57 protein-coding genes, 1 riboswitch and 1 other annotated feature (1 of these 59 running past the window's edge) are annotated in these 57,671 nt (G+C 36.4%); of the genes, 49 read left to right on the forward strand and 8 right to left on the reverse strand.

Annotated features, from left to right (window positions below):
- Positions 1-367: 367 nt before the first annotated feature.
- Positions 368-1,480 (forward strand): alanine dehydrogenase, encoded by a 1,113-nt coding sequence (gene ald, locus D8M06_RS16795; RefSeq protein ID WP_121205743.1) that lies wholly within the window; start codon positions 368-370, stop codon positions 1,478-1,480.
- Between the two features lie 209 nt (positions 1,481-1,689).
- Here ald and D8M06_RS16800 read toward each other — a convergent pair whose 3' ends face one another.
- Complete coding sequence (locus D8M06_RS16800) at positions 1,690-2,787, reverse strand: M24 family metallopeptidase (protein WP_121205744.1); 1,098 nt, start codon at positions 2,785-2,787, stop codon at positions 1,690-1,692.
- A gap of 148 nt (positions 2,788-2,935) precedes the next feature.
- Here D8M06_RS16800 and D8M06_RS16805 point away from each other — a divergent pair, with 148 nt between their 5' ends.
- The 6 genes from D8M06_RS16805 (at position 2,936) to D8M06_RS16830 (ending at position 7,722) form a co-directional block, all read left to right on the forward strand.
- A complete protein-coding gene (locus D8M06_RS16805) occupies positions 2,936-3,454 on the forward strand; it encodes a DUF4178 domain-containing protein (RefSeq protein ID WP_121205797.1) in 519 nt (172 codons plus the stop codon).
- Between the two features lie 13 nt (positions 3,455-3,467).
- Positions 3,468-4,133, forward strand: coding sequence for a PspA/IM30 family protein (locus D8M06_RS16810; RefSeq protein WP_121205745.1), 666 nt, complete (start codon positions 3,468-3,470; stop codon positions 4,131-4,133).
- Positions 4,134-4,234: 101 nt separating this feature from the next.
- A complete protein-coding gene (locus tag D8M06_RS16815) occupies positions 4,235-4,903 on the forward strand; it encodes a DUF4247 domain-containing protein (protein WP_121205746.1) in 669 nt (222 codons plus the stop codon).
- A 15-nt stretch (positions 4,904-4,918) separates the two neighbouring features.
- The gene (locus D8M06_RS16820; protein WP_121205747.1) at positions 4,919-5,314 is read left to right on the forward strand and encodes a DUF350 domain-containing protein; all 396 of its coding nucleotides are present in this window, start codon (positions 4,919-4,921) and stop codon (positions 5,312-5,314) included.
- A 93-nt stretch (positions 5,315-5,407) separates the two neighbouring features.
- The gene (locus D8M06_RS16825) at positions 5,408-6,964 is read left to right on the forward strand and encodes a polyamine aminopropyltransferase (RefSeq protein WP_121205748.1); all 1,557 of its coding nucleotides are present in this window, start codon (positions 5,408-5,410) and stop codon (positions 6,962-6,964) included.
- A gap of 77 nt (positions 6,965-7,041) precedes the next feature.
- On the forward strand, positions 7,042-7,722 hold the full coding sequence (locus D8M06_RS16830; RefSeq protein WP_121205749.1) for a metal-dependent hydrolase: 681 nt from the start codon (positions 7,042-7,044) through the stop codon (positions 7,720-7,722).
- A gap of 34 nt (positions 7,723-7,756) precedes the next feature.
- Here D8M06_RS16830 and D8M06_RS16835 read toward each other — a convergent pair whose 3' ends face one another.
- Positions 7,757-8,572 (reverse strand): PulJ/GspJ family protein, encoded by an 816-nt coding sequence (locus tag D8M06_RS16835; protein WP_121205750.1) that lies wholly within the window; start codon positions 8,570-8,572, stop codon positions 7,757-7,759.
- A 62-nt stretch (positions 8,573-8,634) separates the two neighbouring features.
- Here D8M06_RS16835 and D8M06_RS16840 point away from each other — a divergent pair, with 62 nt between their 5' ends.
- The 12 genes from D8M06_RS16840 to D8M06_RS16895 all read left to right on the forward strand — a co-directional run bounded on the left by D8M06_RS16840 (position 8,635) and on the right by D8M06_RS16895 (position 18,728).
- Positions 8,635-9,051 carry a type II secretion system protein gene (locus D8M06_RS16840; protein WP_121205751.1) on the forward strand — a complete coding sequence of 139 codons (417 nt, stop codon included), beginning with the start codon at positions 8,635-8,637 and terminating at the stop codon, positions 9,049-9,051.
- Complete coding sequence (locus D8M06_RS16845; protein ID WP_147404992.1) at positions 9,035-9,481, forward strand: hypothetical protein; 447 nt, start codon at positions 9,035-9,037, stop codon at positions 9,479-9,481. Before D8M06_RS16840 ends, D8M06_RS16845 begins: the two co-directional genes overlap by 17 nt.
- A 1-nt stretch (position 9,482) precedes the next feature.
- Complete coding sequence (locus D8M06_RS16850) at positions 9,483-11,108, forward strand: GspE/PulE family protein (RefSeq protein ID WP_194074650.1); 1,626 nt, start codon at positions 9,483-9,485, stop codon at positions 11,106-11,108.
- A gap of 15 nt (positions 11,109-11,123) precedes the next feature.
- A complete protein-coding gene (locus D8M06_RS16855; RefSeq protein ID WP_277749492.1) occupies positions 11,124-12,167 on the forward strand; it encodes a type IV pilus twitching motility protein PilT in 1,044 nt (347 codons plus the stop codon).
- 3 nt (positions 12,168-12,170) lie between these two features.
- Positions 12,171-13,367 carry a type II secretion system F family protein gene (locus tag D8M06_RS16860; RefSeq protein ID WP_121205754.1) on the forward strand — a complete coding sequence of 399 codons (1,197 nt, stop codon included), beginning with the start codon at positions 12,171-12,173 and terminating at the stop codon, positions 13,365-13,367.
- A 76-nt stretch (positions 13,368-13,443) separates the two neighbouring features.
- Positions 13,444-13,527, forward strand: a riboswitch (cyclic di-GMP riboswitch).
- 39 nt (positions 13,528-13,566) lie between these two features.
- The gene (locus D8M06_RS16865) at positions 13,567-13,959 is read left to right on the forward strand and encodes a competence type IV pilus major pilin ComGC (protein WP_121205755.1); all 393 of its coding nucleotides are present in this window, start codon (positions 13,567-13,569) and stop codon (positions 13,957-13,959) included.
- Positions 13,960-14,267: 308 nt separating this feature from the next.
- The gene (locus D8M06_RS16870; protein ID WP_121205756.1) at positions 14,268-15,023 is read left to right on the forward strand and encodes a prepilin peptidase; all 756 of its coding nucleotides are present in this window, start codon (positions 14,268-14,270) and stop codon (positions 15,021-15,023) included.
- Between the two features lie 27 nt (positions 15,024-15,050).
- Entirely contained in the window at positions 15,051-15,959 is a 909-nt protein-coding gene (gene pilM / locus D8M06_RS16875) for a type IV pilus biogenesis protein PilM (protein ID WP_121205757.1), read from the forward strand.
- A gap of 6 nt (positions 15,960-15,965) precedes the next feature.
- Complete coding sequence (locus D8M06_RS16880; RefSeq protein ID WP_121205758.1) at positions 15,966-16,505, forward strand: hypothetical protein; 540 nt, start codon at positions 15,966-15,968, stop codon at positions 16,503-16,505.
- Positions 16,498-17,034: a hypothetical protein gene (locus D8M06_RS16885; protein ID WP_121205759.1), complete on the forward strand. Its 537-nt coding sequence runs from the start codon at positions 16,498-16,500 to the stop codon at positions 17,032-17,034. Before D8M06_RS16880 ends, D8M06_RS16885 begins: the two co-directional genes overlap by 8 nt.
- A gap of 88 nt (positions 17,035-17,122) precedes the next feature.
- Positions 17,123-17,350: a hypothetical protein gene (locus D8M06_RS16890; protein WP_121205760.1), complete on the forward strand. Its 228-nt coding sequence runs from the start codon at positions 17,123-17,125 to the stop codon at positions 17,348-17,350.
- Between the two features lie 70 nt (positions 17,351-17,420).
- A complete protein-coding gene (locus D8M06_RS16895) occupies positions 17,421-18,728 on the forward strand; it encodes a DRTGG domain-containing protein (RefSeq protein WP_121205761.1) in 1,308 nt (435 codons plus the stop codon).
- A gap of 94 nt (positions 18,729-18,822) precedes the next feature.
- Here the strand turns inward: D8M06_RS16895 and D8M06_RS16900 are convergent, their stop codons facing one another.
- On the reverse strand, positions 18,823-19,119 hold the full coding sequence (locus D8M06_RS16900) for a YtpI family protein (RefSeq protein ID WP_121205762.1): 297 nt from the start codon (positions 19,117-19,119) through the stop codon (positions 18,823-18,825).
- A gap of 104 nt (positions 19,120-19,223) precedes the next feature.
- Here D8M06_RS16900 and D8M06_RS16905 point away from each other — a divergent pair, with 104 nt between their 5' ends.
- On the forward strand, positions 19,224-20,168 hold the full coding sequence (locus D8M06_RS16905) for a DHH family phosphoesterase (protein WP_121205763.1): 945 nt from the start codon (positions 19,224-19,226) through the stop codon (positions 20,166-20,168).
- 686 nt (positions 20,169-20,854) lie between these two features.
- Here D8M06_RS16905 and D8M06_RS16910 read toward each other — a convergent pair.
- The 3 genes from D8M06_RS16910 to ytrH form a co-directional block, all read right to left on the reverse strand.
- Entirely contained in the window at positions 20,855-21,049 is a 195-nt protein-coding gene (locus D8M06_RS16910) for a YtzJ family protein (protein ID WP_121205764.1), read from the reverse strand.
- A gap of 152 nt (positions 21,050-21,201) precedes the next feature.
- Positions 21,202-21,705 (reverse strand): sporulation membrane protein YtrI, encoded by a 504-nt coding sequence (gene ytrI, locus D8M06_RS16915; protein WP_121205765.1) that lies wholly within the window; start codon positions 21,703-21,705, stop codon positions 21,202-21,204.
- Entirely contained in the window at positions 21,705-22,037 is a 333-nt protein-coding gene (gene ytrH / locus D8M06_RS16920) for a sporulation membrane protein YtrH (protein ID WP_121205766.1), read from the reverse strand. The genes ytrI and ytrH overlap by 1 nt, the downstream gene beginning before the upstream one ends.
- Positions 22,038-22,303: 266 nt before the next feature.
- Here ytrH and dnaE point away from each other — a divergent pair, with 266 nt between their 5' ends.
- The 8 genes from dnaE to D8M06_RS16960 all read left to right on the forward strand — a co-directional run bounded on the left by dnaE (position 22,304) and on the right by D8M06_RS16960 (position 33,167).
- The gene (gene dnaE / locus D8M06_RS16925; RefSeq protein WP_121205767.1) at positions 22,304-25,657 is read left to right on the forward strand and encodes a DNA polymerase III subunit alpha; all 3,354 of its coding nucleotides are present in this window, start codon (positions 22,304-22,306) and stop codon (positions 25,655-25,657) included.
- 222 nt (positions 25,658-25,879) lie between these two features.
- The gene (gene ystJ / locus D8M06_RS16930; RefSeq protein ID WP_121205799.1) at positions 25,880-27,118 is read left to right on the forward strand and encodes an NADP-dependent malic enzyme; all 1,239 of its coding nucleotides are present in this window, start codon (positions 25,880-25,882) and stop codon (positions 27,116-27,118) included.
- Between the two features lie 76 nt (positions 27,119-27,194).
- Positions 27,195-27,797 (forward strand): FadR/GntR family transcriptional regulator, encoded by a 603-nt coding sequence (locus tag D8M06_RS16935; RefSeq protein ID WP_338322997.1) that lies wholly within the window; start codon positions 27,195-27,197, stop codon positions 27,795-27,797.
- A 91-nt stretch (positions 27,798-27,888) separates the two neighbouring features.
- Complete coding sequence (gene accD, locus D8M06_RS16940; protein ID WP_121205769.1) at positions 27,889-28,752, forward strand: acetyl-CoA carboxylase, carboxyltransferase subunit beta; 864 nt, start codon at positions 27,889-27,891, stop codon at positions 28,750-28,752.
- Positions 28,746-29,705, forward strand: coding sequence for an acetyl-CoA carboxylase carboxyl transferase subunit alpha (gene accA / locus D8M06_RS16945; protein ID WP_121205770.1), 960 nt, complete (start codon positions 28,746-28,748; stop codon positions 29,703-29,705). The genes accD and accA overlap by 7 nt, the downstream gene beginning before the upstream one ends.
- Before the next feature lie 226 nt (positions 29,706-29,931).
- The gene (gene pfkA / locus D8M06_RS16950) at positions 29,932-30,891 is read left to right on the forward strand and encodes a 6-phosphofructokinase (protein ID WP_121205800.1); all 960 of its coding nucleotides are present in this window, start codon (positions 29,932-29,934) and stop codon (positions 30,889-30,891) included.
- 25 nt (positions 30,892-30,916) lie between these two features.
- The gene (gene pyk / locus D8M06_RS16955; RefSeq protein WP_121205771.1) at positions 30,917-32,677 is read left to right on the forward strand and encodes a pyruvate kinase; all 1,761 of its coding nucleotides are present in this window, start codon (positions 30,917-30,919) and stop codon (positions 32,675-32,677) included.
- Between the two features lie 97 nt (positions 32,678-32,774).
- Entirely contained in the window at positions 32,775-33,167 is a 393-nt protein-coding gene (locus D8M06_RS16960; protein WP_121205772.1) for an FxsA family protein, read from the forward strand.
- 2 nt (positions 33,168-33,169) lie between these two features.
- Here the strand turns inward: D8M06_RS16960 and ytvI are convergent, their stop codons facing one another.
- The gene (gene ytvI / locus D8M06_RS16965) at positions 33,170-34,276 is read right to left on the reverse strand and encodes a sporulation integral membrane protein YtvI (RefSeq protein ID WP_158591814.1); all 1,107 of its coding nucleotides are present in this window, start codon (positions 34,274-34,276) and stop codon (positions 33,170-33,172) included.
- 424 nt (positions 34,277-34,700) lie between these two features.
- Between ytvI and citZ the strand changes: the two genes are divergently transcribed.
- The 21 genes from citZ (at position 34,701) to D8M06_RS17070 (ending at position 57,390) form a co-directional block, all read left to right on the forward strand.
- Positions 34,701-35,822, forward strand: coding sequence for a citrate synthase (gene citZ, locus D8M06_RS16970; RefSeq protein WP_121205774.1), 1,122 nt, complete (start codon positions 34,701-34,703; stop codon positions 35,820-35,822).
- Positions 35,823-35,950: 128 nt separating this feature from the next.
- The gene (icd, locus tag D8M06_RS16975) at positions 35,951-37,222 is read left to right on the forward strand and encodes an NADP-dependent isocitrate dehydrogenase (protein WP_121205775.1); all 1,272 of its coding nucleotides are present in this window, start codon (positions 35,951-35,953) and stop codon (positions 37,220-37,222) included.
- Between the two features lie 103 nt (positions 37,223-37,325).
- Positions 37,326-38,264 carry a malate dehydrogenase gene (gene mdh / locus D8M06_RS16980; protein WP_121205776.1) on the forward strand — a complete coding sequence of 313 codons (939 nt, stop codon included), beginning with the start codon at positions 37,326-37,328 and terminating at the stop codon, positions 38,262-38,264.
- A 542-nt stretch (positions 38,265-38,806) separates the two neighbouring features.
- Entirely contained in the window at positions 38,807-39,499 is a 693-nt protein-coding gene (locus D8M06_RS16985; protein ID WP_121205777.1) for a response regulator transcription factor, read from the forward strand.
- Entirely contained in the window at positions 39,496-40,866 is a 1,371-nt protein-coding gene (gene pnpS / locus D8M06_RS16990) for a two-component system histidine kinase PnpS (protein WP_241558978.1), read from the forward strand. The genes D8M06_RS16985 and pnpS overlap by 4 nt, the downstream gene beginning before the upstream one ends.
- Before the next feature lie 309 nt (positions 40,867-41,175).
- Entirely contained in the window at positions 41,176-43,815 is a 2,640-nt protein-coding gene (gene polA, locus D8M06_RS16995) for a DNA polymerase I (RefSeq protein ID WP_121205778.1), read from the forward strand.
- 30 nt (positions 43,816-43,845) lie between these two features.
- Positions 43,846-44,679: a DNA-formamidopyrimidine glycosylase gene (gene mutM, locus D8M06_RS17000; RefSeq protein ID WP_121205779.1), complete on the forward strand. Its 834-nt coding sequence runs from the start codon at positions 43,846-43,848 to the stop codon at positions 44,677-44,679.
- Between the two features lie 5 nt (positions 44,680-44,684).
- Positions 44,685-45,284 carry a dephospho-CoA kinase gene (gene coaE / locus D8M06_RS17005; protein WP_121205780.1) on the forward strand — a complete coding sequence of 200 codons (600 nt, stop codon included), beginning with the start codon at positions 44,685-44,687 and terminating at the stop codon, positions 45,282-45,284.
- 249 nt (positions 45,285-45,533) lie between these two features.
- Entirely contained in the window at positions 45,534-46,559 is a 1,026-nt protein-coding gene (locus D8M06_RS17010) for a glyceraldehyde-3-phosphate dehydrogenase (protein WP_121205781.1), read from the forward strand.
- A 279-nt stretch (positions 46,560-46,838) separates the two neighbouring features.
- Positions 46,839-47,219 (forward strand): adenosylmethionine decarboxylase, encoded by a 381-nt coding sequence (speD, locus tag D8M06_RS17015; protein ID WP_121205782.1) that lies wholly within the window; start codon positions 46,839-46,841, stop codon positions 47,217-47,219.
- Positions 47,220-47,387: 168 nt separating this feature from the next.
- Positions 47,388-47,777 carry a cytosolic protein gene (locus D8M06_RS17020; protein WP_121205783.1) on the forward strand — a complete coding sequence of 130 codons (390 nt, stop codon included), beginning with the start codon at positions 47,388-47,390 and terminating at the stop codon, positions 47,775-47,777.
- Positions 47,778-48,296: 519 nt separating this feature from the next.
- Complete coding sequence (nrdR, locus tag D8M06_RS17025; RefSeq protein WP_121205784.1) at positions 48,297-48,764, forward strand: transcriptional regulator NrdR; 468 nt, start codon at positions 48,297-48,299, stop codon at positions 48,762-48,764.
- Between the two features lie 30 nt (positions 48,765-48,794).
- A complete protein-coding gene (locus D8M06_RS17030; RefSeq protein WP_121205785.1) occupies positions 48,795-50,144 on the forward strand; it encodes a replication initiation and membrane attachment family protein in 1,350 nt (449 codons plus the stop codon).
- Positions 50,145-50,149: 5 nt separating this feature from the next.
- Positions 50,150-51,076, forward strand: coding sequence for a primosomal protein DnaI (gene dnaI / locus D8M06_RS17035; protein ID WP_121205786.1), 927 nt, complete (start codon positions 50,150-50,152; stop codon positions 51,074-51,076).
- A gap of 242 nt (positions 51,077-51,318) precedes the next feature.
- Positions 51,319-52,179, forward strand: coding sequence for a putative sporulation protein YtxC (gene ytxC / locus D8M06_RS17040; RefSeq protein WP_121205787.1), 861 nt, complete (start codon positions 51,319-51,321; stop codon positions 52,177-52,179).
- Between the two features lie 401 nt (positions 52,180-52,580).
- Positions 52,581-54,524: a threonine--tRNA ligase gene (thrS, locus tag D8M06_RS17045; protein ID WP_121205788.1), complete on the forward strand. Its 1,944-nt coding sequence runs from the start codon at positions 52,581-52,583 to the stop codon at positions 54,522-54,524.
- A 272-nt stretch (positions 54,525-54,796) separates the two neighbouring features.
- Positions 54,797-54,921: a sequence feature (ribosomal protein L20 leader region), on the forward strand.
- A 69-nt stretch (positions 54,922-54,990) separates the two neighbouring features.
- Positions 54,991-55,497, forward strand: a complete 507-nt coding sequence (gene infC, locus D8M06_RS17050; RefSeq protein ID WP_121205789.1) for a translation initiation factor IF-3 — start codon at positions 54,991-54,993, stop codon at positions 55,495-55,497.
- A gap of 32 nt (positions 55,498-55,529) precedes the next feature.
- Positions 55,530-55,724: a 50S ribosomal protein L35 gene (gene rpmI / locus D8M06_RS17055; protein WP_121205790.1), complete on the forward strand. Its 195-nt coding sequence runs from the start codon at positions 55,530-55,532 to the stop codon at positions 55,722-55,724.
- A gap of 51 nt (positions 55,725-55,775) precedes the next feature.
- Positions 55,776-56,132 carry a 50S ribosomal protein L20 gene (rplT, locus tag D8M06_RS17060; RefSeq protein ID WP_121205791.1) on the forward strand — a complete coding sequence of 119 codons (357 nt, stop codon included), beginning with the start codon at positions 55,776-55,778 and terminating at the stop codon, positions 56,130-56,132.
- 297 nt (positions 56,133-56,429) lie between these two features.
- Positions 56,430-56,699 (forward strand): DUF1294 domain-containing protein, encoded by a 270-nt coding sequence (locus D8M06_RS17065; RefSeq protein ID WP_121205792.1) that lies wholly within the window; start codon positions 56,430-56,432, stop codon positions 56,697-56,699.
- A gap of 118 nt (positions 56,700-56,817) precedes the next feature.
- Complete coding sequence (locus D8M06_RS17070) at positions 56,818-57,390, forward strand: TVP38/TMEM64 family protein (protein WP_121205793.1); 573 nt, start codon at positions 56,818-56,820, stop codon at positions 57,388-57,390.
- 70 nt (positions 57,391-57,460) lie between these two features.
- Here the strand turns inward: D8M06_RS17070 and D8M06_RS17075 are convergent, their stop codons facing one another.
- Positions 57,461-57,671, reverse strand: partial view of a sigma-w pathway protein ysdB gene (locus D8M06_RS17075; protein ID WP_121205794.1) — the 3' portion only. The gene runs 182 nt beyond the window's last position; 211 of the gene's 393 nt are visible here — the last part of the coding sequence; its start codon lies beyond the right edge, outside the window; its stop codon occupies positions 57,461-57,463.

Below are 57,671 nucleotides of genomic sequence, written 5' to 3' on the forward strand. Positions count from 1 at the left end.
ATTAGCGAAGGAAATACACGGAGACTCCTTGAAAAAAGAAGACCACTTTTTTCTGCGTGCGATGTTTCGCTGCCGAAGCGTTCCTTGTCCTGCGGGAAGTAGAGCATCGGTGAGACTGCGTAGTGCGACAGCACGAAGGAGGCTCACCAGCTCCCCGCGGAAAGCGGAGTGTATTTCCGTAGCGATTGTGAAGAACTATTTTTAATTGAATAAATCAGGTGTTTCTAACAAGAGTACACTTAATAAGCAATGAATTATGCAAAAAGCTCATTAAATAATAACAATAATAGTGTGTTTTAATCGTACGTTTGATACAATAGAGTTAATAAATTTGTCATATTTTAACAGTGGGTATAGGGGGATGTTTATGAAAATAGGGGTACCAAAGGAAATTATGAATAGTGAAAACCGTGTAGCAATAGCACCGTCTGGTGTTCTCACATTGATAAGTGCAGGGCATGAGGTGTTTGTTGAAACTGGTGCAGGGCTGGGTTCCAGTTTTACAGATGATCAATACGCAGAAGCGGGAGCTATGATTGTTTCGAGTGCTGATGAGGCATGGGGACAAGAAATGGTAATGAAGGTAAAAGAGCCGCTTCCGGAAGAGTATAAATATTTTTATGAAGGGTTAATCTTATTTACCTATTTACATTTGGCAAATGAACCAGGGTTAACGAAAGCGTTAATTGAACATAAAGTAATTGGTATTGCATATGAGACGGTGCAATTGCCAAATGGCTCTTTGCCACTGCTTACACCTATGAGTGAAGTTGCAGGTCGTATGGCAACGCAGGTAGGGGCACAGTACTTAGAGAAGCCAAAAGGTGGAAAGGGCGTTTTGCTTTCTGGCATCCCTGGAGTAAAACGCGGAAAAGTAACCATTATTGGCGGTGGCGGTGTTGGGACCAATGCTGCGAAAATAGCAATTGGATTAGGAGCTGACGTAACGATCATAGACTTAAATCCTGAGCGTCTTCGTCAATTAGATGACCTTTTTGGTGCTTCCGTTAATACATTGATATCTAATTCCTTAAATATCAGTGAGTCTGTTGTAGAATCTGATCTAGTCATTGGTTCGGTATTGATTCCAGGCGCTAAGGCTCCGCAATTAGTAACCGAAGAAATGGTTAAAAAGATGAAGGATGGCTCTGTAATCGTGGACGTAGCCATTGATCAAGGCGGGAATTTTGAGACCAGTGATCGAATCACAACGCATGATAATCCAACGTACGTTAAACATGGTGTGGTCCATTACACGGTTGCTAATATGCCGGGTGCTGTACCGCGGACATCTACCATTGGATTGACTAATGTTACGGTCCCATATGCTTTACAGTTAGCAAATAAGGGGTATAAAAAAGCTTGTATAGACAATCAAGCTTTATTGAAGGGAATTAACACGTTGGATGGTTATGTTACTTTTAAAGCAGTAGCAGAAGCACATGGCGTGAAATATAGTGAAGCACAGTCATTACTGTAATAAGTATTAAAAAAGGGAAGCCGGTATAACACCGATTTCCCTTTCTTCATTTGATCGTGTATTTCCGTGCGGGCAAACGCTGAAATCATCTTTATGTCGGATTCTATCATCTTACTAAGTCATTATTTTTCTTGGGTGTTAGTAAATCATTAAATAATTTAAACTAGTTCATTCAGAAAAGGACGATCGAATGCGAGTTTTTCTTATTATCAATCAATAATCTGTAATTCTTTCGGATAGTTTGTTAAAAGAGTAGGACCTGTTTCTTTCATGAATACCATGTCCTCGATTCGAACACCTCCAATATTTGGGATGTAGATTCCTGGTTCAATGGTAAAGCACATTCCTGCTTGTACTTGGAGCGTATTATTACTATGCATAGAAGGATATTCATGGGTTTCAATCCCTAATCCATGTCCAATGCGGTGAGTGAAATACTCACCATAGCCAGCATTTGTAATAATATCTCTAGCAATTTTATCTAATTTTCCAACCTCTGTTCCTAACTTAGATGTTTCTATAGCCTTTTGCTCAGCTTCCAGAACCGTCTGGTAAATCTTCTTCTGTTCATTTGTCACAGATTTATAGGCAACTGTTCGAGTAATATCGGAGCAGTAACCTTCATGTATAACACCTAAATCAAACAAAACAAGATCCCCAGCAGTTATCTTTTTTGAGGAAGGTGTTCCGTGAGGAGAGGCGGTCTTGGAACCGGAAAGTGCCATGGTTGAAAAAGACATCCCCTGAACTCCTTGTTTTTTAAGTTCATATTCAATGGTTGCAATAAGTTCCATTTCACTAATTCCTTCTTGAATTGCGTTTACACCTGTTTCAATTCCGAAGTCTGCGAGTTCCGCTGCTTCTTTAAGACGATTATGCTCATTATCGCTTTTAATCACACGTGATTTAGCTAACATTTCTTTAGCATTAAATATTTCTGTTTTTGGTAAAATTTCCTGAATCGATTGGAAACGTTCTAAGGTAATATGGTCTTGTTCAATTGCTATGGATTGAGGAATACTTTCATTTTTCTTGAAGTAATTTAATAGTAACTGCCAAGGATTCTCATGATCGTAATAACTAATGATAGGATATGCCCATCCAGCAGTTTTAGCATCCTCTACTTCCATTGCAGGAAGCAAGATCACGGGATCCATCTTTGTACTAATAAACGCAGCTATTACCCGTTCATGAGGCTCGGTATAGTAATTGCTAATATAATAAAAATTTGCTTTAGATGTCACGAGCACACTGTCCAGGTTCGATTTTTTCATTTCTTTCAGTATTTTTTCCACTCTGCTTGCCATGTATCTCACCTCGTTGATAGAATATAAATAGTATATCAGAAGTAACGTTATTCTTTTGAATAAAAAAATTTTCTTTTTTTGAAACCTTTTTTATCATTATACGTAATACAATTAAGACAGGAAAGAAATGAAGATGCGAGGTGAAGATGTGGGGTTGTTTTCAAAATGGTTTTCTAGTAAAAAACAAGATAAACCTGTTCCCAAAGAAAGAAATGCACTATCCATAGAAGTTGGCGATATCATTACTTATGATTTAGTGGATTATGAAGTGGTAGGTAAAATCACTTATCGAGATGGCGGATATGAGTGGCTAAGTTATCAACTATTGGAAGAAGGAGGCCATAACACTATCTGGCTCGCTGCTGAAATGGATGATGAATTAGAACTGGGTATTTATAAACGAGTACAACTACCTGTATCTAAACCATATCCCAAACAACTGGTATATGAGAATAAAACCTACAATAAAGAAGAAGAGGGGAATGCCAGGGTTTTAGGAGAAGGAAGAAGTGCCAATTTACAAGGGATAGAAACTCATTATGCTGATTATACAGATAATGAGGATGAAAGTTTTCTTAGTGTTGAAGCTTGGGGAACCGAAATAGAAGTAAGTGTAGGTTATTCTATTGAGCCATATGAATTAAAAATAATTGCAGGATCATATTAAAGGAGGAAAAGGAATGTTTAAATTTTTCAAACGCGTAAAAACAGTGGTTAGCTCAGAATTAAATTCGGTATTAGATAAAGCAGAGGATCCAGTCAAAATGCTTGATCAGTATATGCGAGATATGGCCGAGGATATACGTGAAGTAGAAGCTGCCGTTGCGAAGCAGATTGCTAATGAAAAAATGCTAAAACGTAAAGCAAATGACGCTAATGCGATGGTTGAAAAACGCATGCAGCAGGCAGAAAAGGCTATTGAATCAGGAAATGATGATTTAGCTCGTCGTGCACTGCAAGACAAGAAAGATCATGAGGCATCTGCTCAGAGCTTAAATGAGTCTTGGGAACGTGCGAAAAAAGATGCAGATATGCTTCGCGATAAATTGGATGAAATGAAGAAAGAATATCAGGAAATGAAACTGAAAAAGGATTCCCTAAAAGCACGTGCTGAATCTGCAAAAACGAGAACGAAAATCAATCGTACGATGTCTGATATTGGTAACGACGAATCCAAACAAGGATTTGAACGTATGGAAGAAAAAGTCATGCAATATGAGGCAGAGGCTGAAACCAGTGAAGACTTATCAAGAGAAAGCCGCACACTCGATGATGAATTTGAAGAGCTTGAAAAAGATGATGTGGATGATGAATTAGCGGCATTAAAAGCGAAACTAGGTAAATAATAAATCCTGTACCCGTTAAGTTTAATGAATGAAGCAAATGGAGCAGTTTAGACTGCTCCATTGCTTTTAATCCTATATTACAAAGGAGAGGGGGGATTTTTTTGCCAAAAAAGTGGATGTTGTTCATCGGACTTATTTTTATGATATTACTCTTAACAGCATGTTCATCACCTATAGATAGAGGAATTCAGCAAGAGTCTGCTGTAACTGCTGCTGACATTCCAAATGAACCATCCCAGAACGACATTAAAAATGCTATTTCTAATAGTCCTAGCAATCAGGTAGATGCTATTATTGCCGCAAATTTTCCTTTAATAGACACGGTGACAGAAGATGGTACCTCTGCCCAAATTTATGCGACAACACAATTTGGTCTCTCTGAATTAAGTTCAGTATTGACTAGTAACGTTCAGCCGGATGAAAAAAGTGAAGTAATTGATGATCAGCAGGTATTTATTTACCCAGATTATTTTGTAACATTAAAGCCAAGTGAAGCAGATGAGGATGTATTATTGATTGAGGTAGCTAGTGAAACATTTGTGGAGAGAAATTACTCACCAAGTTTCCTTCAAACCTATTTTACCATTCGGATGCTGGATAGTTTGTTTGGAAATAATTGGACTAATAGAAGGACTCAGGCCTGTTTAACAGGTGACTGTTACGGAGGATATAGCGGCGGTTCAGCTAAATCAAGTAAAAAATCTATATTTGGGACACCAGGTCGAGGTAGTTCATCCTTTCGCGGTGGTGGAACAGGTTTTGGTAAATAATAAGGAGGTTGAAGAATGGATGCATTAATTGCGACAATTGCTTACTTTGTTATATCGGCAGTGACTGTATTGATTGGGTTATTTATTTTTGAACTTATTACGAAGAAGTATAAGGACTATGAAGAAATTGGAAATGGAAATATAGCCGTAGCCCTATCTGTCGGGGGGAAGGTTATTGGTATAACCATTATTCTGGCATTCGCTATTTATCATAGTACGTATATATATGACACGATTATTTGGGGAGCAGTTGGTATTGTCATACAAATGATTGGTTATCTGCTAGTAGAACTCCTTACAAGGAAGTTCTCTGTTGAAGACCAATTGAAAAATAATAATATTGCTGTAGGTATATTATCACTAAGCGTATCGATTGGACTTGGATTAATTGTAGGGGCATCGATTACATAATAATCAATAAGTTGTAAGTAGTGGCCAGGCGCAATGCTTGGCCTTATTTTTCTATGTGAATGAAGGAATGTCTGTTTTTTGGAGTGAAGCAAGATGAATGATGAAGCGGTACGAAAAAGTAATATTATTTATTGGTCAAGTGGTATTGTCTCCATTTGTGGAATTATTTTTGAGGTATTATTTGGAGCCCTCGGTTCATACATATTAGGGGATGGCGTGAAGCAGTATACTCTGACAATCTCCCTATTCTTAACAGGTATGGGGATTGGGGCTAGCCTAAGTGAAAAAGTAATGAAAAATTTAATCCTAGCCTTTGTTTGGATTGAATTTTCTGTTGGTCTAATTGGTGGCTTTTCCAGTTTTACGATGTTCGGAATAACGGCATTTGCACCTGCTGGAACAGATGCATTTTTCTTGTATTTTATAACGGTACTAATTGGTGCGCTAACAGGTTTTGAACTACCAATTCTAATACGGAAGGCGAATGATATTGGAGTTGAATTAAACCGTAGTACGGCACGGGTATTATTTTCTGATTATGCTGGAGGGCTGATTGGGGGGTTACTCTTTGCTTTCCTTCTGCGTCCGCAGTTTGGATTGGTAAAATCTGCATTCTTTGTTGGAACCATTAATGTCATAATAGCGCTAATCGTACTTTGGTTATTCCGTAAAGAAATAAAGAACTTTATGATTCACGCTGTTGTCGGTGTAATGATCCTTTTAGCGCTAATGATTGGAATTTTTTTTGGAGAAGAAGCAGCGCTTAGTTTTGAACAAAGAATTTACAAAGACCCAATCATTCACATGGAAGAAAGTGCCTATCAAAAAATCATTTTAACCCGGGATTATCACACGGATGATGTGAGATTGTATTTAAATGGCGGTCTGCAACTAAGCTCAGCGGATGAGTATCGCTATCATGAGGTACTCGTTCATCCAGCCATGGTGTATGCGGAAAGTCCTCGTCATGTACTCATACTTGGAGGCGGTGATGGAGTTGCAGCGAAAGAGGTATTGAAATATGAAGACGTAGAGAAAGTTACCTTGGTAGATCTGGATCCCGCAGTTGTCGACTTGGCTAATACGGACAGGCATTTGTTAGAACTAAATGATGGCGTGCTAAAAGATAAAAAGGTGGAAGTCATCCACACCGATGCTTTTCAATTCCTGGAAGAGGAAGATGAAATCTTTGATGTTATTATCGTAGACTTACCAGATCCAAATGATGAAAGCTTGAACAAACTTTATACGTGGGAGTTTTATTCTTTGGTACGGAATCACTTGTCGCCGGATGGAGCGGTAATGATTCAAGCAACAAGTCCTGTATTCGCTAGAGAAGTGTACTGGACGATATCTGAAACCATTGCTTCCACAGGGTTAAATGTTGAAAACCTCCATGTTGATGTACCGAGCTTTGGTAACTGGGGTTTCGTAATGGCTAGCAGAAAAGATATTGATGTGAGTAAGTTAGAGATGGAAGTTCCGACTAGGTTCTTAACGACCGAGTTATTGCCAAGTTTAACAGAATTCGGTAAAGATGAAGATAAAAAGATTCGAAGAGAAAATGGTGAGCTGGTCGAATTGAAGCCAAACACACTTATCGATCCCCATTTAATCGGTATCTATGAAAATTCCTGGGAAAACTACTAAATATTGGAGGATTTGGTTATCCTTTTGTAGAATGAGGGTAGTAAGTAGTAAATACTTTTTGCGAAAGGGAGAGTTTTATGAAGGTATCTTATCATGGACATTCTGTAGTAAAAGTGGAAACTGCAAAACATACGATTCTATTTGATCCGTTTATTAATGGAAACGGGGCTTGTGACTTAGATGCAGGAACGGTTAAAGCGGATGTGATCTTGCTTACACATGCACATAATGATCACGTTGGTGATACCGTAGAAATTGCCAAACGGAACGATGCGCTGGTGGTTGCACCAAATGAACTAGCAAATCACTTAGCAACCAAAGGATTAAAAACTCATCCAATGCATATTGGAGGTTCCAGAGAGTTTGATTTTGGAAAAGTGAAGTTCACCCAAGCCTTTCACGGTTCTTCCTTTACCGAAGAAGATGGAACGATTGTATATGGAGGAATGCCGGGTGGAATTCTTTTAACCGTTGAAGGAAAAACCATTTATCATGTTGGGGACACGGCATTGTTTACCGATTTGAAAATGTATGGTGAAATGAATGATATCGATGTAGCATTTGTTCCAATTGGAGATAACTTCACAATGGGACCAGAAGATGCATTAGTTGCGGCAGATTGGATTAATGCAAAAGTAACGGTGCCCGTTCATTATAATACGTTTCCTGTGATCGAGCAGGATCCGGATGCATTTGTTAGTAAGGTGAAGACTGGTGAGGGTCGTGTGTTGCAAGTTGGGGAAGAATTAGAGTTGTAAAAAAAGCGTGGATACTTACATCCACGCTTTTTTCTTACCATTTTATTTCTTCTTCACATTCATCAATTTCATTAACGTCCAGAACTCTACAAATTGTTCCTTCTACATTAATATTAGCATTCTTTTTCACGTTTTCTTCACTTTCAATATAAAGATTTCCTGTAACATGGATTTCCGATTTATTGTCTACATCAAATGTCCCAATTACATACATGTTTTCGGCAACAATTAATTTGTTCCAGTTCTTAATATGGAAGCCATCAAGGAAGGCTACATTTTTTTTGAATTCGTAAGTACTTCCGCATTTTGCATTGGCTGACTTCCCATTTGCTTTAATGTCTATAAAAGAGTCAAATTTAGTATCGGAGTCAAAGGTACACTTGTAAATATCTTCTCCTTCAATAAAATCTTTTGGAGGTTTGTCTTTATTTAACAATTCTAATCTTAAGGTTTTGCTATTATTTTTTTCAAAGGATGTTTTAATTTCTAACCTTTGGTTGTCCTCATTCGAAGCAATAAGCTTAAACGAGATTGAACTATCTGGTTCAACTTCAAGGCAATTTCCGTCAACAGTTGCATTAGTAACTTCATCTTCATCAAATGAATACTCATACTTTTTATCCTTTATACATAATTTCTCATAGTCTTTTTCAAATTGGTTTCTAAGTTCATTAATGGTAATGTTTGCTTCAGTTGTTAATGAGATCTTATCATGTGACTGTTCTTCACTTCCCAATATTTGAAATATAACAGTAGATGATAATGCAATTACTACAGTAAACAATCCCAAGGCACCTAGCAACTCTACTAAAGTCATTCCTTTTTCATTAAAAAATTGTCGAAATTTCATATTAGCACACCTTATAAAATGATATAATAGGAACAAAGTCATGAATTTTGGAGTGAACTCTATTGTATACCAAATATAAAAAAATAAATAGCAGTGGATTCACCCTTATTGAAATTATAGCATCAATTGCTTTGTTAGGGACTATAGTAGCAGTAATGTTACCTATATTTCCACAAATAATGAGCTGGAATCAGGATAGTGAAAGTGAATTAGTTGCAAGCAATCTGTTAAGTAAAGTAGCTTATGATATTAAAAATGACGAAGCAATTCTGCAATTTATAAAAGATGAAGAAATAGGTGTTTGTGGTGAGGGGACTCCAATATCTTATAGCTACGCCGAGGGTGAGTATAAGGTTGAATTAAATATATGTAAAGAACAAGATAGTCTGAATCTATATCGTACGCGGATAGATATAAAGTTAGATAATAGACCTATTAGTCAATCATTTACGTATGTAAACGGTGAAAATAATGATTAAATTAAAAGATGAAAAAGGCGCAGCATTAGTACTTACTATTTTAATTATTACTTTGTTGATGGTTACTATTTTAGGATTGTTTAAACAGGTTACTAATACAACGAAACAAATAACGACAATGGAAAAAGATATAGTATCCCAACATATTGCTGAAATGGGAGTAGATTATTATCATGCATACACAGAATCTTTTCTGCCTAATACTATTTCCGATATTAGTAAAATAACTTTACCGGATATTGATATACAAGAAAAAGTAATTTTAGATTCTCAAAAGAATTTTGTATTTTGGATTGAGAGTCATGAACTTGATCCGGAATCATCGGAAGAGAATATTATCATCAACTTTACTAGTATTGGCGAGGCATATGGAAAAACAACTACCATTGATTCGTCTGTGACAATAAATATAGCAGAAAGTGGTGAGTAAATTGATCCAAAGAAAACGCCTAGGGGATCTCCTCCAAGACGCAGGACTTGTTTCTGAAGAACAGGTTGAAACGGCACTTGAAAATAAAAAAGAAAATCAGAAACTTGGGGACACACTACTTGAATTAGGCTACATAACAGAGCAGCAATTGATTGAAGTATTGGAATTTCAATTGGGAATTCCTCATGTATCATTGTATCGCTATCCGATTGATGAGAATGTACTCGGTTTTGTTTCTAAGGAAATGGCGCAGAAGAACTTTGTGATGCCACTACAAATCAAAGACAATGAACTGATAGTGGCGATGAAAGACCCGATGGATTATTATGTCATTGATGATTTAGAATTATCTACGGGAGTTAGTATTTCTCCAGTTATAGCTGCAAAAGATGATATTTTATATGCCATCAATAAGTATTATTTTAAAAATGATTCGGAAGCTATTCTTGATACTGAAAATGAAGGAGACGAAGCACCGGTCATTCAGTTGCTGGACCAGCTACTAACAACCGGTGTTCAATTACGTGCAAGTGATATTCATATTGATCCGCAAGAGGCAAGTGTCCATGTACGTTATCGAATTGATGGACAGTTGCAGACAGAAAAAATTGTTTCCAAACAGATGCAAAATTCATTAATAGCAAGGATAAAGATTCTTGCGGATCTTGACATAACAAGGACAAGGCTTCCCCAAGATGGTCGAATTAAAACAACAGTAGGGGTGACACCTGTTGATCTCCGGATTTCTATTCTTCCAACTGTCTATGGGGAAAAAGTGGTCATTCGTATACTAGATCTATCGAGTACGTTGCTTGATTTAAGTGAACTGGATTTTTCAGAAGAAAATAAAGATAAATTCACGAAGCTAATCAGTCAGCCATCTGGTCTTGTATTACTGACAGGTCCAACAGGTTCAGGTAAATCAACCACATTGTATGCTGCAATGAATGAACTGAATCAAGAGAATGTTAATATTATTACAGTTGAAGATCCGGTAGAATACCAATTGGAAGGCATTAATCAAGTTCAAGTAAACAGTAGAGTCGGATTAACTTTTGCAGAAGGGTTGCGCTCCATTCTTAGACAGGATCCAAATATCGTGATGGTTGGGGAAATCCGTGACCATGAAACAGCGGAAATTTCTATCCGAGCGTCGCTCACTGGACATCTTGTATTCAGTACCCTTCACACGAATAGTGCGGTAGATACTATTCCGCGATTATTTGATATGGGAATCGAACCGTACTTGGTTGTATCTTCTTTATCAGGTATCGTTGCACAACGTTTAGTTAGAAAAATATGCAGGGATTGTCAAACGGAAAGAGAATTAACCGAAATGGAAAGAGATATCTTTCAGAGAAATGGTGTACAGGCAGAATACGTTTATTATGGGAAGGGCTGCAGTGTATGCCATCAAAAAGGGTATCGAGGAAGATTGGCTGTACATGAAGTTTTATATTTAGATGGGGAGATTAAAAGGATGCTATTGAACCATGCTTCCATGGCAGACATTCGTGACTATGCCAAATCCCAGGGCATGTCTTTTTTGATGCAGGACGGCTTAGAAAAGGTGAAATCCGGATTAACAACCATGGATGAAATTATGCAGGTTTCCATATCGGAATAAGGGGGAATACAACAAGTGAAACAAACTTTCGACAATTGGTTAATGAAAGCATGTAATAAGAATGCCTCCGATGTTCATTTAACAGTAGGGAAAGCCCCAATTTTTCGTATTAATGGAAATTTATTGGAACAGAGGGACGAACCTGTTTTGAACCCTGAGGATACAAAAAAAGTAGTACATGCTATCGTATCACCAGAATTAATACAAAAACTCGAGGAAAAGCGGGAGCTTGATTTTTCTTATGGAATTGCAGGAGTATCTCGCTTTCGAATGAACGTCTTCTTTCAGCGTGGGGAATTGTCGTTAGCTATCCGGACAATCCCTTCTAGCATTCCTACCATTGAGGAACTGCAATTACCCTATGTAACCAAGGAAATTATGCATTATCCCCAAGGACTTGTTCTAGTTACTGGGCCAACTGGAAGCGGTAAAAGTACCACGTTGGCATCTATGATACATTATATGAACCAGGTAATGGAAAATCATATTATCACTTTGGAAGATCCAATCGAATACATGCATAAGCACCATAAATCGATTATTGATCAAAGGGAAATAGGTTTTGATACGACTTCTTTCTCATCAGGGTTAAGAGCAAGTTTACGTCAAGATCCAGATGTCATCTTAGTTGGGGAGATGCGTGATTTAGATACTATCTCAACGGCGATAACAGCTGCAGAAACAGGGCATCTTGTATTAGGAACCTTGCATACTACGGATGCCGTATCAACCATCGAGCGAATCATAGATGTGTTTCCTGCAGAGCAGCAAACGCAAATTCGTATCCAACTATCGACCATTTTAAGAGCAGTTATTTCTCAGCGATTGCTTATAACGAAAGATAGAACGGGGAGAACAGTTGCTACCGAAGTATTAATGAATACATCTGCGGTAAAAAATTTAATCAGAAATGAAAAATTACATCAAGTACAAAATGTCTTGCAAACCTCAAGAGAACAAGGGATGCACACGTTAGAAATGGATTTAAGACGGTTGATTCAACAAGACCAAATAACGTACGAAACAGCTGCACCGTTTTTGAACGAAAGGAATTACTAAGAAATGAATTTTCAATATAGTGGAAAGCGAATTTCTGGTCAGAAGATAAAAGGAAAGATCGATGCTGATTCCAAAGCTGTTGCATTACGGGAATTAGAGAATAATGGACTTATTATCTTTGAAATAGAAGAAACCAAACCTTGGAATAAAGATATCATTTTAAATAAATCAGTAAAAGTAAAAGACTTTGTTGTGTTTTTACGTCAATATGCGACACTAATACGTGCCGGCATTTCTATTTCCGATTCAACAAAAACGATGATGGAGCAGACGGAAAATTATGCTTTAAGAACGGCTTTAACTGATATAGACAAGCAGCTGGACCAAGGAGTTGCACTCTCGAAAGCTGCAGAGCGCCATCCAAAGGTATTTCCATCTCTACTAATTAATATCATCCATGCTGGTGAAGCAAGCGGTAAATTGGACGAGATATTAAATGAGATGGCTGATTACTATGAGAAAGAATATCGTAATAAGCAAAAAGTTATTTCCGCACTTATGTATCCGAGCGTGGTAGGTATCATTACGATTCTTTTAAGTATCTTTTTACTAGTGTTTATTGTACCAACATTTGTTAATATGTTTGGTTCCATGGGGGAGGAAGTTCCAGCCTATACCCAGTTCGTTTTAAGCATAAGTGATTTTGCTGGTAAATATTGGTGGGTGTTGTTTGCACTCGTTGCACTAGTAGCCATTTTATACAAATATTTCATCCAATATGAAAGCTTTGCATATCGAATGGATGTAATAAAAATGCGATTCCCGCTACTTGGGGTTTTGGTCCATAAAGGTGCACTAGTGCGAATGACGCAAACGCTTAGTACATTAGTAAATAGTTCCGTACCCATCCTTCAGTCCATTGAAATCACAGAAAAAGTAGTGAGTAATCGTGTGATTTCAGAAGTACTTAGTGAAGCAAGGGATTCCCTTACATCAGGAGAGTCCATCTCCAAACCAATGAAATCTCATTGGGCCTTTCCAGCGCTGGTAGTCCAAATGATTCAGATTGGAGAAAGAACTGGTAATTTGGACCACATGCTGACAAAATCAGCTGAATTTTATGAAGAAGAAGTTAACCAATTATCTGATCGTATCAAAACATTGATAGAACCGCTGATGATTATTATCTTAACCGTTTTAGTTGGTGGGATTATCGCTGCGGTAGTTTTACCGATGTTTAGCATGTTTGAAACGCTTTAAAAAAAAGACCAAAATCTGACATAAAATAATTGTAGAAATTTGTAGGTGTTTCGTATATAATTTAGATGTAAATAGGAAAAAAGTAGGAAGCGATGATAGATTACCTCTATTTGGGCACTTGGGTAGTCTGGAGCAAGTAGTGCAACCGGCCGACTTCATACTTTATAGATTTACACAAAAAGAGAGGAGTCGATTTTTTATGTTCAAACGCATGAAAAAGATGTTAAAGAAAGAAAAAGGATTTACGTTAGTTGAGTTATTGGCTGTTATTGCTATACTGGGGATTATTGTGGCGATTGCAGTGCCTACTATTGGAAATTTAATTACTAATTCAGAGACTAAAGCGAAGGACGCCAATGAAGAACTATTTGAAAATGCAGCAAGACTGGCATATACAGCTGGATATAATACTGAAGCAACTCAATATACTTTAAGCGAATTAGTAGATGCAGGATATCTTGATGAAATTCCAAATGTTCCGGGAACAGATTCTAAATATGACGCAGGTGTGGAAATTAAAGACGGAAGTGATGCTAATGGTGGTAAAGTATTTGAATTTGATGATAGCATAGATGATGATGGAGTAGAGTAACTGATTAACAAAATTAATTTGTTATAAAGAGGCTAGGACATAACTAAAGTGCTCAAATCAAAAGCACGAACAATGTGCTATTTAGCGTAGGAAATATACGTAGACTCCTGCGGGATGATTGGCCTAGATGAGACACCGTAGTGCGATAGCACGAAGGAGGCTCATCAGCCGCCCGCGGAAAGCGAAGTATATTTCCGGAGCGGTATTATGCACGATCCAATCATGTTCGTTTTTGGCTTGATAAAATACTTTTGTCCCAGCCTCTTTATAAGTTTTAATGTATTTTATTTTGGTGGGAGCGAATTAAAATGTATTTTATGTTAATCCTATATATCTTCCTCCTCGGCCTCATCCTCGGCTCTTTCTTCAACGTAGTTGGCCTACGACTTCCCAAAAAAATACCCTTCGCCAATGATCGTTCTGCATGTCCACATTGTCATCAACAACTTTCATGGTATGAAAACATTCCTCTATTATCTTTTATCCTTCAACGAGGAAGATGCCGACATTGTCATGGGAAAATTTCAATTATTTACCCAATAGTGGAACTATTAACAGGGATCCTTTTTGCCTTAAGCTTTCATATTATCGGTTTTCAATTAGAATTAATTACTGCTTTGTTACTTGTTTCCATGCTAATGATTATCTTTGTATCCGATATCAAATACATGTTAATTCCTAATAAAATATTTCTATTCTTCTTACCTCTTTTCATCATTATGAGAATAATGGTCCCGCTTCAGCCATGGTGGTCGTCTGTACTAGGTGCTATCATTGGTTTTGGACTTTTAGCTGTTATTATTATAATAAGTCGTGGTGGAATGGGTGCGGGGGATATGAAACTCTTTGGAGTCCTCGGTATGGTGCTTGGTTTTGAAAAGGTTTTGCTAGCATTCTTTCTATCGTGTATGATAGGTGCACTGATTGGTATTCTATTGCTTTTATTTAAGATCGTAGGACGAAAGCAGCCGGTACCATTTGGTCCTTATATTGTTTTCGCAGCACTTATTACATATTTGTATGGGGATGCTATACTGAATTGGTATTTTTATTTATTATTATAGATTTTTATGATTAAAAGAGGTGACAGCATGGGATTCATGAACAATGGCAGAGTAAATATGGTGATTACAAATTATGTATTACGATATTCTTATCACAAAACCAATACATTAGATAGCTTAGTTGAACATGGTGAAATTGAGATACCAACAGATACGGTGAAGGATGGAAAATTGGTCAATAAAGCCGTATTAACAGAAGTGATAAATCAGCTGTTACACAAGCATAAATGGAAACGAAAAAAGCTCTTTTTTGCTACACCAGATGATACGGTGGTAATCAGAAAAATTCAGATTCCTATATCGTTAACAAAAGAGGAAGCGAAGAGTTATATCCGGACACAAATCGGCAATCAGGTTTATTTACCTTTCGCTAATCCGAGTATTGATATCGAACTACTGGATGCAGATGAGACAAATCAAAACGTCCTTTTATTTGCCTACCCAAAAGAGAAATTGCTTGAATATAGTGATGCTTTTGAGTCAGCTGGACTAAAACCGATGGCAGCTGATTTAACATCCTTATCTGTGTACCGGTATTATTATCATGTTATATCCAAAGAAAAAGACCATGTGCTACTTGTTCACTGGAATAAAGATGCATTGATCTTAACGGTATTTCAGAATCACAAAGCAATTTTCACGAGACACTTAAAAACTTCTAGCATTCCAGACGAAGTGAATGAAGAGGTATTATCGCAACATGTTGGTGAATATGTTATTGAAATTAACCGTATTATTGATTTCTATCGTTATTCTATTACCAAAGGACAATTTCAAATAAATCAACTGCTATTATCTGGAGACTTTCCACACTTATCTAAAGTAAAGGAGCGTTTAAGTGAACAGGTGGAAATTCCGATTGAAAGTTTTGATCAAGAAGAGTTACAGGCAAAATATGTTGACGTGCTAGGCTTAGCATTGAAAAAGGATGTGTAAGAAAGCATGAATACAGAAATTAACTTTCTAGAAAAAGCACCGAATAAGTATAATCGGTATCTTTGGTTTGGTATTATATTTTTTTTATTGCTCTTTCTTGCAGTAGGCTTGTTGTTCTATCAGAAAAATTTGTTAACTACTGATATGGAAACATTAGAAGATAGAAAAACTGAGATAGAATTAGAACTTACGGAATTTCAAAAAGAGTTTTCAGGAAAACGTGAACTTCAAGAATTACAGCAGGAAGTTGCAAATTTACAGGATAATTCATTTCCAACTGTAGCTCTCTACCAGGAAATGTTAGGTTTATTTGAAGCGGAACAGATGACGGGATATGACTTTTCCGGTGGAACCGAACTTATTATCGATGCAACTTTTCCTTCATTGGATGATGTGGCTGATTATATAAGCTCGCTCTTAGAAAATACCTATGTTACCAATACGGAGCTAACTAGTGTTAACCATTTGGAAGATACATACGAAGCAACATTAACAATCACGGTGAATCAAGGTCGTTTTGTAGAGGAGTTAGGAACAGATGATTAAAAACTGGTCAAAAAAACTGACGTATCTTTTAATTGGTGTCATCCTATCTATTCTTATTATATATGGGATATCCTATCTCTCTATAATAAAACCTTTACAAGCAGAGAAGTCAGCAATAAATCAACAAGTTTCGATGTATGAGAAGCAATTGGATTCCGTTTCGAATCAAACAACCGAGAGTTTAGATGATGATTTGATAGAAGTTGCAGAGAAGGTACCAAAGCAACCCTATCCAGATGAGGTAATAAGAGATATCAGACAAATATCGAGTTCTACTAATGTAGTGATCGATTACTTAGCATCAAGTGAGTCGTCTGGACCGGGGGACGGGGAAGAGGAGGAGTCTTCATCTATCCTTGAAAAATCTTATACGCTTGACGCAACTGCTACTAACGTAGAGGATTTGAATGACTTTATGAATCAATTAATCACACAAGAACGGCTAATGACCATTGATACGATAAGTCTGCAACAAGCGGAAAATGATGTTTTTCTCACTATTTCATTTACAACCTTTTACACGGGATAGTTCTTCACGAAATAAGGACTATCCCTTTTCCATTGTTCTTAATAGATGCATCCTTTCATATTTATTATAATAGAAAGGAGGAATACTTATGAAAAACTACGCCATCCTTCGTTTACTACTTGCTGGCTTTTTCCTATATGTTGCTTGGCCGGTGTTTCCTTATGCGCAAACAACGCTTGAACAAGTCTTCTGGGGAGGTTGGCTTGTCTTTTTACTTTTAGTTGTAGGGGCTAATTTTGCTACACTTTTACAAATGACTCAGCCTCCTGTAATGGAACAGGAAGAAATTAGGGAAAGACAAGTTGATATGCATTGAGTTTATCTCCATTCAGCTGTATAATAAAATTGTAAAAGTGATATAGTACAGTTGAGGACTGGTGAAGCAAATGGCAACGAAACACGAACAAATTATTCAACACATCCTATCACTGGAAGTGGGACATAAGATTTCTGTACGGCAAATTGCTAAAGAGTTAAATGTAAGTGATGGAACTGCTTATCGGGCTATTAAAGATGCTGAAAATCAAGGATTAGTTAGTACCATAGAACGAGTAGGGACCATTCGAATCGAACGCAAGAAAAAAGAAAACTTTGAACGTCTTACTTTTGCAGAGGTCGTCAATATCATTGATGGACAAGTGCTAGGAGGACGAGATGGCCTTTATAAGACGCTAAGTAAATTCGTTATTGGTGCAATGCAGCTGGAAGCAATGATGCGCTATACCGAAGCAGGATCCTTGCTTATTGTTGGTAACCGAATTAAAGCGCATGAACTTGCTTTAAATGAAGGCGCAGCTGTCTTGATAACAGGTGGATTTGACACGGAAGAACATATAAAAAAGTTAGCAGATGAGAAAGAACTTCCAATTATTTCTACAAGTTATGATACGTTTACAGTGGCAGCAATGATTAACCGGGCCATTTATGACCAATTAATTAAAAAAGAGATTATTTTTGTCGGGGATATTGCAACAACTATTGAAGAAACAAGCTATATTAAATCAAAAGAAACAATTGCCAGATGGTATGAATTAAATGAGAAATCTGGTCATTCTCGATTTCCAATCGTAGATGAGAAGATGCGTGTGATTGGGATGGTATCTTCTAAAGATATCGTAGGAAAAGATAAAAATATTGTCATTGATCGGGTAATGAGCAAAAAACCATTAGTCGTTCAGTCAAAAACCTCCCTTGCTTCCGTTTCGCATACGATGGTTTGGGAAGGAATTGAGGTTGTTCCGGTTGTGGATAATTCAGGGATGCTTCAAGGAGTTGTCTCCAGGCAGGATGTGTTGAAAGCTTTACAGCAGATTCAGCGGCAGCCGCAAGTTGGTGAAACAATTGATGACATTGTTTCACGAAACCTGCAAGCAACTGAAGAGGATGAGACCGTGTTCGAAACGGAAATCACGCCACAAATGACCAACCAATTAGGTACATTGTCTAATGGAGTTTTTACTGCACTTATTACGGAGGCAAGCTCTCGTTTATTGCAGCAGGATAGAAAAGCAGATATAACCATTGAAAATCTTACGGTGTACTTTAATAAACCGGTTCAGATTGAAAGTATTCTAACAATCAAGCCGACACTGCTTGATGCAGGACGTTTATATGCCAAAATCGATGTAGAAGTATTCAACGGCCGCAAATTAGTCGGAAAAGGACTCATCATGGCTCAATTAATTAATCGCTAGCATGGTGATTTTATAGACCTTATCTATTTAATCAATAGCAACAACTTATTCCATAATTAAAAATAGAAGCTGACTATTTAAAGTCAGCTTCTATTTATTTAGAAGGATGTAACCTTCTCCACTCATTACGATAGTGTTTCGTTGCTTTGAAGCCATCATACATTTGATAACTTCCAAGCATTACAAACACAATTCCGATAAACAAAGAAATTTGTGTTAAATAAAACAAGTACTGATTAATGCCAAAGAAGAAAATAAAACTGCCAAGACAAATTCTTGATCTGGAATTATAATATCTTTGTGTTAATCCATCTTTACTCTTCAAGATAGCAACCTTATAATATACATACAACACAAGCGAAATTATAATAAGTATTGGGAAAATAATCATATTATCTCTCCTAAACGCTGAATAAATATAATAAGTTAATTGTAACTTTTTTTTATTCATAACGCTAGGATGAACCATTCATACAAAAGAACAGGAGTAATGACATGTCAGTAAATGAAATTATTGAGACCATTAAGAAATACGATACCATTATTATTCACCGTCATGTAAGACCAGATCCAGATGCACTTGGATCGCAAGGTGGACTGAAGCAGATTATTCAAACATCATTCCCAGAGAAAAGTGTATATGCTGTAGGGACGGAAGAAGGTGACTTAACGTTTTTAACACGAATGGATACGATTGATGACTCTCTATACCAGGGGTCATTGGTCATTATATGCGATACAGCAAACTCTCCAAGAATTGATGATCAACGCTATAACCTAGGGGAGAAATTAATTAAAATTGACCATCATCCAGTTGTAGATACATACGGGGATTTACGCTGGGAAAATACAGAGGCTAGTTCGGCTAGTGAGATGATTTTTGAATTATATCTGGCTGGAAAAGATGCCGGGCTAAGGCTGGACGAAGAAGCAGCAAGGTTGCTTTACGCAGGAATTGTTGGAGACACGGGAAGGTTTATGTTCCCTAATACAACAAAGAAAACTTTCCAATATGCTGCTGAACTAGTTACCTATTCCTTCAATCTCTCTTCCCTTTATACTAATTTATATAGTGTAAAAGACAATGTATCCAGATTAAAAGGTTATATATTGCAGCGTTTTAAATTATTTCCATCTGGATTATGCATTGTGAAATTAACGAAAGAAATATTAGAGGAATTTGCAGTGACACCTTCTGAAACAAGCCAAATGGTGAATGTTTTAAGTGATATCCAAGGTATTAAAGCATGGGCCTTTTTTATTGAAGAAGAAGAACAAATTCGTGTAAGATTGCGTTCTAAAGGTCCTGTTATTAATAAAATTGCAGAAAAGTATAATGGTGGGGGACATCCACTTGCATCTGGAGCAACCATTTATAATTGGCAAGAAGCGGATGATGTAACAAAGGATTTAGATGAGGCTTGCATTCAGTTCAAATAAACATGTGTTTTTCTGTTTTACAAAGGCTCTATTTTTAAAGATTGTTGCTTTTAAAATGACTTTACCTTACCTTTTGTATAAACTGTTAATATCTTTAATTCATAATAATGCTTAATCCCCGCTACGGAAATACACTTCGCTTTCCGCGGGGAGCTGGTGAGCCTCCTCCGTGCTGACGCACTACGTAGTCTCACCGATGCTCTTCTTCCCGCAGGAGTCTACGTGTATTTCCTTCGCTAAATTTCTGCTCTACTTGATTTTGACTAGAATAATTCTATTTTACGAGTAGCAATTGCCCCAAACGCGACATTATAGACTATAGCTTTAAAAATATCTAGAGAGTATATCATAGTGGAGGCAGAATACGTAGACTCCTCGAAAATAAAAGGCAATTTTCTTCGTGCGATGTAATGCTGACGAAGCCTTCCTTGTCCTGTGGGAACAGCACGAGTCCGAAGACCCCGCAGCGTTGGTCTTTCCGCGAGGAGGATGAGGCCGTGGAAAGCGAAGTATTCTGCCGGAGCGAAACTCAGCACAAAACATTCATAAGTGTAAGCGAGAGCTACACTATTCTGAATTAAATAAATTAGGAGTTTCTATCAACTATACAACTTCAAGAAGCAACAAACATTACGAAAAGAGCCTTTACAAAAAAAGAGATGATTCACGCGCTGAATCATCTCTTTTTAACTGGATTTTCTTTCGTTAACTGGGATAAACCAACAACCGGTATCTGTTTCATCGTAGATAACGGGGAGGTTTTCCCGTTCAATATACCGCTTCATTATCCTTATTAGTTCGGGTGATTCTGCGTATGCATTGTGACCTTCCCGCAATTGAGCAATTTTTTCATCACGTAAACGACTTCTGTTAATAATCATCTTTAACAGCTCCTTTCGTAAAAGTGTGAAAATTTAACCAATAAAAACTTCTCTAACTTCTATTTTTAGTATATAATAAAAAAACATTCCATTCTATAGAATACAGAAAATTTCATGAAACGTTCACATGGAATGAACGATGTTTATGGAGCTTATTCGGATAATTTCACTTCTAAAGATAACTTGATGGTATCCCATATGTAAAGCTTAGTGATATCAAAATAATAGGTTGTTTCATCTATTGTATATCCTTTATTCTCAATGGCACGTTCGAGAAGGAAGTCACTCTCTGCGACAATGGATATTTCTTCTCCAACTAAATGACTGATCTCTTCTTTTACTAATTCCTCGAGTTCGTGAACAGTTAAGCGGTCAAGTTTTAGTTTTTCCCAGTTTAGGATATCGACTTCAATTGTTTCAATGGTCGGTGCCTTATTGGTTTTCTCATTTAAGTCTTCATTGTCTTTTAGCAATGCTTCGTTTTGCAAGGTAAGGTCATTCACTTCTGATTTTAAATCCATGTTCTCTTTTAATAAATCTTCATACATCGATCCATACATATACAAGAGGACAATATAGGCAATTATTCCACCAAGTGCGGCACCTGCAAAAAAACGTTGCCAAGAGGACTTTTTATGATATGGGGGAATATGCATTACGTGATTTCCTCCTGTATTAACCATTCAATAATTAAAGTAGCCACTTTTACTCCGCCCATTGCTGATAAGATGAGCAGAATCTGTTTTACGATATCCATCGTAGTCCCATTAAACAAGCCATTCTGGAAATTTTCGATGGCATCAAACGTTCCGCCAATTGCAGCCACTATGGCCCATATTTTTAAATTATTTGCAATCCGAGCAATGTAGGTTAAAGGAGCATCACCTGTCGCAAATGCACCGATACTTCCAATAATTGATCCACCTATAATAACGCCAAATGCGATAAAGAAACAATGAATAAAAGTCTCAAAAAAACGTTCTTCCATGTACAGATTCCTCCTTTAGGAAGGTTCCATACATATTATGTTAGAATAGGACGAGTTATGAATAAGCTAAAGGGTTATCACTTTTTTCACGATATGTGACGAGTTTTTATAGCGGGATCTGACCAATTGTTATTTCTAATTAATAATAGGAGCATCTAAAAAAACTAAACTATATAAAGAATAAACTCACACGTTACATCGAAACCGTATGCATGTTCTGTCTTGATTGGTATAATGGATGTAGATAGAAAGAAGGCGGGATAAATATGGCTTACACACATTTACAAGTTCGAAGTGGCTATAGCCTAATGAATAGTACAATTACCATTGAAAAACTAATACAAAAAGCAAAACAACTCAAATTTGATGCACTTGCTTTAACTGATGAGCATGTTCTTTATGGCGCGATTCCTTTTTATAAGGCTTGTATAACTAATAGGATTAAGCCGATTATTGGAATGATTGTTCAGGTGGAAGTAGATAATCATGTCAATGAAATGGTATTACTGGCGAAAAATAACCAAGGATATCAGAATTTAGCGCAGTTGAGTTCAGCAATCCAATTACAACAGCAATCATCTGTAAAACTAGATAAGCTTTCTAATTATACCAATCACCTAATAGGTATATTACCGGCTAATAATGAAGCAATAGCAGAAAGCTTATATAACCAACCTTATGATAAGACAGCAGCCTACATAGCAAATTGGCAACAATTATTTCCAAACGGTGATTTCTATCTTGGCATCCAAGATGAGGGAAGAGAAAAGCTTGTCCAGTCATTAAAAGCTTTTCAAGATACGTATAATTTTCCTGTTGTTTCCCTTTGTGATGTAAGATATCTGGATGAAAATGATGACATGGCCTTTGACATATTGCAAGCAATGAAAAAAGGGAAGTCATGGGGGATGAAACTATCATCCCCTCAAGTGAAACACAAGCACTTTCGGACCAGTGTAGAAATGGAAGAACGGTTTCGTCATGTATGGCCCGAGGTACTACAAGAAACAGAATTAATCAGAGAAAAGTGCCAAGTTACATTCGATTTCGAGCAACGCTTGCTGCCTTCCTTTCCTGTTCCTAATGCGCAGGACGCAGATACTTACTTGAGAAATATTTGTTTTGAAAATGTAACGAAAAAATATGAAACCGTTACGGAGAATATTTCTCAGCGGTTAGAATATGAGTTACAAGTTATCCAGTCGATGGGGTTTAGTGACTATTTCTTAATTGTTGCAGATTTTATTCACTATGCGAAAGATAATCACATATTAGTTGGTCCAGGGCGTGGTTCCTCTGCAGGATCCCTTGTAGCATATGTGCTCGGGATTACGGAGATTGACCCGATTAAATACAATCTTCTGTTTGAACGGTTTCTAAATCCGGAAAGAATGACAATGCCGGATATCGATGTCGACTTCTCGGACGAACGACGGGATGAGGTCATTGAATATGTTCGTAATAAATACGGAAAAGAACATGTGGCACAAATCATTACATTTGGAACGTTTGCCGCTCGGTCATTGCTTCGAGAATTGATGAAAACACTGGATGTGGATCAACAGGATGCATATTTTATTTTAAAGCAAATTCCTCATCAATCATCGAAAAAGCTACATGAAATCTTCCAAGAATCAACGGAGTTAAAGGAGTATGTTAAATCGTCACAAAAGTTAAAAGTTCTGTTTGCAGCGGCATTAAAATTAGAAGGTATTCCTAGACATATTTCCACCCATGCTGCTGGTGTTGTTATTAGTGAAAAACAGCTGTTAGAACATATTCCGCTGACATTAGGAGCGAATGAAACGCACTTAACGCAATTTACGATGAATGACCTCGAGTCACTTGGACTACTGAAAATGGACTTTTTAGGGCTGCGAAATTTAACGCTTCTAGAAAAAATGATTCAGTCAATTAAATATACGAGAAGGAAACAGTTAACACTCGAATCAATTCCGGAAGAGGACCCAAAGACTTATGAATTATTACGAAGTGGGGAAACAAATGGAATTTTCCAATTAGAGTCGTCAGGAATGAAACAAGTGCTTACGCAATTGAAACCTGATTCTTTTGAGGATATTGTTGCTGTTAATGCTTTATTCCGTCCTGGCCCTATGGATTTTATTCCCGTATATATCGCCAGAAAGGAAAAACGAGAACCAGTACATTATCCGCACCCAGACTTAAAACCAATTTTGGAACAGACTTATGGTGTATTAGTCTATCAGGAACAAATAATGCAAATTGCCCATCGAATTGCTGGGTTCACTTTAGGACAAGCAGATATTTTAAGAAGGGCTGTCAGTAAGAAAAAGCAGAATGTAATGGTTGAGCAGAAAGAAGCATTTATAAAAGGATGTTTACATCGTGGCTATGATAGAAGTGTTGCAGAAGAAATATTTAGTTGGATTGTCAAGTTTTCCAATTACGGCTTTCCTAGAAGTCATGCAGTTGCCTACAGTAAAATTTCCTATCAGCTGGGTTACATTAAAGCACATTATCCGGCAAACTTTTTTGCTGAATTATTAAGTTCCTTCAGAAATCAGCAGGAAAAACTCAATCTTTACTTGAAAGAAGTAAAGGAGAAGAATTTACGTATTCTTCCACCATCTATTAATTATAGTTTTGGGAAGTATTCAGTAGAGAGCAATCATATAAGAATGGGACTTTCTGCTATTAAGGGTGTAGGGAATCAAGCAATTAAAGAAATCATTTATAAAAGAAAAGATAGCCGGTTTAAGAATATCTTTGATTTTTGTATGCGTGTTGATGTAAAACTAGTAAATAGACAAACTATTGAAAATTTAATCATGGTCGGTGCTTTTGATGAAACCTATTCCAATCGAGCAAGTTTACTTGCTTCCATTGACCAGGCGATGGAACAGGGAGAATTATTCCGAGAATTTTCAAATCAACCAAGTCTATTTCAAGATCAATTGGAGCTTGAGATTAATTACGTAGAAATAGAGGATTTTAGTATTGTAAAAAAACTGGCAGATGAAAAAGAGTTGGTAGGTACTTATTTATCTAGTCATCCATTGAAGGAATATCGGAGCACCCTTCGAGCGAATGGGTATATTCCTTTAAAAGCTGCACCGAAATTAATTGGAAAACGAAAGGTAAAAGGCGTAGGAATTATCCAGTCGATGAAGAGCATTCGAACTAAACGGGGAGATCCGATGGCGTTTCTTACAGTAGGAGATGAAACAACTGAAATGGATGCTGTTGTTTTTCCAGAATTGTACAGGAATACGAATCGCTGGCTAGAAGAAGAAATGATTATTATGATAACAGGGAAAATAGAATCTCGAAACAATAAGCTTCAATGGGTCTTAGAATCTATTCAGCCATTTGATGAAAATAAGCTAGAAACGTCCTCGAATCAGCGATTATTTGTAAAAATAAGTGAGGATAAACAAAACCAATCGTTAAAGTGGATGAGAAAAGTGGCGGAACGATACCCAGGAAGTACATCTGTTATTATTTATCACGAAGAAACAAAACAAACCTATCGATTGGCTAATGAATACTCCATTCATGCAACCTATGATTGCTTACAGGCATTTCGAGAGTTTTTTGGGAAAGAAAATGTTGTTTTACAGAATATAGATACGAAGTAGAAAGTGAAGGGGTTGGATTTAGGAGTTTTCAGTTAAAACTCCTTCCTGTTTTTCTGTATATAAAATTAGTTTTTGTCATAAATTAATACATTGTAAACTTTACAGATACAATCCATCTGTTATAATGTAGGATTATAGGTGGTCTGACCACTTTGTGAAATGGTGAAGCTATTATTTATTGTTGTTATTTTATTATATATTCCAAAGGGGCGATTATTAGAAATGGCAAGCTTTAAAGACGAAGCACTACACATGCACAAAATTAATAAAGGTAAGTTATCTATACAGTCAAAAGTACCAGTGAGAAATGCGCAAGATTTAAGTTTAGCTTATTCACCAGGTGTTGCAGAACCTTGTAAGGAAATTTATGATCGTAAAGATATGGTATATGATTATACGATGAAGGGTAATATGGTAGCAGTTGTAAGTGATGGATCTGCCGTACTAGGGCTTGGAAATATTGGACCAGAAGCCTCGCTACCTGTAATGGAAGGAAAATCTGTATTATTCAAAACATTTGCAGGTGTGGACTCCTTCCCAATCTGTTTAGACACGCATGATGTAGACAAAATTGTAGAAACCGTTAAATTAATGGAACCAACTTTTGGTGGTGTTAACTTAGAGGACATTGCCGCACCAAATTGTTTCATTATTGAAGAACGTCTGAAAAGCGAAACAAATATTCCTATTTTTCATGATGATCAGCATGGAACGGCAATTGTAACGGTTGCTGGGTTGATGAATGCATTGAAGCTTGTAGGGAAGTCATTCTCTAATATTCGTGTTGTCATTAATGGTGCAGGAGCTGCTGGGGTAGCTATCATTAAATTACTACGCAGTGTAGGTGTGCACGAGATGGTGATGTGTGACTCCAAAGGGGCTATTTTTGAAGGCAGAACCTATGGAATGAATAGTGTGAAAGATGAAGTAGCCAAATTCACTAATAGACTGAAAATAGAAGGTAGTCTGGAAGAAGTGTTAGAGGGTGCAGATGTCTTTATTGGTGTTTCTGTAGGTGGTGCACTTTCTGCGGAAATGGTAGCAAGAATGAATGATAATCCAGTTATTTTTGCAATGGCAAACCCTGACCCGGAAATTATGCCGGAAGAAGCTAAAATGGCAGGGGCAAGAGTGATTGGAACCGGTCGTTCTGATTTTCCAAATCAAGTGAATAATGTTCTAGCTTTTCCTGGGATTTTCCGTGGAGCACTAGATGTTCGGGCGACCCGAATTAATGAACAGATGAAAATTGCTGCAGCGGAAGCAATAGCGTCGCTAATTACTGAAGAAGAGTTAAATGATGATTATGTAATTCCAGCTCCTTTTGATGCACGTGTAGCACCAATAGTTGCTGCCAGTGTTGCAAAAGCAGCTATGGATACTGGAGTAGCTAGAATTACTATTGATCCTGAAGAAATAGCTGAGAAAACTAGAAAACTAACAAAGATTGAAGATAAATAGGAAGTTAACGTTTTAAATGTAGTTATATAAAACATCCAAGAATATGGCTCTAAAGGAGTGGACGTAGGCTGTGACCATGTTGCCTAATCAGAAAGTTTATCATGGAGTATTGGAAAAGATTCGCATATTTATTGAAGACAACAACTTAAGCCCCGGTGATAAACTCCCGTCCGAACGAGAGCTTTCAGAAACATTAAATGCTAGTAGGTCCTCTATTCGTGAAGCATTTCGGGCATTGGAGCTCCTTGGGATTATTGAAACAAGACATGGCGAAGGGACTTTTCTAAGTTCTTACCGTCCATTTCAGACAGTAGAAATATTGGCTTCCTTTATTTTGAGAGAGAAAAACACGAAGGAAAGTATATTAGTAACAAAGAAACTTCTAGAAAAAGAGGCAGCGAAACTGGCTTTTCATTATATGAAAGAAGCGGATATCGCAAAGCTTCAAGAATCTATTCGGGATTTTGAGAAGGAACCAAATAAGAAACATAAGGAATTTTTTTCCAATCTTTTTATCAACGCGAAAAATGAATTACTTCTTGTGATTTGGCAATTAATTGTTGAATTTTCACAGACATTTGATAAACAAACCTATGAAAATGATTTTTATTGTGAACTTATTAAGCTCTATTCAGAAAAAGACTATCCAGCAATAGAAACGTTATTTACGGATAAATAATGGAATTCATTTTCAATAAGTTGATTGGTTCCATCCAACTAGTGGCCCTTAGAGTAGTTAGATTTAATGTGCAAGAAAAGGAGGAGTCAGTTTGCAGCTTAAAAGCATTTTTAAAAAGCGCAGAAAATATGCAACCATTCCTAATGAACAAAGTAAAATAGATGTTCCACAGGGCTTAATGCAAAAATGTGATGGGTGTAATAAAATATACTATCGCAAAGAAATGAACAATTCTTTAAGTGTTTGTCCGAATTGTGGATATCATCATCCCTTATCGGCTTGGGAACGTATAGAATGTTTGTTTGACGAAGGTACCTTCGAGGAGTGGGATGCTAACCTTACTTCATCCAACCCATTAGGATTTCCCGACTATGAAGACAAAATAAAGAAAGATCAGGAGAAGACAGGGTTAAATGAGGGGGTTGTAACTGGACGAGGTTTAATAAATGGACAGGCCACTGCATTTGCTGTAATGGATTCTTTCTTTCGAATGGGCAGCATGGGCTCTGCGATAGGCGAAAAAATTGCAAGGGCTGTTGAGAATGCCCGTGAACAATCATTGCCTTTTATCATATTTACAGCCTCTGGCGGTGCAAGAATGCAGGAAGGTGTTTTAAGCTTGATGCAAATGGCCAAAACATCTGTTGCAATCAAACGTTTTAATGAAGAAGGCGGGTTGATGATTTCTGTTATGACCCATCCAACAACAGGTGGTGTTTCTGCTAGTTTTGCCTCTGTTGGTGACTATAACTTCGCTGAACCTGGTGCATTGATTGGTTTTGCTGGCAGACGGATTATTGAACAAACCATACGAGAAAAATTGCCAAATGATTTTCAAACGGCAGAGTTTTTATTAGAACATGGGCAACTAGATAAGATTATTCATCGTCACGAGATGAAAGGCCTTCTAACCACATTATTGGAGATGCATCAAAAGGAGGCTGAATCATGGTAAAGCAAATCTTAGAATTTGAAAAGCCCATTGTAAACTTGAAAGAAAAAATAGCTGAATTAAAAAAGTTTACCCAAGATAGTGACATTGATTTAACAGATGAAATTATGACGCTTGAAACTAGACTAGAAGTATTGGAAAATGATATTTATGGCAATCTAAAGCCTTGGGATCGCGTGCAGATGGCAAGGCATTCTGTACGACCAACAACCTTGGATTATATTGAGCGATTGTTCACTGACTTTATTGAGTTCCATGGAGATCGCCGTTTTGGAGACGACAAAGCGATTGTTTCTGGTGTGGCCTATTACAAAGGAAAACCAGTAACCGTAATTGGTCATCAACGCGGAAAGGATACCAAAGAAAATATTCAAAGAAACTTTGGTATGCCACATCCGGAAGGCTATCGAAAAGCACTTCGCCATATGGAACAGGCAGAAAAATTTAAACGACCTATTATTACTTTTATTGATACAAAAGGTGCTTATCCAGGAAAAGCAGCAGAGGAACGAGGTCAAAGTGAAGCTATCGCCAGAAATCTGGTAGAGATGGCTGGCTATAAAGTTCCAATCGTATGTATTGTGATTGGGGAAGGCGGAAGTGGTGGTGCGCTTGCGTTGGGAGTGGGTGATCATATCCATATGCTGGAGAACTCCACTTACTCCGTTATTTCCCCAGAAGGTGCAGCATCTATCCTTTGGAAAGATGCCGGATTAGCTAAGAAAGCAGCCGAATCTATGAAAATAACAGCGTATGACCTAAAAGGATTACATGTGGTTGATCAAGTGATACCTGAACCAAAGGGTGGAGCACATCAAAATATCGAAAAACAGTCTCAATCAATCGATTACGTATTAGAACAGTCATTGATAGAATTATGTGAATATTCTTCGGAGGAATTACTTGAGAAAAGATGGGTAAAGTATAAAAGAATAGGTGATTACAAACTGTTGTAATTTTTTAAAATTAAAGGTTGATATAATTTATATCAACCTTTAATTGTTGCTTAATTTCAAAAATTTATTTTTTGTGAATTTCTAAGGATATTTGTTGATATTTAAAGGATTATACTATATCTTTAACATGTATCTGAAATTTTTATTTAGCTATAGTACAGTTTATTTAAAAAAGTTAATACAGTTTGCTTAATGCAAAATTGAATGTATAGAGGTGAGCATAATGGTGAAAAAAATTGGTGTATTAACTAGTGGTGGAGACGCTCCTGGTATGAATGCTGCGATTCGTGCCGTTGTTAGGAAGGCTATTTATCACGATGTAGAAGTTTATGGTGTGAAATATGGCTATCAAGGTCTTATGGAAGGTAATATTGAAAAAATGGATCTGGGATCTGTTGGGGATATCATTCAACGCGGTGGAACGATTCTTGCTACTGCTAGAAGTGATGAATTTAAAACGGATGATGGTCAGCATCAGGCTATCGAACAAATGAAGAAATTAGGCATTGAAGGTCTTGTTGTTATAGGTGGAGATGGTAGCTTCCGTGGTGCTCAAAAATTATCTGCCAAAGGATTTCCTTGTATCGGTGTCCCTGGTACGATTGATAATGATATTCCTGGGACCGATTTTACCATTGGTTTTGATACCTCACTAAATACGGTTCTAGAAGCGATAGATAAAGTTCGTGATACTGCGACTTCGCATGAACGTACATATATTATCGAAACAATGGGAAGAGATGCAGGAGACTTGGCATTATGGGCAGGCCTTGCTGGTGGTGCAGAAAGCATCATAATTCCGGAGACGACCGAAGAATTTAGTGATATTTGCAATCGATTAGAACGTGGTCGTGAACGAGGTAAAAAGCACAGTATCATCGTTTTAGCTGAAGGCGTTGGAAATGGTTTTGAATACGGAGAGCGTATTAAAGAAGAAACCAATCTAGAAACAAGAGTTACTGTTTTAGGTTATATCCAGCGAGGGGGCACCCCAACTGCACAAGACAGAGTATTAGCAAGTCGTTTAGGTGCAAGGGCGGTGGAACTTTTACTAGATGGAAAAGCAAACCGTATGGTTGGAATTAAAAACAATGATCTTGTTGATCATGAGATAGATACCATCTTATCTGAAAAACACTTTATTAATAAAGAGATGTATAATTTATCGAAGGAATTATCGATTTAATTGTCATCAAGGAGGAGATACAAAAATGAGAAACACTAAAATTGTAGGTACGATTGGCCCAGCTTCAGAATCTGTTGAAACATTAGAAAAGTTAATTGATGCAGGACTTAATGTTACTCGTTTAAACTTTTCTCATGGAGATTTTGCTGAACATGGAGCACGTATTGAAAATATTCGTAAAGCAGCGGCGAATAAAAACAAAACAGTTGCCATTCTGTTGGATACTAAAGGACCTGAAATCCGTACAGGGAACTTCGTAAATGGCGAAGATGATATTATCGCTGGTAATACGGTATATGTTTCTATGAATGAAGTAGAAGGTACTGCAGAGCGTTTCTCTGTTACATATGAAGGTCTCATTAATGATGTACATGAAGGCTCCAAAATCTTACTTGACGATGGTCTTATTGAATTAGAAGTAGTTGCTATTGATAAAAAAGCTGGCGAAATAAAAACAATAGCATTAAATAGTGGAACCATTAAAAATAAAAAAGGTGTCAATGTACCGAATGTATCGGTAAATCTTCCTGGTATTACGGAAAAAGACACAGCTGACATTATATTTGGTATTGAGCAAGATGTTGACTTTATTGCTGCATCTTTTGTACGCCGTGCCTCTGATGTCTTAGAAATCAGAGAAGTATTAGAAAAGCATAATGCAGGTCATATTAAAATCATCCCTAAGATTGAAAATCAAGAGGGTGTAGATAATATTGAGCGTATCTTAGAAGTAAGTGATGGTTTAATGGTTGCAAGAGGAGATTTAGGTGTTGAAATCCCTGCTGAAGATGTTCCATTGGTACAAAAGGAGTTAATTAAGCAATGTAACAATGCTGGTAAGCCAGTTATTACTGCAACACAAATGCTTGATTCCATGCAGCGCAATCCTCGTCCAACAAGAGCCGAAGCATCTGACGTGGCTAATGCCATTTTCGATGGAACAGATGCGATTATGCTATCAGGGGAAACTGCAGCTGGTAGTTATCCGGTTGAATCGGTTCAAACAATGAACAACATTGCTATAAAAGCTGAATCTGCTTTAGATCATAAAGCAATTTTAGAGTTACGTTCGAAAAATGTAGATATGACTATTACAGAAGCAATGACTCAGTCTGTATCTCATACAGCTATGAACTTGAGTATTGATACCATTATTGCACCGACAGAGAGTGGTCACACTGCAAGAATGATTTCAAAATATCGTCCAAAGGCATCTATATTGGCTGTTACTTTTAACGAAAAGGTAAATCGTCAGCTTTCCTTGGTATGGGGTGTACATGCTGTTATGGGCAAAGTAGCAAGCTCTACAGATGAAATGATGGACATTGCTGTTGACAGTGCATTAGATGCTGGCATCTGTCATAGAGGCAGTCGTGTCATCATCACTGCTGGTGTTCCAGTTGGTGAGAGTGGGACAACAAACTTATTAAAAATTCACGTTATCGGAGATGTTGTTGCTAAAGGACAAGGCATTGGAAAGCGCAGTGCGTATGGTAAAGCGGTATTTGCTAAAAATGCAGATGAAGCTAATTCAAAAGTTCAATATGGCGACATCATAGTGGCTTATGGAACCGATAGAGACATGATGCCGGCTTTAGAGAAAGCAAGTGGAATTATTACCGTAGAAGGTGGATTAACATCTCACGCTGCTGTTGTAGGATTAAACCTTGGAATCCCTGCCATTGTAGGTACTGAAAATATCTTTGATGTATTGGAAGAAGGCGAAGATATTACAATTGATGGTACTAAAGGTGATATTTACAGAGGGCATGCTCGCGTACTATAATAATATAACAGAGAGAATAGAAATCGGTAGGATAATACCGATTTCTATTTTCTGATTAATTATCGGAATCTTAGTATAATTTATAGGGGGTGTAAAAATGTTACGTTGGCTATTTCTATTGTTATTAATTCTTCCTGCATCTGAAATTGGCGTATTTTTATGGGTTGGTGGAATAATTGGACCGTGGTGGGTTGTTCTACTTATTTTATTTACCGGAGCAGTAGGGGTAACCATTGCTAGAATACAAGGGATGGAGACTTGGAATAGGGCTCGAATGATAATGAATCAAGGACAGGCCCCAACGGAACAAATTATTGATGGTGTTTGCATTTTTATTGGAGCGGTGTTTTTATTTTCACCAGGGTTTATTACCGATACTGTTGGATTTGTCTTTGTTCTGCCAATAACAAGAAGACCCTTAAAACGGTTCATTTTTAACGTAATTAAAAGAAAAATGGATAATGGTACAATTATATATCGAAAATGGTAAAGCTAGCCTTTAATAAACAACCAAACCCATTTAATAGCTCCTGATTGATGCAAGGCATTTATCAATATAAGAATCGCTGGTGCGACCAGTAACCCTAATAGTCCCCATACCTGAAGTCCAATAAAATAGACAACAAGCGCTAATAGTGGATGAACTCCAATATTTGACGATAATATTTTGGGTTCAAGTATTTGACGGGACAGAATAACAACGATATATAAAATGGTTAAACCAATTGTTAAAGAATAGTTCCCATTTAAAAATAAATAAAAAATCCAAGGTAAGAAAATAATTCCTGTACCAACAAAGGGTATTAAATCTACTAATGCGCTGAGAGCAGCAATAGTTAAGGCGTGATCAATACCTAATAAAAGGAGTCCCATTAAAATCAGGATCCCTGATAAGCTAACTAAAATCACCTGAGCTTTTACAAATCCACCAAACGCTTTTTTAAAATGGATGAGCACCTTTCCGGTGGAAGTATTTACATTCTCAGGTATTAGTTTTTTTAGGTGGCTTTTCAAATTGTACCAATCGTTGGATATGAGAAATGTTCCTAAGACCACAAAAATAAAAATAGCCATAGAACTTGGGAACAGGGATAGCATATTTGGAATATTTGTAAATGAATTCTGTAGAAGTGATGATCCGGTTGTAGCAATCTGATCAAGCGTATTGCTTAGGGTGTTTTTTAACGTATCCTGTTGTGATGAATCAAGTGTTAGAAAAATCGATAAGATCTTTTCTTGTAAAGGAATTATTTTTGTATTAAATAACGCCTCCAAATAAAGAATGAAATCCTTGAAATAGATTGGGATTTTTTCAGCTAAAAACATGGTCCCTTGATAAATCTCCATAATAATAACTACTAACATCCCGATAAGCAGCAATAATATACTGCTAATAATAGTAATTGCAGCTAACACACGTGGGAAATGAAGCTTGTCCTGAAGAAAATCAACAAAAGGATTGATGAAGAAGGCTAATAAAATAGCTAACATTAATGGATATGTATATGGGAATATGAGTGTCATAACCAGATAACTGCCTATTAACATTCCTATTACAATGATTAAACGAAATAATGCCATCCAAATATTTGTAAACATTTTTTTATCCCCCATTAACTACAACGCTTACTTTTTCTCCTTTTTCTATTACATATGATTTAATTAAGAAAAATAGTCATGATTCTTCACATAAATAAGTATTGAATATTCTGACATTATAGTTGAAACGCACTTTTATACCTACTTCTTATTTTAATTTTAAAAAATTAAACGGTTTCAATTCACATTACATTCATAATACTTTATAATTGTTTTTGGGGAAGACAATATTTATAGTAGGATTTTTTTATAGATTACTAGAATTGAATAATTAAGATATTTCGTTATATACGAAATAAATGTTATACTTTAATTATAAATATTGTCAGAAAGTTGTTTATTAGTTAGTTTTCGAAAAGGGGGGCACTCTCTTTTTGAATCACCTTCTATTAAGCAACAATATATAGAAAAGGAGAGGTTTCTTATGACGACAACTACTAAAGGGCTAGAAGGGGTAGTAGCATCAAGGTCACAAATTAGTTCAATAATTGATGACCAACTTACATATGTTGGTTATTCCATCGACGAGTTAGCGGAGAATGCTAGTTTTGAGGAAGTAGTTTTCTTATTATGGAATAAGAGACTGCCAAACCAATCTGAATTAGATGCCTTTAAAAAGGACCTTGCCGATAATATGGAAGTTCCTGAGGCAATTTATGATCATTTGAAATCTTATGACTTAACAAAAGTCCATCCAATGGCTGCGTTAAGAACTGCAGTATCACTCCTAGGTTTATATGATGAAGAAGCAGATGTAATGGAAACGGATGCAAATGAAAAGAAAGCTATCCGTATCCAAGCAAGAATTGCAAATGTTGTAGCTGCTTTTGCGAGAATTCGTAATGGTGAGGAACCTGTAAAACCGAAAAAAGAATTAGGTTATGCTGAAAATTTCCTATACATGTTAAATGGAAAAGAAGCAAACGAAATTGAAATAGAAGCAATAAATAAAGCGCTAGTATTACATGCAGATCATGAATTGAATGCTTCCACATTTACAGCTAGAGTTTGTGTTGCGACACTCTCAGATATCTATTCTGGTATTACTTCTGCTATTGGTGCTTTAAAGGGGCCTCTCCACGGCGGTGCCAATGAAAATGTAATGAAGATGCTACTTGAAATTGGGGAAGAAGAAAATGCGATCCCTTACATTAAGAAAAAATTAGATAATAAAGAAAAAGTAATGGGAATGGGACACCGTGTCTATCAAAATGGTGATCCACGTGCGAAGCACCTAAAAGAAATGTCTAAACAATTAACGAAATTAACTGGACAAGAAAAATGGTATAACATGTCGGTTAAGATTGAAGATTATATTAAAGCAAATAAAGGACTTCCAGCTAATGTCGATTTCTATAGTGCATCTGTGTATCACAGCTTAGGTATCGATTATGATTTATTCACCCCAATATTTGCTGTTAGCCGTACTTCAGGCTGGTTAGCACATATTCTGGAACAATATGCAGATAATCGTTTGATTCGCCCTCGTGCAGAATATATAGGGCCGAAAAATCAAAAATATGTACCAGTATCTCAACGCGGATAAGTGATTATATTTTTATCCAAATCTTATCACTTTATATAACTTTATGAATCTATTAAAATAGTTTGTAGAATAGCTGGTATTTTTTCCAGCTATTCATCATGCTGTACAACATTAGGAGGTATTTGTTTATGACACAAGGAGAAAAAATCATCGTAGAAAATGGAAAAATGACTGTACCAGACAAACCAGTTATTCCGTTTATTGAAGGGGATGGAACTGGTCCAGATATTTGGGCAGCTGCGAAAAGGGTTATCGAGGCATCGGTAGAGAAAGCTTATGATGGTAAAAAATCAATTGAATGGTTGGAAGTTTATGCGGGCGAAAAGGCATATAACAAGACAGGCGAATGGTTACCAAAAGATACGCTTGATAAGATTAATGAATATAAAATTGCGATCAAAGGTCCTTTAACGACTCCAATTGGTGGTGGAATTCGTTCTCTTAACGTTGCCTTGCGACAAGAACTAGATTTATTTACGTGTCTTCGTCCTGTTCGCTATTTTGATGGGGTGCCTTCACCGGTAAAACGACCAGAAGACGTCGATATGGTGATTTTCCGTGAAAATACGGAAGATATCTATGCTGGTATTGAGTGGCAAAAAGGTTCTGACGAAGTGAAAAAAGTAATTGAATTTCTAAAAAATGAAATGGATGTCAAAAATATACGTTTCCCTGAAACTTCTGGAATTGGTGTGAAACCTGTGTCAGAAGAGGGGACAAAACGTTTGGTGCGTTCTGCAATTCAATACGCTTTAGATGAAGGTCGTAACAGTGTTACTTTAGTACATAAAGGTAACATCATGAAATTTACAGAAGGTGCATTTAAACAATGGGGCTATGAAGTAGCGGAAGAAGAGTTCGCTGACAAAGTATTTACTTGGGCTGAATATGACCGCATTGTTGAAAAAGAAGGAAAAGATGCAGCGAATAAAGCACAGGATGCAGCATTAGCAGAAGGAAAAATACTTGTGAAAGATGCAATTGCTGATATCTTCTTACAACAAATTCTAACTCGTCCAAAAGAGTTTGATGTAGTTGCAACAATGAACCTTAATGGAGATTACATTTCAGATGCATTAGCTGCACAAGTGGGTGGAATTGGTATTGCGCCAGGTGCCAATATTAACTATGATACTGGACATGCTATTTTTGAAGCTACACACGGAACAGCACCTAAGTATGCTGGGCTTGATAAAGTGAATCCATCATCCGTCATTCTTTCAGCAGTACTTATGCTTGAACATCTTGGATGGAGAGAAGCTGCTGATTTAATTACGAAATCAATGGATCAAACGATTGGTTCTAAAGTAGTAACTTATGACTTTGCCCGTTTAATGGATAATGCAACGGAAGTGAAGTGCTCTGAGTTTGCTGACGAACTAATTAAAAACTTAGGTTAATCACAGAGATTTTGATAGATAACAAGAAATCGGTGTCACTCCGATTTCTTGTTATTCTTGTGTGTAAAGAAGTTTTACTATTTAATAAAGGGGGATGAACATAATGGGATTAAAACGTAAAAAAATATCGGTTATTGGTTCTGGATTTACTGGAGCAACCACCGCTTTAATGATTGCTCAAAAAGAACTTGGTGATGTGGTTCTAGTAGACATTCCAAACATGGAAAAACCTACCAAAGGAAAAGCACTTGATATGGCAGAGGCAGCACCAGTTCAAGGATTTGATGCAAAGATTACTGGCACGGCTAACTATGAAGAGACCAAAGATTCTGATCTTGTCATTATCACAGCAGGTATCGCTCGTAAACCTGGAATGAGTCGTGATGATCTTGTGAATACAAATGCAAAAATAATGAAAGCAGTTACGCAAGATGTGGTAAAATATTCGCCTGATACGACTATTATTGTACTGACAAATCCAGTAGATGCGATGACGTACACTGTATTTAAAGAGTCAGGTTTTCCAAAAGAACGTGTCATTGGGCAGTCTGGTGTATTAGATACTGCTCGTTTCCGCACCTTTATTGCCGAAGAACTAAATTTGTCTGTTAAAGATGTTACTGGGTTCGTACTAGGTGGTCATGGGGATGATATGGTTCCACTAATTCGGTACTCCTACGCTGGAGGAATTCCTTTAGAAAAGCTTATATCAAAAGATCGTTTAGATGAAATCGTACAACGTACTCGAACTGGTGGCGGTGAAATTGTTCATTTATTAGGGAATGGAAGTGCATATTATGCCCCAGCTGCTTCCTTAACCGTAATGGCAGAAGCTATTCTTAAAGACCAGCGCCGAGTATTACCTGCAATTGCTTATCTGGAGGGCGAGTATGGATACAATAACATTTACTTAGGAGTACCAACTATTCTAGGTGGAAATGGTATTGAAGAAATTATCGAATTGGATTTAACCAAAGAGGAAAAAGAAGCCCTAGATAAATCAGCCGCATCAGTTAAAAATGTACTTAAGGTATTGTCTTAATTTCTTCGAAGCTTCTACTTTTGGGTAGAAGCTTTATTTAATTTGGGGATGATTTAGTCTGTATTTTGTATAAACTGTGGATTACTAGAGGAGCGCCTATAAACGGAGAGGAGCGCCTATAAACGGAGAGGAGCGCCTATAAACGGAGAGGAGCGCCTATAAACGGAGAGGAGCGCCTATAAACGGAGAGGAGCGCCTATAAATGGAGAGGAGCGCCTATAAACGGAGAGGAGCGCCTATAAACGGAGAGGAGCGCCCATAAATCGAAAGAAGCGCCTATACGGCCGTGCCCGCGAACCGCAAGTATTCTGCCGGAGCGAATCCCAGCACAAAACCTTCTTAAGTGTAAGCGAGAGCTACATCATTCTAAATAACCACTAATCTCGTGAAAAGATTGTTAATTTTAGGGGTGCAACGTGTGCTTCTGTTTTTCTGTTGTGTAAAGATTTCTTAACATTACTTAATTTAGGTTCGCAGACGTGAATTTCAATGGTAAGATAATGAGTAGAACGTATTTTTTACTTATTGATGGGGGTATTGTAATGGAACAAAAGATTCTGATAGTAGATGACGAAAAATCGATTGTAACTCTATTAAATTATAATATTGAAGACGCTGGATTCGTGACAGATGTTGCTTATGATGGAGTAGAAGCAATTCGAAAGGTAGAAAATAATGAATATGATTTAGTAGTGTTGGATTTAATGCTCCCTGGTTTGGATGGTATGGAAGTTTGTAAACATTTAAGAAATAATAAAATAGATACACCAATACTTATGCTAACTGCAAAAGATGATGAATTTGATAAAGTACTAGGCTTGGAATTAGGAGCAGATGATTATTTGACAAAACCCTTCAGTCCTAAAGAAGTAATAGCAAGGATTAAAGCCATTTTACGGAGGATGAAGAAAGCAAATAATTCCAATTTTAGTACAGTTGAAATTGGTGATTTAATCATTTATCCTGAAAGATATGAAGCAGAAATGAATTCCAATTTAATTACCTTTACAAGAAAAGAATTTGAATTATTGTATTATCTAGCCAATAATAAAGGCAAAGTCATCTCAAGAGATCAACTGCTAAGTGGAGTTTGGGATTATGACTTTGTGGGAGATACACGTATTGTAGATGTGCACATTAGTCATCTTAGAGAAAAAATCGAACCCAACTCGAAAAAACCTATTTATATTAAGACGATTCGCGGGTTAGGTTACAAACTGGAGGAGCCAACATGATGAAAGACCTTTTTAAGAAACCTTTAATTACCTATGTTCTTTTATTCTTCGTCATTACTGTATTGACGGGATTGATATTAGTTCCATTTATCGAGCAATTAAGTATCCTGATTGCTATTTTACTCATCAATTATATTATTCTATTAGTATTTTTTCAGTATATTTATACCAATTATATAAAACCACTGAGCAAAGCTACTAAGACGTTAAGTAAAATTAATAAAGGAAATTATCGTGCGAGATTTCATCATTCCTCCAATAATATCGTTGGGGAATTAAGTTATAAAATTAATGCTTTAGCTCGTAGTCTAAGTGAGTATTCCATTCATGAAAAGACTCAAAGAGATCAGTTAGCGACTATCATTGATAATACGGATAATGGGATTGTATTGATTGATGAAAAGGGTTATATTCATTTGGTAAATAATAAATTCTTATCTATGTATGGAAGTACGCCAAAGGATTATACTGGTTATCTGTATTATGATGTTTTGGATCATGAAGTTTTTCATAATACTATTCAGAATGCCTTTTTATATGAGAAAAATGTCAAAAATGAGTTTTCTCATTATATAGGTATTGATAAATATTATTTTGAAATAGTTGGGGTGCCTATATTTAATGAGAAAAAACGATTAAAGGGTGCTGTTCTTGTTATTCATGACATTACAGAACTGAAGAAATTGGAGCTAATGCGTAAGGACTTCGTTGCGAATGTTTCACATGAACTTCGAACACCAATTACCTCCATTCGTGGTTTTGCAGAGACACTAATGGATAACGGACTAAAAGATAAGGATGCCGCTAATGAATTTATTAAAATTATTTATAATGAAAGCGATCGGATGCAGGTTCTAATTGAAGAATTACTTACTTTGTCCCGAATGGAACAGGAAAACTTTCAGCTTGTCTTACATAAAATTGATGCGGGTGAACTGATAGAACAGATAATTCCTACATTTCGCATGAAGGCACAGGAAAGAAAGTTGACTTTTTCTTCTTCAATTGAAAACAATCTACAGTTCAAGGCTGATAAAGATATGTTTAAACAAATTATTATCAATTTATTGGATAATGCCATGAATTACACATCCGAATTAGGTGAAGTCAATTTAGCGGTGACGTCAACAGAAGAGTATATCCATATAAAAGTATCGGATACTGGAATTGGCATCGAACAAAAGGCTTTACCACGAATTTTCGAACGCTTTTACCGAGTAGATAAAGCACGAAGCAGACATACCGGAGGAACAGGTTTAGGACTAGCGATTGTGAAACATATTGTTGACGTACACGATGGTAAAATAGAAATCGACAGTGAAGTAAATAAAGGTACAAATGTACATGTATACTTACCGAAGAAATAACATCCATAATGGGTGTTATTTTTTTAATCTCTTTTCGTATGTTTTGTTGCTGTTCGAACTTCTACAGTTGATTAAAGTGATCAACAGTCTATATAAAATGTAAAGCAAAGGTTTATTATAAAGCAACACTCTTGCAGAAAAGAGCTTTTTTTATGATGAAAATAGAAATCAAGTAAAATAGGGCATGTGGTGTGTTTAAAAGACGGAAATACCTGAGGGAAGGTGAGAATGAATCTTTCATGTTTTTAATTCCTGTCATACAATGCTAAAATAAACATAAGTGTATATAAAATTGGAGGATTTTGGTATATGGCTAATAAGAAATTGGTATTAATTGATGGAAATAGTATTATATATCGAGCGTTTTTTGCTTTGCCTTTGCTAAATAATGATAAAGGCGTTTATACAAATGCGGTATATGGATTTACAACCATGCTTTTAAAAATTTTACAAAATGAAAAACCAACCCATCTTTTAGTGGCATTTGATGCTGGGAAAACAACGTTCCGACATGATACATATAAAGAGTATAAGGGTGGCCGGCAGAAAACTCCCCCTGAATTATCTGAACAATTTCCAGTGTTAAAGGAATTGCTTGATGCATTCCAAATTAAACATTATCAATTGGAACAATATGAAGCAGATGATATTATTGGAACTCTTTCGTTAAAAGGCAAAGAGGATGGCTATGACGTAACGGTTATCTCAGGTGATAAGGACATGCTTCAGCTTGTATCTGATAAGGTAACAGTCAGCGTTACGAAAAAAGGAATCAGTGATGTGGAGAAATATACTCCTGGTCACTTATTAGAGAAAATGGAAGTAACACCAGATCAAATAGTTGATTTAAAAGCGTTAATGGGTGATAAATCTGACAACATACCAGGAGTTCCTGGAGTTGGTGAAAAAACAGCTGTTAAACTTTTAAAACAACATAAAACCTTGGAAGAACTGTATGAACATGTTGAAGAAGTTAGTGGAAAGAAACTGAAAGAAAAGTTAATTAACCACAAAGACGATGCATTCATGAGTAAAGAACTCGTTACAATTAACCGTAACTCCCCAGTCGAAGTAACTATCGATGATGTAGCCTATGAAGGATACCAGCAAGCAAATGTAAGTGCCATGTTTAAGGATTTAGGATTTTTATCTTTGCTGAATAAAGTATCTGATGAAGCTACAGATGATGGGGAAGCAGCAGAATTGAGTGAAATTAGCTTTGTTATAGTCGATGATGTGAAACCTGAAATGTTGACTAATCATGATTCCTTCGTAGTGGAAATGCTTGGAGATAATTACCATTTGGAAGAAATATTAGGTTTTGGGGTCGTGAATGAGGATCATGCTTATTTCATCCCTACTAATGTAGCATTAGAATCTACAGTCTTTAAAGAATGGGCAAAAGATGCATCGAAAGAAAAAAACGTATTCGATGCTAAGAAAACCTTAGTATCTTTGCTGAGGTATGGTATTCATATGAAAGGGATAACCTTTGATATGCTGCTTGCTTCCTATTTACTAAATCCATCAGAAAATAACCATGATATTCCTGCTATAGCTAATCGAATGGGTAAAACAGATGTGTTGTTTGATGAAGAAGTCTATGGTAAAGGTGCTAAGCAAAAAGTTCCAGAACAGAATAAATTGGCGGAACATGTGGTACGAAAAGCTAAAATGTTATATGGTCTACATGATCAAATGATAGAAGAGTTAAAAGAAAATGAGCAATATAGTTTATTAAAAGAATTAGAAATGCCACTTGCTATTATATTAGGAGAAATGGAACATCAAGGCGTGCAAGTTGACCTGAAACGTATTAAAGAGATGGGAGAAGACTTAAAACAGCGTCTTCAAACCCTGGAAAAGGAAGTATATGAACTAGCTGGAGAGGAATTCAATTTAAATTCTCCGAAGCAATTAGGCCCAATTCTTTTTGAAAAACTAGAGTTGCCAGTTATTAAGAAAACAAAAACAGGATACTCTACAGCAGCTGATGTGCTGGAACAGTTGAAAGAAGAACATGAGATTATTCCAAAGCTATTGTTGTATCGTCAATTAGGGAAATTACAATCCACATACATTGAAGGCTTGATAAAGGTTGTTCATCATGATTCTAACAAAGTGCATACCCGCTTTAATCAAGCCTTAACGCAAACTGGAAGATTAAGTTCGGTTGACCCGAATCTGCAAAATATTCCAATCCGTATAGAAGAGGGAAGGAAAATCCGCCGAGCTTTCGTACCTTCTGAAAAAGATTGGATCATGTTTGCTGCGGATTATTCACAAATTGAACTTCGTGTATTAGCGCACATCTCAAATGATGAAAAATTAGTACAAGCATTTAAAGATGGCTTAGATATTCATACGCAAACGGCAATGGATGTTTTCCATGTAGAAAAAGAGGAAGTTACTGCAAATATGCGTAGACAGGCGAAAGCGGTAAACTTTGGTATTGTTTATGGGATTAGTGATTATGGATTGTCACAAAATCTTGGTATAACCAGAAAAGAAGCCAAACAATTTATTGACCGTTATTTTGACATTTATACAGGTGTCAAAAATTATATGGAAGAAATCGTTCAAGAAGCAAAGCAAAATGGTTATGTGACAACTATTATGAATCGAAGAAGATACTTGCCGGAAATAACAAGCCGAAATTTTAATATCAGAAGCTTTGCTGAAAGAACTGCCATGAACTCACCAATTCAAGGAAGTGCTGCAGATATTATCAAAAAAGCGATGATTGATTTGCATGGTAAATTACAGGAAGAAAACATGGAAGCCCGTATGCTACTTCAAGTGCATGATGAATTGATACTTGAAGCGCCAAGAGATGAAATAGAGAAATTAAAAGAAGTTGTACCAGATATGATGGAAAATACCATAGAATTAAGTGTTCCGCTAAAAGTGGATTATTCCTATGGGGAAAGCTGGTTTGATGCGAAATAAATAAACTAAAAGCGAGCAAGGAGTAAAAGCATGCCAGAGTTGCCAGAAGTAGAAACGATTAGAAAGACACTGATTCCTTTGGTTACAAATAAAGTGATTGAGGAAGTGCAGGTCTTTTGGCCAAAAATGATTAAAGTACCTGATGATACAGAGCGTTTTAAACTTATGCTAAAAGGACAAACCATTCGAGAAATGGGAAGAAGGGGTAAGTTTCTGTTGTTTTATCTGGATGAGTATGTACTTGTTTCTCATTTAAGAATGGAAGGGAAATATCGTGTGGAGGAAGCAAGTGAACCAGTAAATAAACACACCCATGTCATTTTTTCTTTTACGAATGGGGAAGAACTTCGCTACAATGATGTACGAAAATTCGGGACGATGCATTTATATCCCAAAGGCGAAGAATTCCAGAATAAACCGTTAAATCAGCTTGGGCCTGAACCATTTGATGAAGCATTTACCTTTGACTATCTGTATCAGAAGTTAAAAAAAACCGAACGATCAATTAAAGCAACCTTATTAGATCAAACAATTGTCACCGGGCTTGGAAATATCTATGTAGATGAAGCCTTATATCATGCAGGTGTACATCCTATTAATAAAGCTAATAAACTAACAAAAAAACAAGTGGAACGGATAAGGCTTCAGGCAATACAGACTCTTCAGGATGCTGTGAAACAAGGTGGGACAACTATTCGATCCTATGTCAATGGGCAAGGAGAAATGGGGATGTTTCAGCAAGAACTATTTGTATATGGGCAAGAAAATAAGTTATGTAAGCATTGTGGCACACCAATCACAAAGATAAAAGTAGCAGGACGCGGCACACATGTTTGTCCGTCTTGTCAGAAACTAAAGAGGTGAAGAGAATGGCACTAATAATTGGTTTGACTGGAAGCATAGCCAGTGGAAAAAGTACCGTCAGTCTCATGTTTGATGACCTTGACATTCCAGTTGTCGATGCGGATAAGATTGCTCGAGAAGTGGTCTATCCTGGAGAAGAAGCCTATAATAAGATTGTTAAATCATTTGGTGAACAAATACTTAGGGAAGACCGAACCATTAATCGACAAGAGCTGGGGTCTATTGTTTTTGCGAATGAAGAAAAACGTAAGCAATTAAATAGCATTGTTCATCCAGCAGTCAGAAAGAGTATGCTTGAAAAAAGAGATGGATTAGTTCGTGATGGAGCCTCTTGTGTGGTTTTGGATATTCCGTTACTATTTGAAAGTAAATTAAATGACTTTGTTGATAAAACAATCGTTGTTTATGTTGATGAGGACGTTCAACTCGAGCGTTTAATGAAAAGAGACGGTTTTACAGAAGAAGAAGCATTACAGCGGATTAAGTCTCAGATGCCAGTAAAGAAGAAAGCCAGCCTAGCTGATGCCGTAATCAATAACAATGGTACAAAAGGAAGCTCATTTGAACAACTTGAAAAAATCTTAAAAGAATGGAAAGTATTTTAACGTTAATTAATATAATCTCTAGAAAACACAAAGGGGAGATATTCCTCTTTGTGTTTTTATTATTTGTTCATAGAGGATATGTTGTGTTGTACTTACTTCTAGCCAAAAATTTCAGATTATTCATCTCGATTAAAAGTAAAAATGTGCATAAATTTAAATAAAAATAAATCACATTTTTATTTAAATGTGTTATACTAATTAATATAAAGGGGATTTAAAGTGTAACATAAATAGGAGGATGGGAGATAAATGGTTAAAACGCGTATTGCTATAAATGGATTTGGGAGAATTGGACGAATGGTCTTTCGTCAGGCAATTGTTGATGATCGGATTGAAGTTGTTGCAATTAATGCAAGCTATCCTTCAGAGACCCTTGCACATTTAATAAAATACGACAGCGTACATGGCCAATTTAAAGGGGAAGTGCAAGCGCTTCATGATGGCATTCAAGTGAATGGTAAACTTGTGGAAGTTGTTCATTCGCGTGAGCCAGAAAAATTACCATGGAACAGACTCAATATAGATGTTGTGATTGAAGCAACAGGAAAATTTAAAACAAAAGAAAGTGCTGGATTACATATCCAAGCAGGAGCGAAGAAAGTGGTAATCACAGCACCAGGAAAACAGGTTGATAGAACCATTGTAATGGGGGTAAATGAAGATACGTATCAGCCAGAACAAGATGATGTGATCTCTAATGCATCCTGTACAACGAATTGCTTAGCTCCAGTAGTTAAAGTGTTAGACGAAAACTTTTCGATTGTAAACGGATTAATGACAACTGTTCATTCTTTTACAAATGACCAAAAAAATTTAGATAATCCACATAAAGATTTACGTCGTGCAAGAAGTTGCACTCAATCAATTATTCCAACATCCACAGGTGCAGCTAAGGCGCTAGGGGAAGTTATGCCACACTTAAATGGGAAGTTACATGGAATGGCACTAAGAGTTCCAACACCTAATGTTTCCTTAGTTGATTTAGTTGTGGATGTAAAAAAAGATGTTTCTATTGAAGAAGTAAATGACGCATTTAAAAGAGCGGCACAACGGGAATTAAAAGGAATTATTGATTATAGTGAAGAACCTCTTGTATCCATAGATTATACAACAACCGACTATTCATCCATCATTGATGGTTTATCTACCATGGTCATGGAGGGAAATAAGATAAAAGTATTAGCGTGGTATGATAATGAATGGGGCTACTCCAATCGAGTATTGGATTTAGCCAAATTGGTTGGGAGTAACCTAAGAGAACGAGTAGAAATATAAAGAAATACACCACCACCTATCTGTTATTGATGGGTGGTGGTATTTATTTTTACATAGAAGCACCAATATTTATTGCAACTGCTAAATGTATTCCTTAGAGACCAATGTTTTTTACTGGTTCCATATTGCAAAGCGTTAAAAAACAGGATATACTTCTGGTGATACGGAAGAAGTATTTTTCTGCTTAAGGGTTAGGACCTCACACGTACTAACTTTCCCCCGTGGCAGAAAATAAATCAAATAGAAGCTACCAATACTATAGCCTGAGGGGGAATTGAAATGGATACGATGGGAAGACATGTCATTGCAGAACTATGGGAATGTAACGTTGAAAAACTGAATGATATGGGGTTAATTGAACGTATTTTTGTTGATGCAGCCTTAAAAGCTGGTGCAGAAATTCGTGAAGTTGCCTTCCATAAGTTTGCACCATATGGAGTTAGTGGAGTAGTGATTATATCAGAATCCCATTTAACCATACACAGCTTTCCAGAACACGGTTATGCGAGTATAGATGTGTATACTTGTGGGGATATTATAGACCCTAATGTTGCAGCAGAATATATCGCGTTGGAATTAGAAAGTAAGTCCTATGAACGTGTAGAATTACCAAGAGGAATGGGCCCCATAAAAGCTATGGATTTTCAAAAAGCGGATTAAAAAAATTTTCGATATATAAAAGGGTTGACTAACACGTCAGCCCTTTATTCATTTCTGAAATAGCAAACGCCATCTAGAAAACTTATAAGTTGAATATATGAATTTATAGAGGAAATACACGAAACATGTTACAATGTAACGTGAAGTAGTGTTTAAGGAGTAGAAATAATGTCTATAGGGAATAAAATTACAAAATACTTTTCGAATCATGCAGAAACCAGTGAAAACCATTGGGATAAACCGTTACAAACACATTATTATAAAGCTATGAAAGATAAGGTATTTCAAACATTAGAGAACCTCTTTACAACGAAACAAGAATTTCAGATAAATTCTACCTCTGAAGAGCGCGGAGAGATGAGTGTTTCTGTGAAAAAGGGAAAAAAAGCATTTATTGTGGTCACAGTAATCATGGTTAGCCCTAATCGTACAGCCGTTGATTTTTCTGTAACGACAGAATCTGTGATACCAATGGATTTTGGTTATAGTTCTAAGCTAATTAATCGGTTATATGAAGATTTAAATAAAGAATTAATTCTACTAGACCAAAGAAATTAATCTTTGTCAGTGTTTGTTATCTAAAGTTTATTCTGATATATATAACTTGTAATGTTGCTGTGTCAATACCTGTTCCGGTAATCACTACGAATTTCGTGTTACTAGAAGAGGTACATTTTCCGTTTTAGAGTAGAAAAATATGTGCTCGGTTTTATACCTGATTGGGTATGATGCTAACTAGCAGAAAGTATGCTTATTACAATTGCGATTATTAGCAATAAAAGTTTATGAAAGGCTCTTTTCTAAATTGTTGCTTTTTAACGTGACTTTATTTTACATTTTGTTATAGACTGGGATTACTTTCATTCAAAATAGTGTAGCTATCGCTCACACTTATGATTTGTTTGTGCGGTCATTTGCCCTAAGGTGTGCGTAGCGTATTTCCGTAGCGGGGTTAAGCATATTATTAAGATTTAGATTATCAACAGTTTCTATCAACTGCAAAACTTTAAAAAGCAACAAAATACGAAAAGTACCTTATGAATAGAGTCTTGCGATTAGACGAATGGGGTTGAAATAATGAGATGTCCCAACTGCCAATACAAAAATACAAAAGTGTTTGATTCACGCCCAACGGATGAAGGAAAATCAATCCGCAGGCGCAGAGAATGTGAAAAATGTAATTATCGGTTCACAACTTTCGAGCGAATGGAAGAACCGCCGTTAATTGTGGTCAAAAAAGATGGTGTTAGACAAGAGTTCTCCAGAGAAAAATTAGTTCGAGGACTTATTCGAGCATGTGAAAAACGACCAGTTTCACTGGATCAGATTGAATCTATAGCACAAGAGGTAGAAAGAGATCTTCGGAATGCTGGTTCATCAGAAGTGGACAGCAAAGAAATTGGCGAAAGGGTAATGGATTTGCTTGCAGAAGTGGATGAAGTTGCCTATGTTCGGTTTGCTTCCGTATACAGACAATTTAAAGATATTAGTGTATTCTTAGATGAGTTAAAAGATTTAATTAATGTGGACAGGAAAGAAGACTAGGGCAATAATGTGAATTAAGGGTGATATATATTGAGATTTCTTGGACAAGTATTACCTGTTGACGGGTATTTTTGTTTATTAAAAGGTCATTTGCCAAATGATTATACAACATCATTGACTCATCTGTATCAGCCACTCATTGGAATACAGGCTGTTATGCTCTATCAGACTTTGCTGCATGAATTAAGTTTTCAGCAGGAGTCTCCTCAAACCCATCATACATTGATGAATTACTTAAATATTCCACTAGATGAGATATATAAAGCAAGGTTAAAATTAGAAGGCATTGGGTTATTAAAGTCTTTTAAAAAGAGTGAAGATCACTTTACTGTTTATACGTATGAATTACAGAGTCCATTCTCGCCGAATGATTTTTTTGACGATGCTATGCTTTCTCAACTGTTATACCATCAAATTGGGTACCAAAAATTTGAACATCTTAAAAACCATTATACGAAATGGACATATAGAGATCGAGGAGAGAATATAACGGTCTCTTTCAATGAAATCTTTCAAACATTTACTCCTTCTTTAGAAGTTGTTCAACCTGTTGTAAATGAAGAACCATCAGAAGTGATAAATGTTGACTTAACATGGATTGAACAAATGTTGAAGCAGCGAATGATTCCAGTTGGAAAAGTATTAACCAGCGATAATCGTAAGCTTATTTCACAGATGATGCTTTTGTACGATTTGGATAGCTACGAAATCGAAAAATCTGTTCTCTGGGCTTTAAATGAAGAAAATTCTTTGGATAAAGAAGAATTCAAAACGGCTTGCCATGATTTATTTAAATCCAAACACAATAACTCCAGTGTGAAATTAGTAGAAAAGGTAGAAACAGATGAGATAGAAAATAAAAAAGAACCACAGACTAAAGAAGAGATGCTCATTCAGGAATTAGAGACAATTTCTCCTAAGCAATTGCTAGAGGATTTATCTGGTGGAAAACAGGCATCGGAGCAGGACATGAAAGTAATACGTGAGGTAATGACGTCCCAAGGATTGCCAGCCCCAGTTATGAACGTGCTCATACACTATGTTTTGCTGCAATCGAACATGAAGTTATCAAAAGCATATCTAGAAAAAATTGCTAGTCACTGGTCTCGTGTTAAAATCAAAACAGCGAAAGAAGCTATGGAATTTGCTAAAAAAGAAAAAGAAAGATTCCAGCAAGCCTCTGCTAAAAGGCAATCAGCTCCAACGTATAAGAGAAAAGATTCTAAAGAGATTGTCCCTGATTGGTTTAAAGAAAGAAAAAAACAAACCAACAAACCATCTACAGCTGAACCTAAGCAACCAGTTATCAATTTAGAAAAAGAAAAAGCAGAATTAGAAGCATTATTAAATCAGAAAAACAATAACCGATTCCAAGGATGATTTGAATGGAACCAATACAAAAGTCATTAACTAAATGGATGAAAGAGAACAAAAACTTTCAGGAGAATTATGTAAGAATTAGAAAAGAAGTACTTAACGATCCTGAAATCCGTGAGTTTATATCGCTTCATCCAGACTTATCGAAGCAGTCTATTAACAGAGGACTTATTAAACTTTATGAATATAAAACACAGTCGAAACAATGTCAGCAGTGCTCGTCCTATCCTGATTGTAAAAATATGATTCCCGGATATTCACCAGTCTTACATGTGGAGAATGGGGAGATTCATTTATCTTATGAAAAATGCCATAGCCGCATTATGTATGAAAAGGAACAAGCACAGCAAAAACTGGTTCAAAGTGTTCATGTACCTAAGGAAATACTCCAGGCTTCCATAAAAGATATTCATGATGACGGAGATAGAAATAATGCGGTTTTAGAAGTTTTTCAATTTATTAGGGAAGCAAGTACTGAACTGCCGAAAAAGGGGTTATATTTTTATGGCCCATTTGGAGTCGGAAAAACTTACTTTTTAGGTGCGGTTGCCAATGAGTTGAAAAAAATGAACATTTCCTCCATGCTCATTTATATGCCAGAATTTGTTCGAGAGATAAAAGGTTCATTCAAAAATGATACAACGAATGAAAAAATCGATTATTTCAAAAAAGCAGATGTTCTTATGCTTGATGATATTGGTGCAGAAATGCAATCGGCGTGGTTCCGAGATGAAATCTTAGGTTCTATCTTACAATATCGCATGATGGAACAGCTCCCTGTTTTTTTTACCTCCAATTACAGCCTGGAACAATTAGAAGGACTCCTAGCTACTACAAGAGATGGAGTAGAGTCTGTTAAAGCAGGAAGAATTATTGAACGTATTAAACAAGTTAGTAAACCAGTTGAGATTTTTGGAGAAAATAGAAGAAGATAGAAGGTAACTAGCATGACATTCATGTTAGTTTTTTTATGTATGAGAAATTAAATGTACTAAAAAGCTCAGGAGTACTGTTATTCATGAACACTTCCATTATTCATCACCCTACCATTGTAATTTATAAAGAAATAGTTCCCCTTTTTCAAAATAGAACGTTACTAGATTAGGCGGTTTAATCATTTTTTGCCACGTTTGTCCATATAATGTAACAGTTCGGTTGTGGGTGAGGGTGATGGTTATTGCTTGATGCATATTTTGAATCTGATAAAGAAGTGCTGAAATTTTGTGAGCATTTATTCCTTAAGTCTAATCAAATTCAATTACATTGGAAAATTCACGAAGAATGGGGGAATCATATACAGATTGAAAAAAGCTTACCGCATGAAAATCTTATAGAAGTTATTGCAAAGTCAATGACTAATGTTTTCATAGCGCATCGTTTAGGGAACTTAATTAAATCCATCATAAAAAAGTATTATTATTATTCTAATTCGGATGAGATTGATCGAATCCATGAAATAACGAATTGGATTATTGCTGGTAATGATGGAGATAGTTTGGTAGTTAGAAAAAATAAAGGGGGAGATCCAAATCAGTTGTTAGTCTCTCTTTTTATTGCAAACATAAAAGATACAGAAAATATTCATTACGACTCTATTGTGAAATTTGGTTTAAAGAAATTTAAAGATCAGTTGGTACAATACGTTGGTCTTGCGATAGATGAATACAAGCGTGAGGAAGAACATCAGGAATTCGTTAATATGCTTAGAGAATATATTACGAAAAAAGATCCGGGAATGCCGATCATCCATGTGTTGCAAGGTAGTACGTTTGTATTTTATAAAGAAACTGGGAAAGTAATTTCAAACATGGAATTACGAACAATCATGCAGAAAGAACCACTTTATCTTTTTGGATTAGATGGAGAAGAGATGAACTTAGCACCGTTAATCGCAATGGCTCCTGAAAAGATTATCATTTATGGGGATGACCCTTCAGAGCCGAAAACGATGACAGTTATTAACGTGTTTCAGGAAAAAGTTGAATTTGAATCCATTCGGAAATTTCCTTTTGGTCGTGATTTTAAAAAAGGAACCTAAAGAGGTTGCAATTATAATTTTATGAAGCTATAATACGTATTATAATATTTTCATAAAAATAACTAAAAGTGTTGATAAGGACAAAATTGTTTGGAAATTGTATAGGAAAGAGATGGAAGTCACTGGCTGAAAGCTTCCTCTATACAGCCGAATAATTACCACCTTGGAACTCTGGTCTCGAAACAGCAGTAGGGAACAGCGTGTGTCTTGCGTTAAAGACGAAATGAAGCCGCAACAACTTATGCGGGAACTAGGGTGGAACCACGTTTGTCTATATGACGCTCGTCCCTTTTGCAGATCATGCAAGAGGGATGGGCGTTTTTTCATTTGCCAGTCTTTTACCCAGAAGCTTGGCAAATACCAAGTTTTCTAAAGCAAGTATGTAGAAAGGAGCAATATACATGGCAGAAATTAAGATTATATTCCCAGATGGAAATGAAAAAGGTTTTCCAGCAGGTACTACAGGAGAAGAGATTGCTGCATCGATTTCCCCTGGTTTAAGAAAACAAGCAGTTGCAATAAAACTAGATGGAGAACAGGTGGACCTAAGACGTGAACTTCATCATGGTGGAAAAATTGAAATTTTAACCTATAAAAACGATGAAGCCATCGATATCATGCGTCACTCTACTGCGCATCTTATGGCTCAAGCAATCAAACGTTTGTACAAGGATGTGAAATTTGGTGTAGGTCCAGTTATCGAAGAAGGATTTTATTATGATTTAGATATGGAATATAAAATCACCCCAGAAGATTTACCAAAAATCGAGAAGGAAATGAAACGTATCATTGATGAAAATCTTGAAATTAAACGTGTGGAAGTTTCCCGTGAAGAGGCAATAGCGCGTTTTGAAGAAATTAAGGATGACTTAAAAGTAGAGCTTATTAGTGATATTCCAGAAGGGGAACAAGTAACAATTTATGAGCAAGGAGAATATTTTGACCTTTGCCGTGGGATTCATGTTCCATCAACAAGCAAGATCAAAGCTTTTAAACTATTAAGCATTTCTGGTGCTTATTGGCGTGGGGACAGTAATAACAAACAGCTCCAACGTATCTATGGTACAGCTTTTGAAAAACAAGGCCAGTTGGAAGAGCACTTACGAATCTTGGAGGAACGCAAAGAACGCGATCATCGTAAATTAGGAAAAGAGTTAGATATCTTTACTGTGTCTCAAAAAGTTGGTCAAGGATTACCGCTTTGGTTACCAAAAGGGGCTACTATCCGCCGTACAATTGAGCGTTATATAGTAGATTTAGAAGAACGATTAGGCTATGATCATGTGTATACCCCAATATTAGGAAGCAAAGAATTATACCAAACTAGTGGTCACTGGGATCATTATCAGGATGATATTTTCCCACCAATGGAAATGGATAATGAAACCTTGATATTGCGTCCAATGAACTGCCCGCACCATATGATGGTATTTAAAAATCAATTATGGAGTTACCGTCAGATGCCTGTACGTATTGCTGAACTTGGTACGATGCATCGCTATGAAATGAGTGGGGCATTAGCTGGACTTCAGCGTGTGCGTGCGATGACGCTAAATGATGCTCATATTTTTGCCCGCCCTGATCAGTTAAAAGAAGAATTTATCCGGGTAGTAGAACTTGTGCAAAAAGTGTACAAAGACTTTGGTATTAATGATTACTACTTCCGATTATCTTATCGTGATCCGGAAGATACAGAGAAATATGTAGATAATGACGAAATGTGGGAAAAAGCACAACAGACATTGAAGGAAACGATGGATGATATGAACTTGGATTATGTGGAAGCAGAAGGTGAAGCAGCTTTCTATGGTCCTAAGCTGGATGTTCAGGTGAAAACTGCTTTAGGTAAAGATGAAACTTTATCAACGGTTCAATTGGACTTCCATCTGCCAAACCAATTTGATTTATCTTACATTGGCGAAGATGGCAAAGAACATCGACCAGTTGTTATTCACCGTGGAGTAGTTTCTACAATGGAACGTTTTGTTGCTTTCTTAATTGAAGAATACAAAGGGGCATTCCCAACTTGGTTGGCACCTGTACAAGTAAAAGTAATCCCTGTTTCCCCACAGGTTCATTTAGATTATGCCAAAGAAGTTGCAGATAAACTAAGGTTGCAAGGTGTTCGTATTGAAGTGGACGAACGCGATGAGAAAATCGGGTACAAGATTCGAGAAGCACAAACACAAAAAGTTCCATTCATGCTTGTACTTGGCGATAAAGAAATAGAAGATAATGCAGTAAATGTTCGTAGATATGGAGAACAAAAATCGAAAACTCTATCTTACAGTGATTTTGAAGCGTTAATTAATAAAGAAATATCTGAGCGTACTTTGCGTAAGTAACAAGGCAAGGTACACCTGCTAAAAAAACGTTTGGGTTAATTTATTAATCCAGACGTTTTTGTGTAGGAGGTGGGAAAGGGGTGTTAGAATACATAAAGTATTTACAATGCAAAAAAATAAAGTATTATATTCTTAAAAGAAATCTTGCAACTTTTATCTAGTCTGTGATATACTTGCAAAAGTCTTACAAAGGAATATCAAGAAAGGAAAGTGATTTGACATTTTTCCTTTTAATTGATATACTTTATAAGTTGAAAAAATTAATGATCTGGGGAGACAAGTAGAAGCACCCGCTTCTCACCTGATTGACGCCATTGTAGGTAGTTGACTGGTTCCAAACTTACTTTTGATTGGAAACGTGTGGGTGCAGTGTGTGTACCGACACTTTTTTAATGAGATGAAATGAATGCTTGTCCAATAGATCAGTAACAAAAAACTCTGGAGGTGGCTGACTATTAGCAAAGATATGAACGTCAATGAAAAGATTCGTGCTAGAGAGGTACGACTTATCGATTCAAACGGGGATCAACTTGGTGTGAAATCACGTCAAGAAGCATTGGAGATTGCTCAAACTAGAAATCTAGACTTAGTATTGGTGGCACCAAATGCAAAACCACCTGTTTGTCGTATTATGGATTATGGTAAATACCGTTACGAGCAACAGAAGAAAGAGAAAGAAGCTCGTAAAAAACAAAAAGTAATTAACGTGAAAGAAGTGCGTTTCACACCAGGTATTGGCGATCATGATTTCGAAACGAAACTTAAAAATGCAAGAAAGTTCCTTGAAAAAGGCGATAAACTGAAAGCATCAGTTCGTTTCCGTGGACGTGCTATCACTCACAAAGAACTTGGCCAAGAGGTGTTAAACCGCTTAGCTGAAGAACTTAAAGATATTGCGACGGTTGAATCCAGACCGAAAATGGAAGGTCGTAATATGTTTATGATGCTCGCTCCGGTTAACGAAAAGAAATAATTAGATGCAACATTACGAGGAGGATATGAATTATGCCTAAAATGAAAACTCATAGAGGTTCAGCAAAACGTTTCAAAAGAACTGGTTCTGGAAAACTAAAAAGATCTCATGCATATACAAGTCACTTATTTGCAAATAAATCTCAAAAACAAAAACGCAAACTACGTAAAAGTGCCGTTGTATCATCTGGAGACTTCAAACGTATTAAATCAATGTTACCAAAATAAATAATGATCGTTGTAAAAATAGATTCGTATATGTATTAGGAGGGAATTATTATGCCACGAGTAAAAGGTGGAACAGTTACGCGTAGACGTCGTAAACGCGTATTAAAATTAGCTAAAGGTTATTATGGCTCTAAAAGAGCTTTATTTAAAACAGCAAAACAACAAGTAATTAAATCAGGTCAATATGCTTATCGTGACCGCAGACAAAGAAAACGTGATTTCCGTAAATTATGGATCGCACGTATCAATGCTGCAGCTCGTTTAAACGATATCTCATACAGCAAATTGATGCATGGACTTAAAGTAGCTGGTATCGACATCAACCGTAAAATGTTGTCAGAACTTGCTCTTAACGATGAGAAAGCTTTTGCACAATTAGTAGAAAAAGCTAAAGAAGCAACTAAATAAATTGTTTAACATAAGACCGAATCTATTTCAGATGGATTCGGTTTTTTACGTCGATTTTTTCGTGTGAGTTTTGTTGCTTTTTATTGGGACACTACTTCCCAGTTTATATACTGTAGTTATCTTCAATTGCTCTCGCTTACAATTATTTATACAAGTAGTGCAGGCAACGTAGCGTATTTCCGCAGAGGGGTTAAGCACATTACTATGAATTTAGATTATCAATAATTGCGATTACCTGTTAAACTATAAAGCAACAAAATATACGAATAGAACCTTTAACATAAAAGGAGTACGAGAATGAATACATTGAACATGGTTTTATTTTATATCATCGGTGTTAATATTATTGGTTTTTTCCTTATGCGTGTAGACAAACAAAAGGCTATTAAGCAGAAATATCGCATTCCTGAAAGGACGTTCTGGCTAATTGCTCTTTTTGGAGGAGCTGCTGGAACATATGCAGGGATGAAAAGTTTTCGTCATAAAACAAAACATACTTCCTTTATTGTAGGTATGCCAATTGTTATTTTGCTTAATATAGGTTTATATATTTATTTACTGTCATAAAGGCTCGTCTTCTGTCATATAGATGTACAAGAGACATAAAATGCGGTTTCAACCGCAAACTACTTATGCTTTCTCTATAGTCATAACAACATGAGTGTGCGTGAAAAGGAGGGAAGGTATGGAGTATGTCGGGAATTATATAATGGCATTCATCGAGATGGGGGGACTGTTGTCCCCATTATTGTTTATTTGCTTTCACTTAATTCGGCCATTATTCTTTCTCCCGGTAATATTTATATGTATTTCTGGCGGCATTTTGTATGGACCAGTGGCAGGAACTATTTATTCTATCATCGGTATAACACTATCTAGTGTCATATTTTATTCGCTTGTCAATCGAATGCCAAAAAAATTAGAACGATTAGTCCAATTAAAACAAAAATTGCTTGGAAAACATGCAGAATTAAACACGCTGCAAATTTCCGTTCTTAGACTTGTACCTTTTATCCATTTTCATTTATTGTCATTATGTTTGATTGAGATTTCTGCAGGATTTAAAGACTATACCAAAACATCGTTCATATCTAATGTTCCTTTAGCCCTCATTTATACGTCCATTGGAGGATGGATATCGAACTTATCTCCCATTCATATCTTCATTTTTTTAATCGGTTTATTACCGCTGATTTATCTTCTGAGAAGCAAGGAAATTATTATTAAATGGCGTGAGTTTTTCCAGCTAAGTACTTAAATGAACGCACACACAAAAACCACTCAACTAAGTAATTTTGAGTGGTTTTTTTAGGCTCTTTTCTCAAAGTTCACTCCATATTTGTAATAAGCAGTTCATCAATGGGGTGTTTCCATTTAATTTTGGCATGAGGATATTTTATTAAAATTTCATTTTCAAGAAAGTATAAATCTTCTCTTGTTAGCCCTCTTAATTCCATTGGTTCGCGTACACTGATATGAATATCAATCACTTCAAATGAAGATTCAGTTGCACCTAAATATTTTTCCCCATCAAAAAGA

This window comes from Oceanobacillus halophilus (genome assembly GCF_003628505.1).
GTDB classification, from domain to species: domain Bacteria; phylum Bacillota; class Bacilli; order Bacillales; family Amphibacillaceae; genus Oceanobacillus; species Oceanobacillus halophilus.

Coding starts and splice junctions, on each gene's coding strand:
- D8M06_RS16895 (WP_121205761.1), top strand. CDS start 17,421: ATGGCAACGAAACACGAACAAATTATTCAACACATCCTATCACTGGAA.
- D8M06_RS16910 (WP_121205764.1), bottom strand. CDS start 21,049: ATGATTATTAACAGAAGTCGTTTACGTGATGAAAAAATTGCTCAATTG.
- D8M06_RS16860 (WP_121205754.1), top strand. CDS start 12,171: ATGAATTTTCAATATAGTGGAAAGCGAATTTCTGGTCAGAAGATAAAA.
- D8M06_RS17010 (WP_121205781.1), top strand. CDS start 45,534: ATGGTTAAAACGCGTATTGCTATAAATGGATTTGGGAGAATTGGACGA.
- D8M06_RS16810 (WP_121205745.1), top strand. CDS start 3,468: ATGTTTAAATTTTTCAAACGCGTAAAAACAGTGGTTAGCTCAGAATTA.
- D8M06_RS17065 (WP_121205792.1), top strand. CDS start 56,430: ATGAATACATTGAACATGGTTTTATTTTATATCATCGGTGTTAATATT.
- pyk (WP_121205771.1), top strand. CDS start 30,917: ATGAGAAACACTAAAATTGTAGGTACGATTGGCCCAGCTTCAGAATCT.
- dnaI (WP_121205786.1), top strand. CDS start 50,150: ATGGAACCAATACAAAAGTCATTAACTAAATGGATGAAAGAGAACAAA.
- D8M06_RS16890 (WP_121205760.1), top strand. CDS start 17,123: ATGAAAAACTACGCCATCCTTCGTTTACTACTTGCTGGCTTTTTCCTA.
- ystJ (WP_121205799.1), top strand. CDS start 25,880: ATGGCAAGCTTTAAAGACGAAGCACTACACATGCACAAAATTAATAAA.
- D8M06_RS16835 (WP_121205750.1), bottom strand. CDS start 8,572: ATGAAATTTCGACAATTTTTTAATGAAAAAGGAATGACTTTAGTAGAG.
- D8M06_RS16825 (WP_121205748.1), top strand. CDS start 5,408: ATGAATGATGAAGCGGTACGAAAAAGTAATATTATTTATTGGTCAAGT.
- thrS (WP_121205788.1), top strand. CDS start 52,581: ATGGCAGAAATTAAGATTATATTCCCAGATGGAAATGAAAAAGGTTTT.
- coaE (WP_121205780.1), top strand. CDS start 44,685: ATGGCACTAATAATTGGTTTGACTGGAAGCATAGCCAGTGGAAAAAGT.
- rplT (WP_121205791.1), top strand. CDS start 55,776: ATGCCACGAGTAAAAGGTGGAACAGTTACGCGTAGACGTCGTAAACGC.
- infC (WP_121205789.1), top strand. CDS start 54,991: ATGAACGTCAATGAAAAGATTCGTGCTAGAGAGGTACGACTTATCGAT.
- D8M06_RS16870 (WP_121205756.1), top strand. CDS start 14,268: ATGTATTTTATGTTAATCCTATATATCTTCCTCCTCGGCCTCATCCTC.
- mdh (WP_121205776.1), top strand. CDS start 37,326: ATGGGATTAAAACGTAAAAAAATATCGGTTATTGGTTCTGGATTTACT.
- D8M06_RS16985 (WP_121205777.1), top strand. CDS start 38,807: ATGGAACAAAAGATTCTGATAGTAGATGACGAAAAATCGATTGTAACT.
- D8M06_RS16885 (WP_121205759.1), top strand. CDS start 16,498: ATGATTAAAAACTGGTCAAAAAAACTGACGTATCTTTTAATTGGTGTC.
- D8M06_RS16830 (WP_121205749.1), top strand. CDS start 7,042: ATGAAGGTATCTTATCATGGACATTCTGTAGTAAAAGTGGAAACTGCA.
- D8M06_RS16960 (WP_121205772.1), top strand. CDS start 32,775: ATGTTACGTTGGCTATTTCTATTGTTATTAATTCTTCCTGCATCTGAA.
- polA (WP_121205778.1), top strand. CDS start 41,176: ATGGCTAATAAGAAATTGGTATTAATTGATGGAAATAGTATTATATAT.
- accA (WP_121205770.1), top strand. CDS start 28,746: ATGGTAAAGCAAATCTTAGAATTTGAAAAGCCCATTGTAAACTTGAAA.
- speD (WP_121205782.1), top strand. CDS start 46,839: ATGGATACGATGGGAAGACATGTCATTGCAGAACTATGGGAATGTAAC.
- rpmI (WP_121205790.1), top strand. CDS start 55,530: ATGCCTAAAATGAAAACTCATAGAGGTTCAGCAAAACGTTTCAAAAGA.
- icd (WP_121205775.1), top strand. CDS start 35,951: ATGACACAAGGAGAAAAAATCATCGTAGAAAATGGAAAAATGACTGTA.
- ytvI (WP_158591814.1), bottom strand. CDS start 34,276: ATGTTTACAAATATTTGGATGGCATTATTTCGTTTAATCATTGTAATA.
- D8M06_RS16905 (WP_121205763.1), top strand. CDS start 19,224: ATGTCAGTAAATGAAATTATTGAGACCATTAAGAAATACGATACCATT.
- ytrH (WP_121205766.1), bottom strand. CDS start 22,037: ATGGAAGAACGTTTTTTTGAGACTTTTATTCATTGTTTCTTTATCGCA.
- dnaE (WP_121205767.1), top strand. CDS start 22,304: ATGGCTTACACACATTTACAAGTTCGAAGTGGCTATAGCCTAATGAAT.
- ald (WP_121205743.1), top strand. CDS start 368: ATGAAAATAGGGGTACCAAAGGAAATTATGAATAGTGAAAACCGTGTA.
- pilM (WP_121205757.1), top strand. CDS start 15,051: ATGGGATTCATGAACAATGGCAGAGTAAATATGGTGATTACAAATTAT.
- pnpS (WP_241558978.1), top strand. CDS start 39,496: ATGATGAAAGACCTTTTTAAGAAACCTTTAATTACCTATGTTCTTTTA.
- D8M06_RS17070 (WP_121205793.1), top strand. CDS start 56,818: ATGGAGTATGTCGGGAATTATATAATGGCATTCATCGAGATGGGGGGA.
- mutM (WP_121205779.1), top strand. CDS start 43,846: ATGCCAGAGTTGCCAGAAGTAGAAACGATTAGAAAGACACTGATTCCT.
- D8M06_RS17020 (WP_121205783.1), top strand. CDS start 47,388: ATGTCTATAGGGAATAAAATTACAAAATACTTTTCGAATCATGCAGAA.
- D8M06_RS16935 (WP_338322997.1), top strand. CDS start 27,195: ATGTTGCCTAATCAGAAAGTTTATCATGGAGTATTGGAAAAGATTCGC.
- D8M06_RS16820 (WP_121205747.1), top strand. CDS start 4,919: ATGGATGCATTAATTGCGACAATTGCTTACTTTGTTATATCGGCAGTG.
- D8M06_RS16880 (WP_121205758.1), top strand. CDS start 15,966: ATGAATACAGAAATTAACTTTCTAGAAAAAGCACCGAATAAGTATAAT.
- D8M06_RS16900 (WP_121205762.1), bottom strand. CDS start 19,119: ATGATTATTTTCCCAATACTTATTATAATTTCGCTTGTGTTGTATGTA.
- nrdR (WP_121205784.1), top strand. CDS start 48,297: ATGAGATGTCCCAACTGCCAATACAAAAATACAAAAGTGTTTGATTCA.
- D8M06_RS16865 (WP_121205755.1), top strand. CDS start 13,567: ATGTTCAAACGCATGAAAAAGATGTTAAAGAAAGAAAAAGGATTTACG.
- D8M06_RS16800 (WP_121205744.1), bottom strand. CDS start 2,787: ATGGCAAGCAGAGTGGAAAAAATACTGAAAGAAATGAAAAAATCGAAC.
- ytrI (WP_121205765.1), bottom strand. CDS start 21,705: ATGCATATTCCCCCATATCATAAAAAGTCCTCTTGGCAACGTTTTTTT.
- citZ (WP_121205774.1), top strand. CDS start 34,701: ATGACGACAACTACTAAAGGGCTAGAAGGGGTAGTAGCATCAAGGTCA.